The 57,671-nt window shown below is 43.2% G+C and carries 52 protein-coding genes, 4 tRNA genes and 1 riboswitch (1 of these 57 running past the window's edge); of the genes, 20 read left to right on the plus strand and 36 right to left on the minus strand.

Annotated features, from left to right (window positions below; all coding sequences use genetic code 11):
* The first annotated feature begins 159 nt into the window (after nucleotides 1-159).
* The 3 genes from QLG00_RS12730 to QLG00_RS12740 are packed head-to-tail and all read left to right on the plus strand — an operon-like array spanning nucleotide 160 to nucleotide 2,453.
* The gene (locus QLG00_RS12730; RefSeq protein ID WP_151796355.1) at nucleotides 160-735 is read left to right on the plus strand and encodes a YfiR family protein; all 576 of its coding nucleotides are present in this window, start codon (nucleotides 160-162) and stop codon (nucleotides 733-735) included.
* Between the two features lie 3 nt (nucleotides 736-738).
* The gene (locus QLG00_RS12735; RefSeq protein ID WP_004933164.1) at nucleotides 739-1,956 is read left to right on the plus strand and encodes a diguanylate cyclase; all 1,218 of its coding nucleotides are present in this window, start codon (nucleotides 739-741) and stop codon (nucleotides 1,954-1,956) included.
* Nucleotides 1,957-1,973: 17 nt separating this feature from the next.
* Entirely contained in the window at nucleotides 1,974-2,453 is a 480-nt protein-coding gene (locus tag QLG00_RS12740; protein ID WP_004933160.1) for an OmpA family protein, read from the plus strand.
* A gap of 130 nt (nucleotides 2,454-2,583) precedes the next feature.
* Here the strand turns inward: QLG00_RS12740 and QLG00_RS12745 are convergent.
* The 8 genes from QLG00_RS12745 to secA all read right to left on the minus strand — a co-directional run bounded on the left by QLG00_RS12745 (nucleotide 2,584) and on the right by secA (nucleotide 8,894).
* A tRNA-Pro gene (locus tag QLG00_RS12745) sits at nucleotides 2,584-2,660 on the minus strand.
* Between the two features lie 4 nt (nucleotides 2,661-2,664).
* Nucleotides 2,665-2,740: transfer RNA gene (locus tag QLG00_RS12750), tRNA-His, on the minus strand.
* 40 nt (nucleotides 2,741-2,780) lie between these two features.
* Nucleotides 2,781-2,857: transfer RNA gene (locus tag QLG00_RS12755), tRNA-Arg, on the minus strand.
* 45 nt (nucleotides 2,858-2,902) lie between these two features.
* Nucleotides 2,903-2,979, minus strand: a tRNA-Pro gene (locus tag QLG00_RS12760).
* Nucleotides 2,980-3,109: 130 nt separating this feature from the next.
* Nucleotides 3,110-4,174, minus strand: a complete 1,065-nt coding sequence (nadA, locus tag QLG00_RS12765) for a quinolinate synthase NadA (RefSeq protein WP_004933159.1) — start codon at nucleotides 4,172-4,174, stop codon at nucleotides 3,110-3,112.
* 135 nt (nucleotides 4,175-4,309) lie between these two features.
* The gene (gene argJ, locus QLG00_RS12770; protein ID WP_151815939.1) at nucleotides 4,310-5,530 is read right to left on the minus strand and encodes a bifunctional glutamate N-acetyltransferase/amino-acid acetyltransferase ArgJ; all 1,221 of its coding nucleotides are present in this window, start codon (nucleotides 5,528-5,530) and stop codon (nucleotides 4,310-4,312) included.
* 144 nt (nucleotides 5,531-5,674) lie between these two features.
* A complete protein-coding gene (locus QLG00_RS12775; protein WP_048763575.1) occupies nucleotides 5,675-6,034 on the minus strand; it encodes a hypothetical protein in 360 nt (119 codons plus the stop codon).
* Nucleotides 6,035-6,179: 145 nt separating this feature from the next.
* On the minus strand, nucleotides 6,180-8,894 hold the full coding sequence (gene secA, locus QLG00_RS12780) for a preprotein translocase subunit SecA (RefSeq protein WP_004933148.1): 2,715 nt from the start codon (nucleotides 8,892-8,894) through the stop codon (nucleotides 6,180-6,182).
* Between the two features lie 342 nt (nucleotides 8,895-9,236).
* Between secA and QLG00_RS12785 the strand changes: the two genes are divergently transcribed.
* Nucleotides 9,237-9,878 carry a peroxiredoxin gene (locus QLG00_RS12785; RefSeq protein WP_004933144.1) on the plus strand — a complete coding sequence of 214 codons (642 nt, stop codon included), beginning with the start codon at nucleotides 9,237-9,239 and terminating at the stop codon, nucleotides 9,876-9,878.
* Nucleotides 9,879-10,001: 123 nt separating this feature from the next.
* Nucleotides 10,002-10,826 (plus strand): MBL fold metallo-hydrolase, encoded by an 825-nt coding sequence (locus QLG00_RS12790; protein ID WP_004933140.1) that lies wholly within the window; start codon nucleotides 10,002-10,004, stop codon nucleotides 10,824-10,826.
* Nucleotides 10,827-10,870: 44 nt separating this feature from the next.
* Here the strand turns inward: QLG00_RS12790 and QLG00_RS12795 are convergent, their stop codons facing one another.
* The 5 genes from QLG00_RS12795 to QLG00_RS12815 all read right to left on the minus strand — a co-directional run bounded on the left by QLG00_RS12795 (nucleotide 10,871) and on the right by QLG00_RS12815 (nucleotide 16,299).
* Nucleotides 10,871-11,884 (minus strand): SPOR domain-containing protein, encoded by a 1,014-nt coding sequence (locus QLG00_RS12795; protein ID WP_227264947.1) that lies wholly within the window; start codon nucleotides 11,882-11,884, stop codon nucleotides 10,871-10,873.
* Complete coding sequence (gene folC, locus QLG00_RS12800) at nucleotides 11,875-13,125, minus strand: bifunctional tetrahydrofolate synthase/dihydrofolate synthase (RefSeq protein ID WP_282471149.1); 1,251 nt, start codon at nucleotides 13,123-13,125, stop codon at nucleotides 11,875-11,877. Before folC ends, QLG00_RS12795 begins: the two co-directional genes overlap by 10 nt.
* Before the next feature lie 32 nt (nucleotides 13,126-13,157).
* Nucleotides 13,158-14,054 (minus strand): acetyl-CoA carboxylase, carboxyltransferase subunit beta, encoded by an 897-nt coding sequence (gene accD / locus QLG00_RS12805; protein WP_004933131.1) that lies wholly within the window; start codon nucleotides 14,052-14,054, stop codon nucleotides 13,158-13,160.
* Entirely contained in the window at nucleotides 14,051-14,854 is an 804-nt protein-coding gene (gene trpA, locus QLG00_RS12810; RefSeq protein WP_004933129.1) for a tryptophan synthase subunit alpha, read from the minus strand. Before trpA ends, accD begins: the two co-directional genes overlap by 4 nt.
* Nucleotides 14,855-15,240: 386 nt before the next feature.
* Nucleotides 15,241-16,299, minus strand: coding sequence for a helix-turn-helix domain-containing protein (locus tag QLG00_RS12815; protein WP_151868664.1), 1,059 nt, complete (start codon nucleotides 16,297-16,299; stop codon nucleotides 15,241-15,243).
* 114 nt (nucleotides 16,300-16,413) lie between these two features.
* Here QLG00_RS12815 and QLG00_RS12820 point away from each other — a divergent pair, with 114 nt between their 5' ends.
* Nucleotides 16,414-17,289: a metal-dependent hydrolase gene (locus QLG00_RS12820; RefSeq protein WP_004943510.1), complete on the plus strand. Its 876-nt coding sequence runs from the start codon at nucleotides 16,414-16,416 to the stop codon at nucleotides 17,287-17,289.
* Between the two features lie 19 nt (nucleotides 17,290-17,308).
* On the opposite strand, the gene QLG00_RS12825 is transcribed toward QLG00_RS12820, so the two are convergent.
* The 4 genes from QLG00_RS12825 to QLG00_RS12840 all read right to left on the minus strand — a co-directional run bounded on the left by QLG00_RS12825 (nucleotide 17,309) and on the right by QLG00_RS12840 (nucleotide 20,838).
* A complete protein-coding gene (locus QLG00_RS12825; protein WP_282471150.1) occupies nucleotides 17,309-18,304 on the minus strand; it encodes a DUF2804 domain-containing protein in 996 nt (331 codons plus the stop codon).
* Nucleotides 18,305-18,404: 100 nt separating this feature from the next.
* Nucleotides 18,405-18,917, minus strand: a complete 513-nt coding sequence (locus tag QLG00_RS12830) for a DUF1543 domain-containing protein (protein WP_076033618.1) — start codon at nucleotides 18,915-18,917, stop codon at nucleotides 18,405-18,407.
* Between the two features lie 66 nt (nucleotides 18,918-18,983).
* Nucleotides 18,984-20,213 (minus strand): tryptophan synthase subunit beta, encoded by a 1,230-nt coding sequence (gene trpB, locus QLG00_RS12835; RefSeq protein ID WP_004933113.1) that lies wholly within the window; start codon nucleotides 20,211-20,213, stop codon nucleotides 18,984-18,986.
* The gene (locus QLG00_RS12840) at nucleotides 20,197-20,838 is read right to left on the minus strand and encodes a phosphoribosylanthranilate isomerase (RefSeq protein WP_252718046.1); all 642 of its coding nucleotides are present in this window, start codon (nucleotides 20,836-20,838) and stop codon (nucleotides 20,197-20,199) included. The genes trpB and QLG00_RS12840 overlap by 17 nt, the downstream gene beginning before the upstream one ends.
* Nucleotides 20,839-20,981: 143 nt before the next feature.
* Nucleotides 20,982-21,190: riboswitch (cobalamin riboswitch) on the plus strand.
* 37 nt (nucleotides 21,191-21,227) lie between these two features.
* Here QLG00_RS12840 and QLG00_RS12845 point away from each other — a divergent pair.
* The 3 genes from QLG00_RS12845 (at nucleotide 21,228) to QLG00_RS12855 (ending at nucleotide 24,545) form a co-directional block, all read left to right on the plus strand.
* Nucleotides 21,228-23,126 (plus strand): TonB-dependent receptor, encoded by a 1,899-nt coding sequence (locus QLG00_RS12845; RefSeq protein WP_282471151.1) that lies wholly within the window; start codon nucleotides 21,228-21,230, stop codon nucleotides 23,124-23,126.
* Between the two features lie 84 nt (nucleotides 23,127-23,210).
* A complete protein-coding gene (locus QLG00_RS12850) occupies nucleotides 23,211-23,789 on the plus strand; it encodes a cob(I)yrinic acid a,c-diamide adenosyltransferase (protein WP_282471152.1) in 579 nt (192 codons plus the stop codon).
* A gap of 39 nt (nucleotides 23,790-23,828) precedes the next feature.
* Entirely contained in the window at nucleotides 23,829-24,545 is a 717-nt protein-coding gene (locus QLG00_RS12855; RefSeq protein WP_282471153.1) for a glycerophosphodiester phosphodiesterase, read from the plus strand.
* Between the two features lie 28 nt (nucleotides 24,546-24,573).
* Here the strand turns inward: QLG00_RS12855 and QLG00_RS12860 are convergent, their stop codons facing one another.
* Nucleotides 24,574-25,068, minus strand: coding sequence for an META domain-containing protein (locus QLG00_RS12860; protein ID WP_282471154.1), 495 nt, complete (start codon nucleotides 25,066-25,068; stop codon nucleotides 24,574-24,576).
* A gap of 248 nt (nucleotides 25,069-25,316) precedes the next feature.
* Between QLG00_RS12860 and QLG00_RS12865 the strand changes: the two genes are divergently transcribed.
* The 3 genes from QLG00_RS12865 (at nucleotide 25,317) to QLG00_RS12875 (ending at nucleotide 28,560) form a co-directional block, all read left to right on the plus strand.
* Nucleotides 25,317-26,486 (plus strand): acyl-CoA desaturase, encoded by a 1,170-nt coding sequence (locus tag QLG00_RS12865; RefSeq protein WP_282471155.1) that lies wholly within the window; start codon nucleotides 25,317-25,319, stop codon nucleotides 26,484-26,486.
* A gap of 111 nt (nucleotides 26,487-26,597) precedes the next feature.
* Complete coding sequence (locus tag QLG00_RS12870) at nucleotides 26,598-28,040, plus strand: protein adenylyltransferase SelO family protein (protein ID WP_282471156.1); 1,443 nt, start codon at nucleotides 26,598-26,600, stop codon at nucleotides 28,038-28,040.
* Nucleotides 28,041-28,185: 145 nt separating this feature from the next.
* The gene (locus QLG00_RS12875) at nucleotides 28,186-28,560 is read left to right on the plus strand and encodes an MmcQ/YjbR family DNA-binding protein (protein WP_119690199.1); all 375 of its coding nucleotides are present in this window, start codon (nucleotides 28,186-28,188) and stop codon (nucleotides 28,558-28,560) included.
* Nucleotides 28,561-28,575: 15 nt separating this feature from the next.
* Here QLG00_RS12875 and QLG00_RS12880 read toward each other — a convergent pair whose 3' ends face one another.
* From QLG00_RS12880 to baeS, 8 genes are all read right to left on the minus strand, one after another.
* The gene (locus QLG00_RS12880; RefSeq protein WP_025095443.1) at nucleotides 28,576-29,496 is read right to left on the minus strand and encodes a LysR family transcriptional regulator; all 921 of its coding nucleotides are present in this window, start codon (nucleotides 29,494-29,496) and stop codon (nucleotides 28,576-28,578) included.
* Nucleotides 29,497-29,537: 41 nt separating this feature from the next.
* Nucleotides 29,538-30,611 carry a histone deacetylase family protein gene (locus QLG00_RS12885; RefSeq protein WP_025095442.1) on the minus strand — a complete coding sequence of 358 codons (1,074 nt, stop codon included), beginning with the start codon at nucleotides 30,609-30,611 and terminating at the stop codon, nucleotides 29,538-29,540.
* A gap of 20 nt (nucleotides 30,612-30,631) precedes the next feature.
* Nucleotides 30,632-31,873 carry a Zn-dependent hydrolase gene (locus tag QLG00_RS12890; protein ID WP_282471157.1) on the minus strand — a complete coding sequence of 414 codons (1,242 nt, stop codon included), beginning with the start codon at nucleotides 31,871-31,873 and terminating at the stop codon, nucleotides 30,632-30,634.
* A gap of 2 nt (nucleotides 31,874-31,875) precedes the next feature.
* Nucleotides 31,876-32,799 (minus strand): glyoxylate/hydroxypyruvate reductase A, encoded by a 924-nt coding sequence (locus tag QLG00_RS12895; protein WP_282471158.1) that lies wholly within the window; start codon nucleotides 32,797-32,799, stop codon nucleotides 31,876-31,878.
* Complete coding sequence (locus QLG00_RS12900; protein ID WP_151794837.1) at nucleotides 32,796-33,557, minus strand: class II aldolase/adducin family protein; 762 nt, start codon at nucleotides 33,555-33,557, stop codon at nucleotides 32,796-32,798. The genes QLG00_RS12895 and QLG00_RS12900 overlap by 4 nt, the downstream gene beginning before the upstream one ends.
* Before the next feature lie 12 nt (nucleotides 33,558-33,569).
* Complete coding sequence (locus QLG00_RS12905) at nucleotides 33,570-34,883, minus strand: MFS transporter (protein ID WP_282471159.1); 1,314 nt, start codon at nucleotides 34,881-34,883, stop codon at nucleotides 33,570-33,572.
* A 476-nt stretch (nucleotides 34,884-35,359) separates the two neighbouring features.
* Nucleotides 35,360-36,046, minus strand: coding sequence for a response regulator (locus tag QLG00_RS12910; RefSeq protein WP_004933082.1), 687 nt, complete (start codon nucleotides 36,044-36,046; stop codon nucleotides 35,360-35,362).
* Nucleotides 36,047-36,049: 3 nt separating this feature from the next.
* Complete coding sequence (gene baeS / locus QLG00_RS12915) at nucleotides 36,050-37,747, minus strand: sensor histidine kinase efflux regulator BaeS (protein WP_119690197.1); 1,698 nt, start codon at nucleotides 37,745-37,747, stop codon at nucleotides 36,050-36,052.
* Between the two features lie 164 nt (nucleotides 37,748-37,911).
* Between baeS and QLG00_RS12920 the strand changes: the two genes are divergently transcribed.
* The 3 genes from QLG00_RS12920 (at nucleotide 37,912) to QLG00_RS12930 (ending at nucleotide 42,334) form a co-directional block, all read left to right on the plus strand.
* The gene (locus QLG00_RS12920; protein WP_004943537.1) at nucleotides 37,912-38,277 is read left to right on the plus strand and encodes a hypothetical protein; all 366 of its coding nucleotides are present in this window, start codon (nucleotides 37,912-37,914) and stop codon (nucleotides 38,275-38,277) included.
* A gap of 294 nt (nucleotides 38,278-38,571) precedes the next feature.
* Nucleotides 38,572-40,374, plus strand: a complete 1,803-nt coding sequence (locus QLG00_RS12925; protein WP_076033512.1) for an acyl-CoA dehydrogenase C-terminal domain-containing protein — start codon at nucleotides 38,572-38,574, stop codon at nucleotides 40,372-40,374.
* Nucleotides 40,375-40,552: 178 nt separating this feature from the next.
* Nucleotides 40,553-42,334 carry an acyl-CoA dehydrogenase C-terminal domain-containing protein gene (locus QLG00_RS12930; protein ID WP_282471160.1) on the plus strand — a complete coding sequence of 594 codons (1,782 nt, stop codon included), beginning with the start codon at nucleotides 40,553-40,555 and terminating at the stop codon, nucleotides 42,332-42,334.
* A 47-nt stretch (nucleotides 42,335-42,381) separates the two neighbouring features.
* Here the strand turns inward: QLG00_RS12930 and QLG00_RS12935 are convergent, their stop codons facing one another.
* Nucleotides 42,382-43,011, minus strand: coding sequence for an FMN-binding negative transcriptional regulator (locus tag QLG00_RS12935; RefSeq protein ID WP_282471161.1), 630 nt, complete (start codon nucleotides 43,009-43,011; stop codon nucleotides 42,382-42,384).
* Nucleotides 43,012-43,151: 140 nt separating this feature from the next.
* Here QLG00_RS12935 and QLG00_RS12940 point away from each other — a divergent pair, with 140 nt between their 5' ends.
* Complete coding sequence (locus QLG00_RS12940) at nucleotides 43,152-43,646, plus strand: phosphate-starvation-inducible PsiE family protein (RefSeq protein ID WP_004943542.1); 495 nt, start codon at nucleotides 43,152-43,154, stop codon at nucleotides 43,644-43,646.
* 48 nt (nucleotides 43,647-43,694) lie between these two features.
* Here the strand turns inward: QLG00_RS12940 and QLG00_RS12945 are convergent, their stop codons facing one another.
* From QLG00_RS12945 to QLG00_RS12955, 3 genes are all read right to left on the minus strand, one after another.
* Nucleotides 43,695-44,135 carry an RcnB family protein gene (locus tag QLG00_RS12945; RefSeq protein ID WP_282471162.1) on the minus strand — a complete coding sequence of 147 codons (441 nt, stop codon included), beginning with the start codon at nucleotides 44,133-44,135 and terminating at the stop codon, nucleotides 43,695-43,697.
* Between the two features lie 205 nt (nucleotides 44,136-44,340).
* Complete coding sequence (locus tag QLG00_RS12950) at nucleotides 44,341-44,694, minus strand: RcnB family protein (RefSeq protein ID WP_282471163.1); 354 nt, start codon at nucleotides 44,692-44,694, stop codon at nucleotides 44,341-44,343.
* 213 nt (nucleotides 44,695-44,907) lie between these two features.
* Nucleotides 44,908-45,369, minus strand: coding sequence for an RcnB family protein (locus QLG00_RS12955; protein ID WP_104124620.1), 462 nt, complete (start codon nucleotides 45,367-45,369; stop codon nucleotides 44,908-44,910).
* 164 nt (nucleotides 45,370-45,533) lie between these two features.
* On the opposite strand from QLG00_RS12955, the gene QLG00_RS12960 reads away from it, so the two are divergent.
* Nucleotides 45,534-45,980: a hypothetical protein gene (locus QLG00_RS12960; protein ID WP_167561095.1), complete on the plus strand. Its 447-nt coding sequence runs from the start codon at nucleotides 45,534-45,536 to the stop codon at nucleotides 45,978-45,980.
* Between the two features lie 33 nt (nucleotides 45,981-46,013).
* On the opposite strand, the gene QLG00_RS12965 is transcribed toward QLG00_RS12960, so the two are convergent.
* The 3 genes from QLG00_RS12965 to znuD (QLG00_RS12975) form a co-directional block, all read right to left on the minus strand.
* On the minus strand, nucleotides 46,014-47,477 hold the full coding sequence (locus tag QLG00_RS12965) for a phospholipase D family protein (protein ID WP_282471164.1): 1,464 nt from the start codon (nucleotides 47,475-47,477) through the stop codon (nucleotides 46,014-46,016).
* A gap of 142 nt (nucleotides 47,478-47,619) precedes the next feature.
* Nucleotides 47,620-49,680: a zinc piracy TonB-dependent receptor ZnuD gene (znuD, locus tag QLG00_RS12970; RefSeq protein ID WP_282471165.1), complete on the minus strand. Its 2,061-nt coding sequence runs from the start codon at nucleotides 49,678-49,680 to the stop codon at nucleotides 47,620-47,622.
* 233 nt (nucleotides 49,681-49,913) lie between these two features.
* Entirely contained in the window at nucleotides 49,914-51,995 is a 2,082-nt protein-coding gene (gene znuD, locus QLG00_RS12975) for a zinc piracy TonB-dependent receptor ZnuD (protein WP_282471166.1), read from the minus strand.
* A gap of 151 nt (nucleotides 51,996-52,146) precedes the next feature.
* On the opposite strand from znuD (QLG00_RS12975), the gene QLG00_RS12980 reads away from it, so the two are divergent.
* Together QLG00_RS12980 and aspS are read left to right on the plus strand one after the other, a co-directional pair.
* Nucleotides 52,147-52,923 (plus strand): DUF4184 family protein, encoded by a 777-nt coding sequence (locus QLG00_RS12980; RefSeq protein WP_004943569.1) that lies wholly within the window; start codon nucleotides 52,147-52,149, stop codon nucleotides 52,921-52,923.
* Between the two features lie 149 nt (nucleotides 52,924-53,072).
* A complete protein-coding gene (aspS, locus tag QLG00_RS12985) occupies nucleotides 53,073-54,851 on the plus strand; it encodes an aspartate--tRNA ligase (RefSeq protein WP_076033505.1) in 1,779 nt (592 codons plus the stop codon).
* A 90-nt stretch (nucleotides 54,852-54,941) separates the two neighbouring features.
* Here the strand turns inward: aspS and QLG00_RS12990 are convergent, their stop codons facing one another.
* Nucleotides 54,942-55,937, minus strand: a complete 996-nt coding sequence (locus tag QLG00_RS12990) for a stealth conserved region 3 domain-containing protein (RefSeq protein WP_282471216.1) — start codon at nucleotides 55,935-55,937, stop codon at nucleotides 54,942-54,944.
* Between the two features lie 257 nt (nucleotides 55,938-56,194).
* Between QLG00_RS12990 and QLG00_RS12995 the strand changes: the two genes are divergently transcribed.
* Nucleotides 56,195-56,413, plus strand: a complete 219-nt coding sequence (locus QLG00_RS12995) for a hypothetical protein (RefSeq protein WP_004933038.1) — start codon at nucleotides 56,195-56,197, stop codon at nucleotides 56,411-56,413.
* Between the two features lie 44 nt (nucleotides 56,414-56,457).
* Here the strand turns inward: QLG00_RS12995 and QLG00_RS13000 are convergent, their stop codons facing one another.
* Both QLG00_RS13000 and QLG00_RS13005 read right to left on the minus strand, forming a co-directional pair.
* Nucleotides 56,458-57,273 carry a hypothetical protein gene (locus QLG00_RS13000; RefSeq protein WP_282471167.1) on the minus strand — a complete coding sequence of 272 codons (816 nt, stop codon included), beginning with the start codon at nucleotides 57,271-57,273 and terminating at the stop codon, nucleotides 56,458-56,460.
* A gap of 23 nt (nucleotides 57,274-57,296) precedes the next feature.
* Nucleotides 57,297-57,671: the end of a glycosyltransferase family 25 protein gene (locus QLG00_RS13005; RefSeq protein WP_282471168.1), read on the minus strand. Its footprint extends 399 nt past the window's final position; the window shows 375 of its 774 coding nt (coding positions 400-774); its start codon lies beyond the right edge, outside the window — the gene reads right to left on this strand; the stop codon is at nucleotides 57,297-57,299.

Below are 57,671 nucleotides of genomic sequence, written 5' to 3' on the forward strand. Positions count from 1 at the left end.
CCCAACCACTCAAGCCAAGTTACTGTTTTTCAACAAGTTTCTATCTGCATCACCGCCGATGGATGTGCATTCTACACTATTTCTCACCCCTTGCAAGCTTGTTTTTATAAAAAAATAAACAAATGTTTACTTATTAACCCATTTGCTTCAATATTTTAAATGAGCAGCTATTTTTTATTCGAATTTTTCGATAAAATAGACAAAATTCACATTTTTAAAGATAATCATGAAATGTATCACAAAGTGATATTAAGATTCTTTTTACTTACACTTCTATGCTTATCAATGGAAGTGTCTTTTGCTTCGCCTGTTCAAAATTTCTATACATTAACTTTATCAATTATGAGTTATAGCAAACTCTCCACAGGAAGCAATACCACACTGTGCGTAATTGATAACCCAGCAGCAGCGGGAATTTTCCAGACACAGATTAAACAATCTACTTATGGATACAAAGTTCAATCTATTCCTGCAGCTAGTTTTGTTAAGACCCAATGTCAGGCCGTTTATTTTTCAAGTCAAACACCTGCGCAGCAAGAGGCATTAATCAATAGTTATCCATCCCACTCATTACTGTCTTTTAGTGCCAATAATATTGATTGTGAAATTGGAAGTATTTTTTGTTTATATCAGCAAAAAGGGAAATCTACTTTTAAAGTTAATTTAGATACGCTCAGTCGCTCTCAAATTCGCATAGATCCCCGCGTTTTACTTTTAGCCAAAAATGCGGAGTAAGTTATGATTTCTCGGCTGTATAAGTCCAATTCATTGCATAGCGTATTCCGCAGATCTCAAGCAACGATTTTTGCGATTACCTTAATTATCTGTTGTTTTACCTTTGTATCAATTTCTACCTTTACAATGGAAACATATACTAAACAGAATTTAAATATTTTGAGTCTAGCTGTCAGTGAGCGTATACAACCTGCGGTGGTTTTTCGGGATCAACAAACAATTTCGCAAATTTTAAATGAATATACCTCACAGCACTCTATCCGAAGCATTGAGGTTTTCGACAATCAAAATATTCAATTAGCCAATAGCACCAAGAGCAAAGCCTACTATTCCAGATTACAAGTTTTACTTGATCATGTTTTTCTAAAAGACCCAGTAAAACTTAAAATTTTTCATAATAACCAGCAAGTCGGACAACTGATCATCTACGGAAGTTCAGAGCGTATTTTACAATTTATTGTTACTATTTTAATTGGATTGGCAGTGGTCATGTTATTTATGATTATTGCGTTGTGGTGGTCAACCAACTCCACCTATCGCTATATCATGCAATCAATGCAACCACTGACTCAAACCGCACAAATTGTTAGCGATCAAAAGGCATACAACCTTCGCTTTCCAAAAAATAATATTAAAGAATTTCAAGATCTAAATGATGTGTTTAATCAACTTTTACATGAGATTCAAACCTGGCACACACATCTTCAAGATGAAAATCATCAATTGTCTTTTGAAGCCAAGCATGATCATCTTACCGCATTGCCGAATCGCAGTTATTTTTATAGTCAACTGTTACATTTGTTTGAGCAACCGAGCTTACGCTCAAATTCGGCTTTAATTTTTATCGATAATAATCAGTTCAAGCGAATTAACGATCAATACGGTCATCCGGCAGGCGATGCAGTTTTAATCGAAATGGCCCAGCGTTTAAAATCACGTATTCGTCAGCATGATTTTATTGCGCGTTTGGGTGGTGATGAATTCGCCATACTTTTAGAATCTGTGCATCAACGTGATCATCTGATTACGATTGCCGAACACTTATTAGAAAGCTGCAAAAAACCTCTCAGTTTTAATGAGCATCAGATTTATTTCAGTTTCAGTATTGGTATTGCTTTTTCCCAGTTTGCCTCGACTCCTGAGGAACTGATCACACAAGCCGATCAGGCCATGTATAAAGCAAAACATCTCCATCATCATTGGTGTATCCACACCCCCTAACCGACAGGCCCCTTATTATGTTTAGTCATCCGTTTAAGATATCGATTTTAGCTGCCATTTGTCTTGTACTTTCCGGTTGTCTAAGCTTCGGGCCGCTAAAGTACAAGCAAGTTCAACTTTTGAAAAAGGAAGGTTTTGTACAAACTGAGGAAGGCTGGACACTTGGCCTACCTGAACGTTTACTCTTTGATTTTGACAAGTCTGAAGTCAATCCGAACCATCGAAATGAATTGGTGCGATTGAGCAATCAACTCAATAAGTATGGGTTACACAAACTTAAAGTGGTGGGATACACAGATAATATTGGCAATCCAGACTATAACATCAAGCTCTCGCAAGCACGTGCTCAGAGCGTAGCCACTATTTTTGTTGAGCAAGGTTTTGTGCGTAGCAATATTCAAACTATTGGTCGTGGTGCTTCTCAACCGTTATTACCTAACACCACCGAAGCAAATCGTGCAGCCAATCGACGCGTAGCGATTATTATTGTGCCGTAATCGAATTGTTCATAAGTTAATACAAAGTTAAATACCGCTTTGTATTAACTTTATAAAATGATAAAAACAACAGACGTAAAAAAACCGCAATAAAGCGGATTTTTTATTTACATCTTTAATTTTTTAAAGATGGTCGGAGCAGTAGGATTCGAACCTACGACCCCCTGGTCCCAAACCAGGTGCACTACCAGGCTGTGCTATGCTCCGAAATTGGGGTGAATGACGGGATTCGAACCCGCGACAACTGGAATCACAATCCAGGGCTCTACCAACTGAGCTACATCCACCACTACTGTGGGTTCTACATTACCAAGCTAATCTACCAAATGGCGCGCCTGACAGGATTCGAACCTGTGACCATCCGCTTAGAAGGCGGATGCTCTATCCAACTGAGCTACAGGCGCATGACCGATGATAAAAAATATCATGCGATACTTCCGCCGATTAATTGGTCGGAGCAGTAGGATTCGAACCTACGACCCCCTGGTCCCAAACCAGGTGCACTACCAGGCTGTGCTATGCTCCGTCTTCTCAGCTTTTACTGTATCGCACATCGTGCGGTACGGTGTGCATTCTAGGCGGGACGCTCAACCACGTCAACACCTAGAATTAAAAAAAGTTAAAAAACGTTATCAAATGTATATTTAACAAGCATTTTAGCGTTTTAGTGATGCACTAAAGCTCAACATTCGATCTAAAGGAAGTTTGGCACGTTCGGCAAGTTGTGAATCGACGTGAATTTCTTGATCAGCATGCTGTAACACATGCAAAATCCCATCTAGCTCGTTCATTGCCATCCATGGGCAATGTGCACATGAACGACAGGTTGCTCCCTCACCCGCAGTCGGTGCTTCCACCAGAATTTTATCTGGCACAGCTTGCTGCATCTTGTAAAAAATTCCGCGATCCGTCGCCACAATCAAACGTTGATTAGGTAAAGTCTGGGCCGCCTTAATCAATTGTGAGGTACTGCCTACTGCATCGGCAATATCAACCACTGACTCAGGTGATTCAGGATGGACAAGCACCGCAGCATCTGGATAGAGCGCTTTCATATTGGCGATGCCACGGGCACGAAACTCTTCATGCACAATACAAGCGCCATCCCAAAGCAACATATCGGCACCCGTTTTTTTCTGGATATAACGACCAAGATGCTGATCGGGCGCCCAAATAATTTTTTCACCTAGGCTGTCGAGATGTTCAATGATTTCAACAGCACAACTCGATGTTACCACCCAGTCTGCACGAGCTTTCACCGCGGCTGACGTATTGGCATAGACCACTACGGTATGATCTGGATGCTGGTCACAAAACGCAGTAAATTCATCGACAGGACAGCCTAGATCCAACGAACAGGTGGCTTCAAGCGTTGGCATCAGAATAGTTTTTTCAGGCGACAGTATCTTGGCGGTTTCTCCCATAAATTTGACACCTGCCACGACCAAAGTTGTGGCTTCGTGGTCACGGCCAAAACGCGCCATTTCAAGTGAATCTGACACGCACCCGCCTGTAGCCTCTGCCAATTCCTGAACATCTGGATCGCAATAATAGTGTGCCACCAGAACAGCATTGCGTTTTTTGAGTTCTTCCTTGATTTGAGCGAACTTAGCCTGTTTAACTTCTGGACTTAAGTGGTGATCCTTTGGCTCACCTAAACGATCTAAATGCGCTTGCACGATTACTTTTGCATCATTTGCAATTAAAGTCGCATCATTCATAAAACGTCTTCTCTATTCTCTGGCTAGCATTTTGCGAGCGCTAAACGTTAAGGTAACTCAGTATTGAGGCAGATGAGCTACTCAAAAAATTGATGTAAAAAAACCTCACGAATGAGGTTCTTTTATCGATCTGAATTAAGATCGATAATCCGCATTAATCTTGACGTAATCATACGATAGATCGCAGGTATATACAGTATCTTTTGCAGTGCCACGGCCCAAATCTACGCGAATGGTCATTTCAGCTTGCGCCATGACGCGCGCGCCCTGCTCCTCGGTATAATCTGCCGCAGCACCTCCGTCACGACAAATCTGAACATCATCCAGCCAGACTTGTACTTTGCTAGAATCGAGTACCGGAACACCCGCCTTACCAATGGCCATTACTATTCGTCCCCAGTTTGGATCGGATGCAAACATGGCCGTTTTGATTAATGGTGAATGCGCAATACTGTAGGCGACATCGCAGCATTCCTGAGTATTTTGTCCACCCTCAACGGCAACAGTAATGAATTTGGTTGCCCCTTCGCCATCACGCACAATTAATTGTGCCAAACGATTCATAACGCGCTGCAATACCTCAAGAAGCGTAGCATAACGAGGATCATGTTCGTTGCTAATTGTTTCACCCCCGGCTTGTGCAGTTGCTACAAAGATACATGAATCGTTAGTTGATGTGTCACCATCGATGGTAATTCGGTTAAATGACTGCTCGACCGTGGTTTTGAGCAACTGTTCCGTCATGGCTTGACTGATTGGTGCATCTGTTGCAACAAAGCCCAACATAGTCGCCATATTCGGACGAATCATTCCCGCCCCTTTGCTGATACCAGTCATGGTGTATAACACGCCATCTAGTTCGAATTGTTCGGAAGCACCTTTTGGCGTGGTGTCTGTGGTCATGATCCCGTAAGCAGCATCAGTCCATGCATGATCGTTTAAGTCAGTCAGTGCCGGTTGAATACCTGCGAGCAAACGCTCGATTGGGAGTTGCTCACCAATCACACCAGTTGAAAAGGGTAAAATCTGATTCGGTTGTACGTGTGCAAGCTCTGCCAGTTTTTCACAGGTTTTTTGTGCGTTTAACAAACCTATGTCACCTGTAGCGGCATTGGCATTGCCCGTATTGATAATTAAGTAACGTGTCGCATTTTCTGTTAAATGTTGTTTTGATACCTGTACGGGCGCTGCGGCAAATGCACTTTGGGTAAATACACCCGCAACACTTGAACCCTCTACAAATTCAAAAATGACCAAGTCTCGTCGATTTGGATAACGCACATATGCCTCAGTTGAACCAATTTTCACCCCTTTCACCACATGCATGTGCGGCATTGTTACGTCACCAACAGCCATTTTAAAATCCCACTGTGTTTGTTATCGGAAAAAGAAAAGCTTAGAGCAATTAATCAGAAAAATCGAGCATTGTGCGATTTGATTTTTTAGATGACTAGATATTAAAAAAGCCAGCATGTAGGCTGGCTTTTTTTCATAAAATGCTTAGTTGGTTGCTGGCTGTGTATTGGTTGCCAACAACGCTTGTTTGGCTTTTTCTTGACTGGTAACTGACAATGCAGGGTTTGATGCCACAATACGGTTTGCATTGGCAGAATTGACTGCTGCAATGGCCGCAGTTTTAAGCACAATTGGACGATTCCCGGTGTTGCCTAAAGTATAACGAATACCCGTACGCGGACTGATCACTGTGGTGCTGTCATTTTGCACCATCACTTGTGCAGTCGTTGGGCCTTGTGCAGCCTGTACTTTATCGACTGTCGTTGTTTGTGTATTCGATTGAGCAATCGCAAAGCCTGGAACTGCCAATGCGACAAGTGCAATTTTTTGTAATAGCTTTTTCATTGTCTAACCAAGTTTTAAGTCAAGATGTGCAAGTAAATACCATTTAATCTCTGAAACTGCAAATGATATTCACACCTTGCAACAACTCGTAAAAAAAGCAGAACATTTCTGTTCTGCTTTTACTTTAATGAGCATTCATCACAATTTAAAGACGACCGTGGCACTGCTTATACTTCAAGCCAGAACCGCATGGACACGGTGCATTTCGACTGGCTGGCGGCACAACATTTTGCTCAGCAGGAGCTTGCTCTTCAATTTCATGCGGTGTAACAGTTCCTGTCAGACCATCGACTTCGTCGTGTTCAAACGACAAACGCATTGCATCAGCCTGTTGCTGTTGCTGCGCTTCAAGCTCTGCCAACTCTTCAGGTGTCGGAATATGAACACGAGACAGATCAGTCACTACATCTGACTTGATTATACCCAGCATGTTTACAAACAGATTAAACGCTTCTTTTTTGTATTCCTGCTCAGGATTTTTCTGGGCATAGCCACGCAAGTGAATACCTTGACGTAGATAATCCATTGCTGCCAGATGATCTTTCCAGTGACGATCAAGTGAATTCAACATAAAGTGACGCTCAAGCATTGCTGCGGATTCATCACCCATCTGCTCGCGACGTGCTCTGTAACGCGCCAGTACTTCGTCGGTAATACGCTGCACCAGTGCCTCTTCATCGAGTCGGCGATCTTCGTCTAACCACTGTTGAACAGGAAGCTCGATCCCCAGATCGACGCGCAAGGCATTTTCCAGACCTTCAATATCCCATTGATCATGGATCGACTCTGGTGGAATGAAGTTTCCAATCAGACCCGCCATCACATCATGATGCATGAGTTCAATCGCATCCTGAAGTGTATGCTCTGCCAAAACGTCATCACGTTGCGAGTAAATGATTTTACGTTGCTCGTTATTGACATCATCGTATTTCAGCAAGTTTTTACGAATATCGAAGTTACGTGCTTCTACTTTACGCTGTGCATTTTCGATAGAACGGCTCACCATTTTATGTTCAATGGCTTCGTCTTCTTTCAGACCCATCGCACGCATCATGCCAACCACGCGATCGCCTGCGAAAATCCGCATCAAGTCATCTTCAAGTGAAAGATAGAAGCGCGATACACCTGGGTCACCCTGACGACCAGCACGGCCACGCAACTGGTTATCAATACGACGTGATTCATGTCGCTCTGAACCCACAATGTGTAAGCCGCCGGCATTAAGTACGATTTCGTGGTCACGTTCCCATTCTGCTTTCAGACGAGCTTCGTCTTCTGCAGTCGGATTTTCGATTTTAGCCAGTTTTGCTTTCCAGTTACCGCCCAAGATAATATCGGTACCACGGCCTGCCATGTTGGTGGCAATCGTAACAGAGTCAGGACTTCCGGCCTGTGCAATAATATCGGCTTCACGTTCGTGCTGTTTCGCGTTTAAAACCTCGTGACGAATACCTGCCTGAGTAAGCTTGTGCGACAGCACTTCACTGGCCTCAATGGTTGCAGTACCCACCAAAATAGGTGCACGCGTCTCTTGAATGGCTCTGATTTCATTCACAATCGCATCGTATTTACCGTTACGATTCAAATAAATCAGGTCGTTCATGTCTTTACGAACCATCGGACGATGTGTTGGAATAATCACGACATCTAATCCGTAAATTTCTTTCATTTCGGCGGCTTCGGTATCCGCTGTACCGGTCATACCTGAAAGCTTTTTGTATAAACGGAAGTAGTTCTGGAAAGTTGTGGTGGCAAGCGTTTGGTTTTCTGGTTGAATTTCCAAACCTTCTTTGGCTTCAACCGCCTGATGTAAACCTTCAGACCAGCGACGACCCGGCATGGTACGTCCGGTATGCTCATCGACAATAATCACTTCACCATTATGAATGATGTAATGTACATCGCGGTGATAAAGAAAATGCGCACGAATTGCAGCGGTTACATGATGAACCAGATTAAGATTGGTCGCAGAATACAAACTTTCGCCTTCGGCGAGTAGCCCCATCTGAATCAATTCTTGCTCAACAGTTTCAAAACCCACTTCGGTCATTTCAACCGAACGTTGCTTTTCATCAATCCAGAAGTGTCCACCATCGGCCACTTTCTCTTCTTTTTGTGGCTGTAGTTTAGGTGGAATATGATTGATTGCCGCATACAACTGTGAAGAATCTTCACTTTGACCTGAAATAATCAACGGTGTTCGTGCTTCGTCAATCAAGATCGAGTCGACTTCATCGATAATGGCATAGTTCAAACCGCGCTGCTTTTTCTCTTGCAGCGAGAACACCATATTGTCTCGTAAGTAGTCGAAGCCGAACTCGTTGTTGGTCCCGTAAGTGATATCGGCGTGATACGCTTCTGCTTTCTCGGTTGGAGACTGCATTGAGTAAATGGTGCCAATACTGAGGCCTAAAAACTCAAACAATGGACGGTTCAACTCAGCGTCACGCTGCGCCAAATAATCATTGACGGTAATGACATGTACGCCCTGACCACTTAACGCGTTTAAATAACACGCTAAGGTGCCCATGAGCGTTTTACCTTCACCGGTACGCATCTCGGCGATTTTACCTTCATGTAAGGTAATCCCCCCGATGAGCTGAACATCGTAGTGGCGCATTCCCATCACGCGTTTTGCAGCTTCGCGACATACGGCAAAGGCTTCGGGTAAAAGTTTATCTAAACTCTCACCGTTTTGATAACGTTGTTTGAATTCTGGAGTTTTTGCAGATAAGTCTGCATCGCTTAAAGCGGATATCGTCGGCTCGAGCGCATTGATTTGATCGACAATTTTACGCATGCGTTTGAGTTCGCGCTCATTTTTTGTACCGAAGATACCTCCGATCAGACTTACCAACATGAATGAAACTCTCTAAAAACTTGCTTATCAGATGAATAAATTTTTTCTCACTCGTTATTATGGAGCCAGAAATTTGAAGTACAAGGGGTTTAAACAAATCCTCTTAAAAAAAACTCCAGCACAACAGAAAGTTGAAAAATCAGACAGTTGCATTAGCCCCAACAATTTGAGTTTTTAGCTGGCCAAGAATTTTTAGATATTTTATTTATTTCAAATACTTAATTTTTAATATATACAAAATATTTATAAGAACATACAAAAACCTTCTTTTTATTTGCAAAAGATTTAGCGCATATTAAAAACCTGCAACGCAATAACAACATATAAACGAGGTTGACTAAAATGACGTTACGTCTAGGCGATACAGCCCCTAATTTTGAACAGGAATCGAGCGAAGGTCAGATTAACTTTTATGACTACTTGGGTGATCACTGGGGTATTTTATTTTCGCATCCGGCCGATTACACCCCTGTTTGTACCACCGAACTGGGATACACCGCCAAACTCAAAGATGAATTTGAAAAACGCAACGTAAAAGCGATTGCTTTGTCGGTTGATGATGTTGAGTCACATCATGGTTGGATTAAAGACATCAATGAAACCCAAAATACCACGGTTAACTTTCCGATTATTGCAGATAAAGACCGTCAGGTATCGGAGTTGTATGGTTTTATTCACCCAAATGCCAGCGAAACTGCAACTGTACGTTCATTGGTGATTATTGATCCAAATAAAAAAGTTCGACTGATCATTACCTATCCGGCATCGACCGGACGCAACTTTCATGAAGTGTTGCGTGTCATCGATTCCTTGCAACTGACCGACAACTATAAAGTGGCCACGCCTGCAAATTGGCAACAAGGCGAAGATGTGGTGATTGTGCCGTCAATCAAAGATGAAGCTGAACTCAAAGAGCGCTTTCCGAAAGGTTATAAAGCCGTTAAACCGTATCTGCGCCTCACTCCACAGCCCGACAAAGACTAATCTTTCGCGTTAAAATGCCCGTTGAAATCACGGACATTTTTTATTTTGATTCAAGATATTCTCTCTTGGATCGCCTCATATTTTGCGGTATAAAAGTTCAAGGTTCTCTTGATTTATTTCGCCATGATCTATCAGATTCATCATTTGCACTGCGGCACGATGTGTCCGGTTTGCGCACCTCTTGTCGGTCAATCGGGATGGCGAGCACATATCATTTGTCATTGCTTGTTGCTCGAAACAGATCAGGGATTGGTACTTATCGATACCGGTTTAGGCATTCAGGATTATCTTCATCCCAAGCAGCGGATTGGGTCTTTCTTGTTAGATATTGGTCAAATCGAACTCAATTTTGAATACAGTGCCATTCAGCAAATCCAAAAATTGGGATTTAGTGCAAAAGACGTCCGACATATTTTTGTTACGCATTTAGATTTTGATCATGCGGGAGGAATATCAGATTTTCCTGAAGCAACTGTGCATGTACTGGCGTCTGAATTTAACGCCACACAGTCATTTAATTTAAAAAACCGTCTACGATACAAAACCGCTCAGTTTAAAAAGCATCGTTACTGGAACTTTGTAGAACATACGCAGGGTGAACCTTGGTTTAATTTTGAGAAGGTTCAGGCTGCCCCACAGTTTAACGACGAGATTTTAATGATTCCTCTTCTGGGACACTCCGCTGGTCATTGTGGGATTGCCATTAAACACTATCAGCGCGGCTGGACACTTTTTTGTGGTGATGCCTATTTTTCTCATCAACAGCTTAAACCAGACTATAAACAAAAAGGACTGGCGCTTTTTGAGCGTGTACTGGCATATGACAACAAGAATCGACTACATAATTTGGCACGTTTACAGCATATGGCACAGCATGAGCCTGAGATCGAGCTCATTTGTGCACATGATGTGGTGGAGTTTGAACGCTACAGAGCCTTAGATAAATAAATATCTAATCATACACACCCAGCTTCAATATTATTTTTAGAGCATTAACGTTGATCTAAAGGAACCCAGTCGATCACCCAAGCAGATTTCATGTTCAAACTTGGATCTGTCACAATTTTCTTACGCGCTGCATCGGCCGCATCACGATCTTTCGACGGTCCAACCATAATCCGAATCCCTTTAGATGTTGGGCTCGTTGTGACTTTATAACCTTTTGCACGCAGCTTTGACACCACTGCATCTGCATTGGCCTGATTGGCTGCAAGTGCTACCTGCACCATCCAGTTTTTATCTCCATGCTCCAGCAATTCACGTGCTTTCTCTGCTTCGGCTTTTTTCTTGGCATCTTCTTTCTTGGCGTCGTCTTCTTTACGCTTTTTATCTTCCTGTGCTTTTTTCTCAGCTTCGGCTTTGCGTTTAGCCTCTGATGCTTTTTTCTCAGCATCAAGCTGACGCTGTTTTTCGTCCGCGGCTTTTTTATCGGCATCGGCTTTACGTTTGGCTTCTTGCTCTTTTTTGAGCTGATCGGCTTTTTTTTGCGCGTCAGCTGCTAAACGTTGCTGCTCAAGTGTTTTTTTTTCTGCCTCACGCTTTTGCGTGTCTACACTGGCTGTAGATTTAGTGCTTTGAGCGGTATTTTTCTTTTCTTCGACTACTTCAGGCGGAATATTGTCAGAACTTTGCTGAGCAGCTTGGCGACGTGCATTGATGGCAGCATATTCCTCTGCAGCCTTACGCGCAGCATCGGCCTCGGCCTGTTGCTGCATGGCTAAAAATTCAGCTGCACGTGCTTCTTGCTCGGCAACTGATTTCTCCCGCGCACGACGTTGCTGTTCAAGTAATTTCTTCTCTGTTTCAACATCAACTGTCATGGACTGCAATTGTACGGGTGCAGTTGAATTGGCATCTTTAGTGGTTTGTTCCACTTTTTGCTGTTGTTCTTCAACGTGTGTCTGATGTATTTCTTCTTTGCCTTTGAGTAGCAACGCAGCCAACAATACCCCACCACCCAATAAAACAACGCCACCCATCCAACGCTGTTTGCTGTTCATTGACATTCTTCCAAATACTCCCAAACCGCTTCTAATGTATGAAACGATCCACAAACCAAAATCAACTGATGCGGTTTAACCTTCGCAATTGCAGTGCTAAATGCGTCTTGAATGCTGTCAAATGTTTGAGTTGTTTGATCTTTCAATGCATGCATGAGGTGTTCGAGCGATGCAGCACGCGGGTTATTCAGCGGCGCTACATGCCAACTCGTAATGGCAGGTTTAAGCAAATCAACCACGGTTGAGATGTCTTTGTCTGCCAGCATCGAAAAGACAGCAATCACTTCTGTGTATTGTTTATTGTATTCTAAGAAATTTCGCAATTGCTTTAACAAAAAATCAACACCATGCCCATTATGGCCAGCATCAAAAATAACGGTCTTTTGCTCAATATTTCGTAGTTCAAAGCGGCCTGAGAGTTTAGCATTTTGAATACCTTGGCAAATTGCATCCTGCGAGACTGTAACGTCACTCATCAAGATTGCTGCAACTGCGGTGGCTATATTTTCAACTGCCAACGAACCTGTAGGAAGTTGTAGCGTCACTCCCGCACTGGCAAATTGCCAAGTGTTGGGTGTCTCTGCAAGCTGATAGAAATAATCACGCTGTGCAACTTGCAAGTTGGCACGGCATTCTGCGGCTTTGCTTGCAATTGCATCGGGAAGCGTTTGTAATCCGCCAAACACAACCGGAATGTCAGGACGGATAATTCCTGCTTTTTCAAAGGCAATTTTTTCGATGGTATCGCCGAGCCAATCGGTATGATCGAGTCCGATATTGGTAATGACCGCGACATCAGGGTCAATCACATTGACCACATCAAGACGTCCACCCAAGCCAACTTCAAGCACCCAAATATCGCAGGCTTGTTTCTGAAAGATCAAAAATGCCGCCAATGTGGTGGCTTCAAAAAATGACAGGCTTAAACCACATTCACGGCGCGCCTGATCCACTTGAACAAATGCTTCAATAAGTTCCTGATCGGTTGCTTCTTGACCTGCCAGCTTAACGCGCTCGTTAAAGCGGTAAATATGCGGAGATTGATATAACCCCACCTTGTAGTCTTGTGCCTGTAATATAGACGCCAAAACAGTGGTGGTTGAGCCTTTGCCATTGGTACCGGCAACGGTAAATATCTTGGCTGAGGGCTGTGTTACCCCCAGTTTTTGGGCCACAGGGAGGACGCGCTCTAGGCCCAAATCAATCCCTGTAACATGAACATGGCCCCAGTACGTGAGCCATGTCATTAAATCATCATTTATACGTGGAGCGTCAAGTTTCAAGGCAAGTTCATCAGCTTAGATACAATGCGAGATACAGTATCACGTAATGCATGACGATGAACAATTTGATCGACCACACCATGATCAAGCAAGTATTCAGCGCGCTGGAACGGCTCTTCTAATGTTTCACGTACGGTTTGCTCAATCACTCGCTTACCAGCAAAGCCGATCATGGCTTTAGGCTCGGCAATGTGCACATCGCCCAGCATCGCCAAAGATGCAGTTACACCGCCGTAAACTGGATGAGTCAATACCACGATATACGGCAATCCTGCATCTTTCATACGCTGAATTGCAGCAGATGTACGCGCCATTTGCATGAGCGACAACATACCTTCTTGCATACGTGCGCCGCCTGATGCAGCAAAACAGATCAAGGCTTGTTTTTGCTCAATTGCACGTTCGGCTGCTTGAACAAAACGATCCCCTACAACCGTACCCATTGAGCCACCCATAAAGTCAAACTCAAATGCACAGGCAATCATTGGAACATTATTAAGTGTACCCTGCATCACCACCAAAGCTTCAGTTTCACCTGTTTTGGTTTGCGCTTCACGCATACGCTCTGGATAAGGTTTGCTGTCGATGAATTTAAGTGGATCTTTGGCTGCAAATTCCTGACCCAACTCGGTGGTCACCTGATCAAAGAACCATGTCAAACGATCACGAGCTTTCATGCGCAAGTGTTCATCGCATGACGGACACACATAGGCATTAAATGCAATGGCAGTACGAGTAACCAGTGCATGACATTCAGGACATTCAATTGTCGGTTCAGTCGAAGTGGCTTTAAGGGCTTGCTGCTCATTGGCAACCTTGATTCCCGGCACTTGACGTTGTGTCCATGGCGTCGATGGGTTTAGGATTTTACCTGGTTTCACTTCTTGATTCATACTAACTCATCGAGCGCAGCTCGAAGCTCCTTGACTTTATTGACCGTTTGTTCAACCGCTTGGTCGATTGCTAACGTAGCAAAAGGTTTAACAAAAGCACTTCCCACAATCACGGCGTCTGCAACTTCACCCATTGCTTTGGCTGAGGCTGCATCACTAATTCCAAATCCGACACCCACCGGAATCGAGGTTTTGGTTTTAATTTTTGCAATGCGCGCTGCAGCTTCTGCAACATCGAGCGTCGCCGCACCCGTCACACCTTTGAGTGATACGTAGTAGATAAAACCACTGGCCTGATTGACCACATGCTGAATACGCTCATCGGTCGAGGTTGGCGCCAGCAAGAAAATCTGATCCATATCATGCTGTTTCAGCACAACATCAAACTCTTTGGCTTCTTCTGGGGGTAAATCCACAAGCAATACACCATCGACACCGCATTCTTTAGCGTATGCGGCAAACTTTTCGTAACCGATGACTTCAACTGGATTGAGATAGCCCATCAAGACCACAGGCGTTTCCTGATCTTTCTCACGAAACGCTTTGATCATATTCAAGGCATCCATCGTACTGGTTCCACCTGCCAATGCACGTTCGGCAGCCAATGCAATCACTGGACCATCCGCCATTGGATCGGAAAAAGGTAAACCAAGCTCAATGACATCAACACCAGCTTCGACCATCTGATGCAACAATGGCACAGTAACCTGTGGCTGTGGATCACCTGCCATCACATATGAAACCAGTGCTTTACGTTGTTTGGATTTAAGCTGTTCAAAACGGGTGGCGAGACGTGACATAGGGTTGTGCTTTCCTTGATTATTTAAAACTGAGGAGTTGTTTGTAGAAATACAAGACACCGCATTTTAACGCTATTTTTTGTTCATTGAACAGTATCGACATTGTGCGATGCATTTATCTTTAGTATTTCATACAACCCATGGCGTACATTTATCAATATTTTGACTTATTTCTCAATGATCAAAGCTTCCTATTTTTTAAAATACTATTGTGTACATTCGATGCAGCTTTGTTCACAAATAATAAAAAAAAACAAACTAAAATATAGAGTTATATGATTAGGTGAAATTTTAAAGTCGCCATTTTGATTGTTCAAAATAGCTTTTTTGATTTTCTTGCTGATTGTGGACAGTTGAATGACAAGAAAAACTGTCTGAGAACTGGTCTATTTTGAGGTATGAGTTGCTGAATCGATACGATGACGTTCGCGAAATTGTTTCGGTGTTTCCCCCGTCCAGCGTTTAAAGGCACGGCCAAAGGCGCTCTGGTCGGCATAGCCTAATAATTCAGCAATTTCTGAAAGCTGGCGCGATTGTTTCAGATATAATTGGCTTTGCTGTAATCGAAATTCATCGACGATTTCCTGAAAATTGAGTGCATGCTGCTTGAGATGGCGCTGTAAGGTTCGTTCGGAGATATGCATTTGCTGTGCAACGTAAGCTTGCAAAATCTCATTTTTCTCTCGAAAAGCCTGTGCGATGAGGCCCCAGATGCGCTGCTTGAGCTGTTGCTGACGATATTCTAGAGAATCTGATGCACGCAAACTTTGCTGTGCCTGATTGGACAAGATTTGATTGAGTTGCTGATCTGCACCAAAACTGCGTGCTTTTAAGACGCGTTCTGAAAAATAAATACGATAGTCACCAGAGACGACTGCTGCGGCGCAGTGATAGAAACGTGAATAATGCATGAGCGGCAAAGTAGGTAAAAAGCCGAGCTGAACCTGTGTTGGAGGAACCAGAGGCTCCTGTACAATGATTTGTGCAATTTTAAAAATAAGTGCCTGATTCAGTTCGTACACCTCCCGATAGTCAATCCAGAGTGCTCCCCAACTGACCTGTATTTCTTGATCATGTTCGATAATTTTAAGCTGCTCAACATTGGTTTGCTTAAAAATAAGGGAATAATATTGTTCAAGCAGTAACAGCGCCTGCTGAAGATTTAAGCTGGTTGATGCCAGATAACCCATCAGCCCCACATCTTGAAGTGTGGCATGTTCGGCTAAAATTAAACTGACGGGTCTTGCAAGCACGGTTTGCATTTGCCTGAGCAGACGCACATAGGTGTCTATGTCAAATCCTTGCTCATCATTTCCATCGAGTGCTTTAGAGAAGCTCTGCCAGTCCACTGCGCGTTCTGTACACTCAGCCAGATGCTCAAGCTGATAATGTCGTCGAACCCGTTCGAGTAAACGAAGATAACCAATAATGATTTTTAATGACATGATGCGCGCTCTGATGTCCCTGTCGCTATTTGTATAAAAATTGGCAATAACTGTCAAAACAAACCAGACGATTGTCGCCATACTGAACTGAATCAGTCGATGAGAATTAAAACAATGAACGCACATGTCCAGTATCAGGTCGATCCGGTGGTTCGTATGCATTTGGATTTTAAACTCGAAGATGTTCCGCGCTTCTGGTTTGCTGGCGATCCTTTTCGAACCCGGATCTTCGATGCCTTGAGTCTGACTTTTCCAGAAGGCGAACGCTATTTCATTGAATGTGTTCGTATGTTTCGAGACAAGCTTCAAGATGAAGACTTACAAGCTCGCGTTGCCGATTTTATTAAACAAGAAGCTCAGCATGGCATTGCGCACGATAAAATGAATCAACTGATGAAGTTACAGGGAATGCCTGTCGATCAGTTTACAGCAACCCTTAAAAAGATCTTCCGTTTCGAGCTTACGCGACGCTCCAAGCAATACAATATCGCCATGACGGCTGCCGCCGAACATTTAACAGCCTTAATGGCCGACACTTTTTATCGTAAAAAAGCGACTCTGGAGAATGTTCATCCATATGTACGCGCGTTGTTGGCTTGGCATGCCATTGAAGAGATGGAACATCGTGATGTGGCGTTTGATGTGATGAAACAGGTGGGTGAAGTCCCTGAAACAACACGTAAACTGGCGTTGGTGATCACAACGCTGCTGATGTCTGGTTTTACCATGTACCGCGCCAATGTGATGCTGCGCTGTGATGGTTTTACTGCACGTGAACGCTTGCAGTTATTTCGACGTGGCTTGCCTTGGTTTATTGGCCCAAATGGCATTTTAACTGCCATGAAACAACCTTATAAAGATTGGTTTAAAGCCGATTTTCATCCGAGTCAGCATGCGGTGATTCATCAATATGAGGTCTGGGTAAAAACCTTTGAAGCAACCCGCGATCCAATTGTAGCCGGTCAGGCATTTTGGGAAGCAGGCCACTAGGCCTGCCTCGTTTTCGCTTTTACCATTTGGCATAATGCTGTTCGAGCAAACCAAGCTCCTGCTCGAACTCAAGACGGTCTTGACCTTCTATGTCGATAATGCCACTGATTCTGGCTTGCCACTGACTAAAACGGCTGCCTACCATTCGTAGATTCAGATTTTCATAGCGTCGCCAGCCTGTGGTGACCTTCAAGTTGAGTTTGCGATCAAGAGAATGTATCTGCCAGTGATGTGCATCCAGTTGTTCAAATAAAACATCTGCTACAGGATAAAGTACACCGTTGATCCAGATACAGTTTTCGTTACCAAAACTTTCATTTACGCCCGATGCCAGATTAATTCCAATTTTTTGATCTTGTGAATGCCAGAAATTACAAGATAACCAGAACCATGCTGTCTCTGGACGCAAGAATCCGCAGGTATCATCAAGTGATGCCATGCTCTTCTGATCAAATTCAATTAATTGTCCCTGTTTATTGGTAAAACATCCTTCAACTGTCAGTGCAGTTTTTTTATGCGTATAGGTCCAGCCGTTGATCCCATTGGGAGAACACAAACTCAAAGCTTGTGTGCCAGCACAAAAAATACGTGCACTAAGAAGAATTTCACCATAGCGGGTAACACGGATATAACGAACACCATTTGCATGCTGCATATCTAGCTCAAATGCTGATGCATAAAAAAAGCTATGGTTAAACAGCGGTTGCTCATCGACTTGTGTTTTACGGGCAAAGGGTTGTAGCGCGTTCCATTCAAGCACTTCTTGGGTGGCATGATTATATAAATAAAAAAAACCGTGTCCGGCCCAACCAATGTCTGCAATCGCGACACCTAAGGTATAGTGCTGATGCTGAATACTACAAAACTTAAACTTTTTATATTTTATTTTTTTACGCCATCCCCGCTCTACCTTGCCATAAGGTGATTTATAGATGTAGCGTTCGGTACTAATAGCAGACGGTTGCTGGGAAAAACGTCCAAATCGCGGCTGACCGTTGTCCTGAATTAAATCCATGTATTCGGCTCCATGACGAAGCACACTCCTTTCAAATCGCTGATTTATTCTTGGGCTTATCAATATATGATTTATTATTACAACTTTAGTCTAAGAGAACTCACTCTAAAATTAAATAAGTATTTTCCCAAACGGTCGAAATAAACGTGCCCTCACTCAAATGCAGATATCGCCCAGCCACGTGGTCGACTGGAATACAATCATCGATATCCAAAATACGATCGGTGTGGCCTTTTTGCCAAAATGTCGGCAGTAAAGTCTTGGCTTGCTGTTTGGCTTCTGAAGCGCTCTGTGCCACCACAAATTTATAGCGATGAAGCTCACCAAATTCATCTGGACAATAACCGCCTAAATTGATTAAAAAAAGTTTGAGATCGTCGTGACGCGGCTGATGCTGTGCAAATTCAATTTTGTAACTATGCGCATGTTGTTTCACGCCATTTAATTTTGCCCACGCGTCGATATGCAGACCTTTTTGTTCACCAAACCATGCGGTCTTTAACTGCGGATAAATATCTTTAAGATCATCGCCGATTGCAAATACGACATCATGCACTTCGGTATTTGCACGCGCATGGCGTCCGCCGAGCATCACCATATATAAACTGGGCATCATTTTTCCTCTCAAAAAAAATGGGCCACCTCAGTCGCCCATTTTGATTTCATAGCAGGGTGATCATTACATTTCGACCATCTCGACCCCATCAATACGCGCAACCGTCATCAGGTCTTTGTCACCACGACCTGAAAGATTGGCGATAATAATCTGGTCTTTATCCATAGTTGGTGCCAGCTTGGTGACGTATGCCATTGCATGTGCACTTTCAATTGCCGGAATAATCCCTTCAATACGGGTCAGATCACGGAAGCCTTGTAAGGCTTCATCATCATCGATTGGAACATATTGCACACGCTGCATGTCTTTGAGGAAGCTATGCTCAGGACCAACGCCCGGATAATCCAAGCCTGCCGAGATACTGTGTGTCTCGATGATCTGACCCTGTGAGTCACTCATCAAATAGGTACGGTTACCATGCAATACACCAACATGCCCTGCATTGAGTGGTGCAGAATGTTTACCGGTCTCAATGCCATGCCCTGCTGCTTCAACGCCATACATTTTCACATCTGGATCGTTCAGGAACGGATGGAACAAACCAATCGCGTTAGAACCACCACCTACACAGGCCACCAGTGCATCCGGTAAGCGTCCGGCTTGCTCTTGAATCTGGCGACGTGCTTCACGTCCAATCACAGACTGGAAATCACGTACCAATTGTGGGTAAGGATGAGGCCCTGCAACCGTACCAATCACGTAATAGGTATCATCTACATTGGTTACCCAGTCACGCATGGCTTCATTCATGGCATCTTTTAGTGTTTTTGAACCGCTTTGCACCGGAACAACAGTTGCTCCCAGCAAACGCATACGGTACACGTTCATGGCTTGACGCTTCACGTCTTCTGCACCCATGAATACCACACATTCAAGACCAAGACGCGCCGCAATCGTTGCCGTTGCAACCCCATGCTGACCCGCACCTGTTTCTGCAATAATTCGCTTCTTACCCGACAATTTGGCCAGTAATGCCTGACCAATCGTGTTGTTCACTTTATGTGAACCGGTATGGTTAAGATCTTCACGTTTTAAATAGATTTGCGCACCACCAAGCTTCTTCGACCATCGCTCAGCATAATAAAGTGGACTCGGGCGGCCTACATAATAGGCAAGATCGCGGTCAAATTCTGCCAGAAACTGTTCATCATTTTTCATACGGCTATAAAGATTTTCTAAATCTTGCAGTGCCGCCATGAGTGTTTCTGATACAAAACGTCCGCCATGAATACCAAAATGCCCACGGGCATCTGGATATTGCGTGTAGTCAATCACGTTATTTTGCTGATCCACATTGGACTCCTTGCATAAATCGTTCGATGAGTTGTTGGTCTTTAATACCTTTTGCGGATTCTACGCCCCCGCTGACATCAACAGCATAAGGCTGTGTGGTGTGGATTGCGTCCGCAATATTGTCGGGCGTTAAACCGCCTGCCAATATCAGTGGAATGTCCAATTTTGGAAATTTTGACCAATCAAATTGATGGCCGGTTCCGCCTTTCAGTTCGGGATGCCATGCATCGAGAAGCATTGCACTTGCACCAGCGGCTTGATAGCGCTGAATTTCCTGAACAATATCAAGTTCAGGTTTGACTTGAATGGCCTTATACCATCGACGCTTGCACTGCTCACCAATGAACTGGCACTGAGCAGGTGTTTCATCACCATGTAGTTGTAATACATCCAAGGCAACAGAATCAAGTACTGATTTAATTTCATTGACGGTTGCATTAACAAATAGCCCAACTACTTGCACGTAAGCCGGAATCTTTTTGACCAATTCTGCCGCTTGTTCGGCTGTGACATTACGTGGACTAGGCGGATAAAACACCAACCCGATTGCATCTGCACCTGAATCGACAACTACTTGGATGTCTTGAGAACGGGTGATACCGCAAATTTTTGCGCGCGTTCGCATATACAAAGGCTCATTAAATTGCCTGACCATAGCCGATCTATCGGTCAGTAAACCACTATTGTAATGCAAATTTTAGACTTTGCATCAAAGTTGAACACGATTGAAGGTATTCAGATTGTTTAATCTTCGCACAAACCTTATACTTCGCTCAATTCGCAATAAGTTAAAGCATTCGCTTTAGGGAAACTGGTGTAAATCCAGTACTGCCCCCGCAACGGTAAAAATGTAAACCATATTTGATAAGCCTTTTGGGCTTACACCACTGCACTTGAGGTGTGGGAAGGTGAATATGCTTGTATCCAAAAGATACGCCATTTGAGTCCGGAGACCTGCTTATTGCTTCTATCCACTCAATCATTCACGTGGGGTGAATGTATGGAGCATAAAACATGTCTATTTCATTTCAGCCTACCCGTTTGGTGGGGGCAATCGCAATTGCGATGGGGTTTTCTTCAACAACTGTTTTTGCTGATGATTCAACAGATGCAACTCAACTTGATCCGATTGTGGTGACTGCATCAAAATCTGAAGAAAAAGCCAGTGAAGTGCCTGCGCGAATTTCAGTAATCGATGAAGAGACGATTCGGCAGAATCCTCTTTTGAATGTATCCGATATTATTCAACGTGATCCGTCTATCTACATCAAACAAAATGGCGGCATTGGTCAAGGTACCAATCTTTCAATTCGCGGAACAAATCCAAATCATGTGTTACTGCTTAAAGACGGCGCTCGTTTAAATACTCCCAATACCATATCCCCAATTTATCCAGAGACTCTTGATACAACCGACACACAGCGTATCGAAATTCTTAAAGGTCCTTCTTCTGTTCAATACGGAAGTGATGCAATTGGAGGTGTTATTCAGTTGATCTCATTAACACCCATCAAAAACTCTGCATTTGTAACGGGTGTTTATGGTGAAAATAATACGTATAAGGCACTATTAGGTGCTGATCTAATCAATGACCAAGGTTTTTATATACAAGTTCGGGGACAACGATCAGAAACAGATGGGACACGGATTTTTGACATTCAACCCAGTGGTCTAAAAGCAGCGTACGAACAAAAAGGCTATAGCACCAAGATTGGCTATGACAATAAAGAAACGATTCGAAGTAGCATAGAAATCAGTCGAAATGAAGGAACAAATAATTACTCTCAAGATTATGGGGCATCTAATACCGCAAAACGTGAGTTTGAAAATCAACTTATCAACACTAAGCTTGAATATAAATTAGCTCCAGAACTAATACTAAATGCTCGATACTCGAATTTTAGGGACGAACAAAATTATGTTGAAAACGCCCCATATATAGCCAAAACAAAAAGAAATGAAGGCGATTTAAACCTTAAATGGCAATTTTCTCCTGATCAAAATATTCTTGCTGGAACCAGTATTGATCTAAACCAGTACAAAGATAACTCTATTTTGAATGGTAAACAAAATATTGATTCAGCAGGCTATTATGTTCAACATCAATACAAAAAAGACCAACTGAGCACGCAGGTAGGACTACGTGTTGAAGATAATGAAAAATTTGGAACGCATACGGTAGGACAAGGTGCTGTACGCTACTTCATCACACCGTCATCTAGTGTCTATGCAAATATTGGATCAGCGTTCAGAGCACCCTCATTATCCGAACTTTATTATAATTATGAGAGTACGGCTTATAATTATTACTCTTATGGCAATCAAAACCTCAAGCCTGAAGAAAGTGTTTCTTACGAAATTGGGTTAGATCATGCATTTAGCAAAACCTTATCTGGTTCATTATCAGCCTATCGTACCAATATCGATAATCTTATCAGTACAATTTCGACTTATAATCCCGCTAATGGTGCCACAATAGCAACCTATGAAAATGTAAATAAATCGACATTTACAGGTGGTGAAGCTGTATTAAAGTGGTCGTTCGATGATCTCTTTATTTCTGGCGAATATGCATATGTTAAAACAGAGAACAAGAATACTGGATTAGAAATTGCATATCGCCCACGTGAGACGTTAACGCTAACAAGTGGCTTAGAAAATACTCTTTATGGAATAAGCGCCTCATTAATTGCTAGATCTGATTCCAAATCGGCCAACTCCGTTAACTCAATTAAAGTTCCAGGCTATGTCACGATTGATTTGAATGGATACTGGAATATCAATCCATACATAAAGCTATTTACCAACATTCAAAATGTAGGCGATGTTCAATATAAGACAGCATATAATTTTGGGAGCTGGTATGTTAATGGTGGCCGTCTTGCCTCTGTCGGTGTAACACTAAAATACTAATGTAAACTACTATTTAATCAGGATAATGTCTCACGATATTATCCTGATTTTATTTAACCCTCTTACACATTTTTAGGAAATCTTATGGGACATCGTTTAAGTAAAATTTATACCCGCACAGGTGACTCAGGTACAACTGGTCTGGGGGATGGTTCACGTGTCGCAAAAGATGATTTAAGAATTGCTGCACTCGGCGATGTCGATGAACTCAATGCGATTTTGGGCGTTCTGCGTGCACAGATTGAAAGTTCTATGCTTGAAAACAAATCGACATGGGATAAACATTTAAGCTTGATTCAACACTGGCTCTTTGACTTAGGCGGTGAGGTTTGTATTCCAAACTATAACTTACTGCAACCGCTAAGTATCGAGTTTCTAGAACGTGATATCGATCAAATGAACGAACACTTACCAAACCTTAAAGAGTTTATTTTGCCATCAGGCACTTTAGTTTGCAGTTATGCGCATCAAGCACGTGCGGTGTGTCGTCGGGCTGAGCGAAGCCTGATTGCGGTACAGCAACGTGATCAGAATATCCAGAACACTTCCATTCAGTTACTCAACCGTCTTTCAGACTGGCTGTTTGTGGCTTCACGAGCATTGCAACGCGAGGCTGGTGGCAATGAAGTGCTGTGGCAAAAAAATATTAATGACACCATTTAAGCGCTAAAATAGTTTTTCTGTTCTGAGCGTAGGACATTTATGCGTATTATTGGCCATCGCGGTGCGCGCGGCGAAGCACCGGAAAACACACTGGGTGGATTTGAATATCTCAAACAGCTCGGTGTTCGTGCTGTCGAGTTTGATGTTCGGCAGCTCAAAGATGCTACAACGGTCATCATGCACGATGATTCGTTTTTAAGAACCACTGGTCACGCTATTTCGCTCTACGAGTGTATACAAAATGATCTGTGTCAATATGATCATCGCCTGAACTGGCCAGTATGGACTCAAGCCGAATATACCCCAACTTTTAGTCAAGCAATGGCCATTTTAAAAGACTTTGAACACATCGAGGTCGAGATCAAACATGTCGAGGATCTGGCTCAGGCTGAACGACTAACTGCTCGGCTGGATATGGAGCTTCAAGACTTTCATGATCAAATTATCATGACCAGTTTTGACGAGAAGGTATTAAAAACGCTCCAAACTCACAAAAGTCGTTTTAAGCGCGGTTTTCTCATCGAAACCGATATAAAAGCTGAAGCCATAGAAAAGGCACTAGCTTTAGGGTGCTGTCATATCGGATGGATGGATCGACTGGCCACACCCGAGATGATTCAACTGTCGCATGATGCTGGGCTTACCATCAGTGTATGGACAGTCAATGATGTTGAACGCGCGAAAGCATTACGGGATTTAGGTATTGAAGGGCTGATTACTGACGTACCTAAATTGATGCTGGCACATCTCGATTAATCTGGGCAGGTTGGCCCTGCCCGTTGGCTTATTTTCGCTGTGCCACAATCAGCACATTTTGTTCTTTATCGAGTAAAAGCAATTCATTGCCCTGACGCTTGAAGCTCACAATGCGCTGTAAAGCATCCATCAAGTTGGCTTCTTGCACCAAAGCTCGGTCACACACCTGATGATCTGCTTTCACATCAAAACTCAGGCGAGATTGACTGAAATTATAAAGATAACGTCCAAAGACCGGATTACAGCCTGTATTTCCATTCACCGTATTCAAGGTTGAATTCAGGCGAATAGCTGGCAATTGGTTAAAGAAGTTGGCACTTTTTTGCTGAATATGCGTAATTTGCCATGTAATATCCTGTACACCATCGGTAGAGCGTGGTGTCTCAGTCGATTTCACCGCATGATTGGCAGCGTGTTTTTTATTGTGTTGTTGTTTTTGTGGAGGGGCTTGTGTGCTCTGACAAGCGCTCAACAGTGAAGCCAAACTTAAAACCGCAGCGATGTGAACGATTTTTATCAACAATTTTTCCTCCTTATTTTTTGATCGAAATGACCTATGTTTCTTGCGATAAACATACGATAAAATCAATCGATCCTTTGTTGAATTCTGTTACTGTTTCTTTGAATACACTTGTACAATAATGCTAGTGAACATATGTTCGCTCATGCTAATATGCGTAGTACATCGCCAGTAATCAAAAAAATTTCTGGGCCAAGCTGTTTTGTTTTTTAACCTTTGTTACACAAAGGCTTCTAGGAGCGCTGTCGGAGATGAATCCTCCCCTACCTCAAGCCCCAATTAACTGGATTGCCGTTTTTGCCTTAATTTTTTTACCGCTCGTTGCAGTCATTGCAATTCCCCTGTATGCCTATCACCATGACTTTAGTGCTGCTGCATGGGTGAGCATGTTTGTATTACTGGGAATCAGCAGTCTGGGCATTACAGCCGGTTACCATCGTCTTTGGGCGCATCGTGCCTATGAAGCCACGTTGCCTTTAAAAATCATTTTGATGATTATGGGCACTTTTGCGGTTCAAAACAGCGTGCTTTATTGGGCGTCGGGCCATCGTACTCATCATCGCCATGTCGATGATGTCGAAAAAGATCCGTACTCGATTAAAAACGGATTCTGGTATGCACACTTGGGCTGGATGTTAAAAAATTATCCTGCAGCTGAACCAAACTTTAAAAATGCACCAGACCTACTCAGTGACAAACTGGTGATGTTCCAGCATAAATATTATGTTCCGCTGGTGATTGTGGTTCATGTGGCAATTTTGACACTGGTGGGCTGGGCAGTTGGCGATATGTGGGGCGTGGTTTTACTGGGCGGTTTGGTTCGACTGATCTTGAGCCATCATGTGACCTTCTTCATCAACTCACTGTGTCATATGTGGGGCAAGCGTCCGTATACTGACGAAAACACCGCACGTGATAACTTCTGGTTGGCAATTGCGACTTGGGGTGAAGGCTACCATAACTATCATCACATCTTTCAGTACGACTACCGAAATGGTGTGAAATGGTGGCAGTATGATCCAACAAAATGGCTCATTTGGACTTGCTCAAAACTTGGTTTGGCTAAAAATTTACGTCGTATTCCAAGCTTTAATATTAAAAAAGCTGAACTCGCGATGAAGTTTAAGTACGCCGAGCAGGACTTGGCAATTTATGGCCATGATGTCAACTCTGACTTGGTGCAAATGAAGCAACGTATTGCTCAAGAATACGATGCCTTTACACATACGCTCAATGACTGGGCCAAGTTAAAAGAGCAAGAATTGCATGCCAAAAAGGCAGCGGTGGCAGAAAAAATTCATCAGATGGATCACAAGCTCAAAGTTGATTTTCAATTGCTTGAACACCGTTTGAGTCATCATCGTGAATGTCTGGAAACGCTGATGCGTAATGTCAAAAAGCGCAATGCGGTTTCAGAATAAACCAGAATTTTAAAAGCCCCACTGGGGCTTTTTTTAGGTCTGTTGCTCGCGAATTTGGTTCAATCTAAATTTTTGCTATAGTGACCGTTCAACCGATGAGTTCTCACCATTATGCTTTTCAATTCACGCTACCCGACTTTAAACGCTAAATTGTTTCACCAACAATCACCTGTTCCGCTTAAAGGAGTAAAAGCAGGCCATTTCAATGCTGCTCTGGCAGATGAGTTACAGTGGAACGAACAAGATAAAGCAGCATGGGTTGAGATTTGTAGTGGTCAAACTGTCTTTGAGCAATGCCCTCCACTTGCGATGGTGTATGCGGGCCATCAATTTGGTCAATGGGCCGGACAATTAGGCGATGGCCGCGGTGTGTTGATTGCTCAAGTGTTAGATCGATCTGGACGTACTATAGACCTACACCTTAAAGGTGCGGGGCTAACGCCATACTCTCGTATGGGCGACGGACGTGCAGTGCTGCGCTCGGTAATTCGTGAATATTTGGCTGGCCATGCACTCAATGCACTTGGCATTGCATCTAGTAATGCGATTGGTTTTACAACGTCAACGCAAGGTGTACAACGAGAAACACTTGAATTGGGCGCCATGTTACTACGCACCTCGGATTGTCATATTCGACTTGGGCATTTTGAATGGATTAATCAATATACTCCTGAGCTTTTGACAGAATTCACCCAAAAGTGTATTGAATGGCATTATCCTGAAGCACTTGAAGCAGAACATCCTGTTTTGGCATTTGCCCAAGGCGTGATTCAAAAAACCGCTAAAATGATTGCGGATTGGCAGTTGGTCGGCTTTGCCCATGGTGTCATGAACACTGATAATTTGAATATTACGGGATCGACTCTGGATTTTGGGCCATTTGGATTTATGGAACGTTTTCGCCCTAATTGGATCAACAACCACTCCGATCATCAAGGCCGTTATGTTTATCAAAATCAGCCGAGTATCGGACACTGGAATTTATGGGTATGGCTCAACAATCTGATTCCATTGGCCAAAGAACAAGATAAAGAAGAATTTAAGCAACAACTGGTCAGCTGCCTTGAGGCTTTTGAACCAGCATTCTTGGCCTACTATACCGAAGGGCTATGTAAGAAAATGGGCTTACCGCAGTTTCATCATGACAGTTTCGATTGTGGCATGGCATTTTTACGCATTTTACAAAGCGAACAACTGGATTACACCCAAAGTTTCCTCCGCCTACAACAGCATGATTACGCTGCACTTCGAGATGACTGCCTAGACATCCGGCAGTTTGATGCTTTTTTGCAGCAGTACCATCAGATTCGAGAACATCAAGATATTGCAGCGCTTGATCAGACGATGTCTGAAGTGAACCCCGTTTATATTTTACGTAATCACATGGCGCAGCACGCAATTGAACAAGCTGAACGCGGTGACTTTTCAGAAGTAGAGCGTTTATTTACCCTACTTGCCTCACCTTTTACACGCCAACCTGCACTTGAACGAGAGCAGGATCTAGCACCTTTGGCAAGTGATGTTCCTGAAGTGATGGTGAGTTGTTCATCTTAAGATATTTTGAACAGACCCACTTATCCCCATTTTCTGTGGATAACATTGTGATTATCCACAGGATAAGTAACTTTACATGCAAGATAACAGAGCTCAATTTTTGATTGATTCTGTTCTTATCCAACTATTTTCAGGAAGAAAAAAAATGAACACTGAAGAAATGAAAAGCTATGCGCTCAGTGTGGCGCTTAGCCTTCCACAGACGAATTTAAGTCAGCCTTTTTCAGCCGATTCAGATGTAGTCAAAGTTTTCGATAAAATTTTTATGGTTGCAGGGCATGCGCACGGCCAAGGTTGTATCACTTTAAAAGTAGATCCCGTTCAAGGCGAAATGCTCAAAGATACCTATAGCTGTATTCAAGGTGGCTATTACATGAATAAACGCCACTGGATTTCAATTTATGCAGGCTCTAAAATAAGTGCAGATCTCATTCATGATTTAATTCAAGATTCTTACTTATTGGTAGCGAAAACGCTAAATCGAGTTCAAAAAAATCAGCTGAATGATTCAGATAAATAAAGTTCACTTTCAGTACTAACGCGGAAATACATTGCGCAATTCATTGATAAAGTACTGTTCAACCAAAGAGAGTTTTCGGTCCTTATGCCAAGTCAGTAAAATAGGCAATACTGCGGCGTGCGGAAGAGGCGGAAGCTGCTTAAACTCATGATGATCGTGCCGTGCCTGAACCATATGTTTAGGTAAAAATCCAATCCCGATACCATGTTTGATAAAACGGATCACTTCATCGATATTATTGGTGGTCACCAGCAAGCGATTTTGCTTGATAATGGTTTCACGCACCTCATTTAACGGCGACATCGGATCATTAAGCTGTTCACTTTGAAATGAAATAAACCCATGTCCTTTGATCTGATCGACCGATTCAAGCGTTTCATGGAAAAGTGGATGTCGAACACTACAAAATAGGGCGTACTTTTGATTGATCAAAGCATGATAATGCAGTTTGGGATACATCTCCCGGCTAATACAAATGCCCAGTGCAGGCACTTTCTGTAAAAGCAATTGATGTATTTCTTTACTTCTGAGTACATCGACCTGAAAGTCGACCATTGGATATTTTTCGTGAAAGTCGTGCAAAACCCGATCGTAACGTGCCGATTCAATCCGGCTGAGTACCAGTAACTTAATCGTTCCGGTGAGGCTATTTTTTTCGGTATTCAGGCGCTCTTCATAATCGATTAAATGATTATAAATCGTTAAACTGGCTTCAAAAATGATTTCACCGGTGGGCGTTAAATGAAATTTCCCACCAGTACGAATAATCAGAACATCGCCAATTTGTTCTTCCAAACGCTTTAAGCTTTGACTAATTGCCGACTGAGTCAGAAAGAGTTTATTGGCTGCTTTGTTTAAACTCCCTTCTTGCACAATCACGCGAAAAATGCGCAGCAATGACCAGTTACATTTCTCGAGTAAAATATCCGTTTTCACTGCTACGCCTTATTGCATGTGTCTAGTTGAGATCTATCCTATCAAAACTCTTCTAACGCCGTCATTTTCAATGTTGAAATACGGTCAGATTTTTCGGCTACACCAAAACCACGCATGAAACTTTTAAAATTTTCTCCCAGTTTTTCGATACAGTAGCCACCCTCAATTAAGCTTATTGTGGGTACCCCTATCGATTTAATTTTCTCTGCCACTGTTTGAAAGCCTTCAGTGCTCACCGAACACTTGGCCTGTGGATCATCTACATACACATCAAAACCCATCACATGTACCACGACATCAGGCTGATACAGTTTCACAAAGTCAACGGCCTGATCTAAATAGTCGAAAAAAGCGGCTTCTGAACTGCCGTGTGGCATTGGGAAATTTTTGTTGTAACCATAGCCTGCACCAGCACCATATTCATCTTCAAATCCAGCCACGACTGGGTAGAAATTAGTGGGATCGCCATGCACCGATACATAAAGCACATCATCTCGATCGTAGAAAATCTCCTGCACGCCTTGTCCGTGATGCATGTCGGTGTCGATAATTGCAACACGTTTAAAATGCTGGCGCAGATACTGTGCAATGACGGCGGCATTGTTGATATAACAAAACCCCCCAGCACCATCTTTACGAGCGTGGTGTCCTGCTGGACGTGTCAGGCCAATCATCAGGTCAGCATCTTGCTTGATCAGTGCATCGGCACAAGATAATGCTGTTTGTGCAGACCAATATACCGATGTCCAAGTATCCTGACCAATTGGTGCACTTCCATCGGCCAGATATTTCGCAGCTTTGGCTAAAATCCCGATTTCACGATTGTTGTCTCGGATAAAAATATTAGAAAGCACTTCATCGCCCCAATCTTCAGGTAATGCTTTCCATTCCGTATACGCATTTTTTAAAAAGCTGATATAGCCTGGCGTATGCACGCCCAGTAACGGCGCAGTACCAAATTCTTTAGCTATAGATACCGGTAAGCCCATCTCTTGTGACGCACGTAAGAGTTCGTGCATCCGTTCGGGTTTCTCTTGCGGTTGGCGCATTTTTCCACGTGAGTAATAACTTTGCGGACGATGTTTTAATTGTTCTGGATGAAAGAAAATTTGCATATGGGCATCCTTTTTGGCGATCAGCTAACACAAGCCAGTTGCTGACGTTGGTCAAATTTTAAAACACTGCGTAATAAGACTTCGGCCCCCTGTTGAGCTTGCAGTGGCGTAATATTTTCTGCTTCGTTATGACTTAACCCATTTTCACAAGGGATAAAGATCATGGTGGTTGGGCAGTGTTTGGCCAGATGGATGGCATCATGCCCTGCGCCGCTAACTATCTGCTGATGGCGATATCCCAACTCGTTCACGGCAATCTGAACAGTTTCAATACAATCTGGATCAAACATGGTGGCTGGGCTAAACCAGTGGCGTTGAATGCCAAGCGCGACATCACGCTGCTGCGCAATCTTATGCATATAATCAGTGACCCGCTGTTCCATCTTTAAAATTTCGGCATCGTTGGGATGTCTTAAATCGATCGTCCACTGCACAGCTTGTGGAATGGTATTACGTGATGAATGTGCAACGGAGAGCTCACCAAAGGTAATTAAGCCTTGAGGAAATTGCTTCAAAATCATCTCTTCTAGCGCAGTAATTATCTGTGCAGACGCAATCATGGCATCACGGCGCATCGCCATCGGCGTGGTACCGGCATGCGCTGCTTGCCCAGATACTTCGATGTCCAGCCAGATTATGGCCTGCCCGCCCGTCACTACGCCAATTGCATTTTGGTTCTTTTCCAGCACAGGTCCTTGTTCGATATGCAGTTCATAATATGCAGCAAAATTACGTTTTAACGGCAATTCACCGCTTTGCCCTGTTCTTACCAACTCAGCGGCCACACTGATTCCATCTTTATCACAGGTTTGCCTGACTTGCTCTTGATCAAGTACGCCCACAAACACCCCTGAACCCATCATGGCGGGGGTAAAGCGTGCACCCTCTTCGTTCATCCATACTGCAATTTCAATTGGATGTCGCGTTTTGATTTGCTGCTCATAAAGACATTGGAGGACTTCAAGCCCTGCCAAGACGCCATAAATTCCGTCAAAACGTCCACCTTTCGGCTGGGTATCTAAATGGCTGCCCATTACGATCGGCGGTAGAGATGCATCCAGCCCCTCACGGCGTAAAAACATGTTTCCAATCACATCAAAGTCTACATGCATCCCGATTGCCGAAGCCCAATCGATCAGTCGTTGGCGCCCTTCTCTATCCAGATCGGTGAGCGCTAGTCGTGTGTTGCCACCTTGTTCGGTTGCTCCGATTTGAGCCATCTCCATCAACGTCGACCACAATCTGTTTGTATTTGTTTTCATATTTAATATCCTTTCAAATAGTCGACTGTATTGATCAGCGGCTGCTGCCTTAGAACACGCCGATCATTTTCCAGTATTTGCTGTACCACCACGTCAAGCGGTGCATGTGAAGCCACATGCGGTGTCATCACCACCTTTGGTGTGGTCCATAACGAATGTTCTTTCGGTAAAGGTTCTTGTTCAAACACATCTAAAATGGCACCGCGTAAATGATCCGATTCAAGGCTCTTCATCAAATCATCGACATTTAAATGTGCGCCGCGGCCACTATTAATGATGGCGGCACCTTGCGGTAACTGCCGGAAAGTTTGGGCAGATAGAATCTGTTTGGTTTCTGGCGTAAGCGGCAATAAATTAATCAAAATCTGGGTTTCGGCTAAAAATGCAGGCAGCTCGCTCCAGCCAGCAAAGGTGTCAACACGTTCGATATTTTTTAAAGATTTGGACCAACCCCGAACCTGATAACCTGCCGCAGCCAGATGCTGTGCGACATAGGCACCCAGCTCACCTAGCCCCAAAATACCCACACAGACATCATATTCATTTTTTTGTGGCCACTGTCGCCAGATGTGCTGCTGTTGCTGCTGAAGATACACATCAAAACTGCGCTGGTAATACAGCACACCCCACTGCAAATAATTCAACATGCCTTGCTTATGGTGCTGATCGACGATTCGGCAAATTTGGTAGTCTGTGCCAATCTCCTCTAAATTGAGGTGCTCAATTCCCGCCCCCATTGAATGAATCACTTTAAGCTCAGGCAACTGACGTAACTGCTGCATATCGGGAAACCAACAGGCGGCTGTGGTCGCCTGCTGCGCGCGCGGGTCATCTGGCAAGCAAAAATGTGCTGGAGAAGCATAGGCCTCAAAGGCATCGAGCAGCATGGCTCGCGCATAGGATTTGGTCGAAGCAATCACAATCATGCGCAGTACTCATCTTGCTGATGCTCAATTAACGATAAAGCCGCCTGCCAAGCATCTTGAATAATCGGCTCGACCTCTTTACGGTTAAACTGTGCTGCGGTGTGGCGACACACCTCGATATCCGGCAGATTCAGCTCAGGGCTACTCATGGCTTTAATCTGAATCTGACAGGCACGCTCCAAAAAATAAATTTCATGAAACGCGCGCGCAAGCGTGTCACCAGTCGCAAGTAAACCGTGATTTCTTAAAATCATACAGCGATGTGTACCTAAATCGCTCACTAGGCGTTGCTGCTCATCGAGTGACAAGGCAATACCTTCATAGCTGTGATAGCCGATCTGTTCGTAAAACTTAAGTGCGTGCTGCGACAAAGGCAGCAGACCGTGCTTTTGTGCAGAAACGGCAACACCATCTGCGGTATGCGTATGAATAATACAATTCACATCAGATCGGGCATGATGAATCGCAGAATGAATCACAAATCCGGCAGCATTGACTTTTTTGCCTCGATCGTAGCTTTCTACAATTCTTCCGTCATGATCAATCTTGACCAAATTAGAAGCGGTCATTTTTTCAAATGGAATACCATATCGATTGATCAGAAAGTGACAAGGTTCATCTGGCACACGCAAACTAATATGCGTATCGATTAAATCTGTCATACGGTAATATGCAATCAGTCGATATAAAGCAGCAAGCTGGCAGCGTGCACTCCATTCCACCGGATTCATATGACTGATGCTGTACGAGGTATTCATGTGGTTCATCCTTTAAGCCGATTCTTCTCGAATCATGTGTGATGCAGAGGTCTGTTGCGGTTTTTGTTTGTCCATGAGCATCTTTACGCCAATCACGCCAATAAAAGACAACAACGATAAGAAGCTAAAGAACAAGGCCAGTGGCATCCACTGCCCCGCATAATGGCTAGCCAACATGGTGCCGATTAGCGGCGTGGTACCCGCACCAATTGCTGCAATAAATTGATACGACACAGAAATACCCGAATAGCGCACATGGGTTGGGAAAATATTGGCCATAAAACCTGCCGAAACTGCATATAAGGCCGATAAGCTCACCACCGCGATGGTGATACCAAGTGTCATGAGTATTAAATTTTTAGTTTCTACCAACATAAACATTGGATAAGGCACAATCAAACAAAGCGCAGATACAATAATTAAAAAGCGTTGTGTTCCCATTTTTTCGCCAAACCAAGCAGCAAATGGCATAGTGATAAACTGAATTACCGTGACAAAAAATAGCGTATCTAAAATGGTTTGCTTGCTAATATCGAGATATTGCGTCACGTAGGTAATCATAAAGGTATTGGTGAAAAAGAAACCCGCGGTTCCAATGGTGATGGTGAGCCCAGCAAAGATCACATGCGGTAGATAGTTTTTTAGCAATTCCTTAACCGGATAGTCCACGGTTTTTTCTTTCTTTTGTGCATCTGCAAATTCTGGCGATTCTTCAATACCAAAACGAATCACAAAGCCCACTGCCATTAAAAAGAAACTGAATAGAAAGGGAATACGCCATCCCCAAGAAGCAAAGGCTGCATCATCTAGGGTACTCACTCCACGAAATACCAATAAGCACAAAATCAGACCCGCCGGACTGCCAAGCTGTGCAAACGAGGCAAAAAAGGTTTTTTTCTCCTTTGGCGCATGTTCACTGGCCATCAGCACTGCGCCACCCCACTCGCCCCCTACCGAAATCCCTTGTAAAAAACGAAAGAAAATCAACAAAATCGGTGCCCAGATTCCAATGCTTGCATAACTTGGGATGAGGCCAATACAAGTCGTGGCCAGCCCCATGAGCACCATAGTAAATAGCAGCATTTTTTTTCGGCCCAAACGATCACCCAAGTGACCAAAAATCAAACCGGCCATAGGTCTGGCAATAAAGCCAACAGCCAAGGTTGCAAACGATGCCAAGGTTCCTGTCACTGGATCTGTTTTTGGAAAAAAAACGGTTCCCAAAATCAGTGCAGCAGCCGTGGCGTAGACATAAAAATCGTAAAACTCAATGGTTGTTCCCATAAATGCGGCTGCGGCAGCTCGCTTTGATTGGTCTTTTTTCATCCCTTTTCACCTTCTAAGCTAGATAATAAATCAGTCATTTTTGTATGGGCTTAATGATGCTGGGCTTGAACGTCCATGTTCGAGCTGGCTCAATTCGCTATAAATACACGATCTGACCCAACTACCTTAATGGAATTGAAAAATATGATGCAAACGAATAATTTTAAAGCAAGGTATTAGTAAATCTTATATGTTTTAAAATGATGCAAATAATGAATTAAACATTGATAAATAATGATTTAATTTAATTATTATGCACAAGATTAAGGATATTTTTCGATTTTATGCACAAAAATAGCGCGCAAATAGATTTCACTGTTTTTTTAGCTTAAGTACAACTTATTTCATGTTTTTCGATGATTAGAGCATATCTTTTTGCTTTAAGTTGACTCCGTATCGACATGCGAGATGATCTTAAAAATAAAAAACGCACCGTCTAAACAGTGCGTTAGTCTCAAATTAGATGTATTTATCCATTAGTCTTCAGGATATTCAAAACGATACCCAACACCATATACCGCCTGCACCCATTCATGGCGATTACCTGTGTCTGCGGCTTCACTGATCTTACGGCGTAAATTTTTAATATGGCTATCGATCACACGGTCTGCCACATCAAAACTGTCTGGATTGATATGATCTAGCAGTTGCGCCCGTGAATACACCTGCCCCAAATGCTCCAAAAATAGCTCCAGTAAACGAAACTCGGTTGGAGTCAGGTTTAAGGCTTTTTGCTTGTACCAGATTCGTTGCTGTGCCTTATCAATACGAAACATATCGTTTTGTTCAGGTTCGGCTTTACGATCCAGACGACGTAAGACTGCTTGAACACGTGCTACCAGTTCTTTGGGGCTAAATGGTTTGCAGACATAGTCATCCGCGCCCATATTAAGGCCCAATACTCGATCAATTTCCTCTGTACGCGCGGTCACCATAATAATCGGTAAATCTGACTGTTCACGCACTTTACGGCAAATGGTCAAACCGTCCATACGCGGCACCATCAAATCCAGAATCATCAGATTGGGTTTACGCTGCACAAAGCTCTCATACGCCTCTTGGCCATCATGAAACATACTGACTTCAAACCCAGACGCCTCTAAATAATCACGAACCAGATGAGCTAATTCCACTTCATCTTCAACTAACATCACATGTTTCATGGATCAAATTTCCTTAATCTTTGATTGTGTTTTTGGAAAAGTCAGAATGCAACGCAGACCACCCAAAGGCGAATGATCAAAGCGCAATTGGCCACCCAGCGCTTGTGCCAGCTTCGACGACAATGCCAAGCCGAGTCCAGTACCACCTGTGCTTCGTGTACGCGAATCATCAACACGATAAAAACGTTCACCCAAGCGCGCCAGCTGTTCGTCGCTCAGCCCAAGCGGACTGTCATCGACAATTAAAGTCCACTCCGATTCATTTTGTTCAGTATGAATCTTGATCTGCCCGCCAGCTTGCGTATAACGCACACTGTTACTCAATAAGTTCACCACAATTTGTTTGAAGCGATCTATATCTAATTGTAACGTAGTGCCTTCTCCTGCAATCGAAATTTGAAGTTCGGCCTGCTCAAACTTTGGTTTGAAGTGCTCAACTTCCTGTACCAAGACCTCCCACGGATTGACCTCGGCCATATAACATTTCAATTGCTGGGCATCGGCTTGGGCCAAATCGGCCAGATCTTGGGTTAGTTTTTTCAAGCTACTGACCTGACTCATCATGGCGGTCAAATGCTGCGGTGTGGCTTTACGGATGCCGTCCTGCATCGCTTCAATTTGTGCCTGTAAAACGCTTAGCGGAGTTTTTAGCTCATGCGACGTATCGGCCACCCATTGACGTCGAGACTCTTCATGCTGATACAGAATTTTAGCCAATTGATTTAATTGAGTCGCCAGATCACCCAACTCATCATTACGTTTAATTTCAACCTGATGCTTATAATTTCCACGGGTTAATTCACGTGTGGCATTGAGCAGACGTTGAATCGGCTTTTTAAAATAAGTCGCCAATAAAAGTGCCGCAATTAAACTGGTCAAGACCGACAAAGCATAAATCAGCAATAAAAAGCGCTTTTGATTGCTAAAGAAATTAATACTTAAAGCGTCGTCTTCATCGAGTACCGGTTTTAAGCCCAAATATCCCACAATCTGGTCTTTGACAATAATCGGACGATAGGAAATCTGCTCATTGGCACTTTCTCCCACCACAAACTGATGCTTGGCATCGTATAACGATAAACGCGAACTCAACCCCAAGCGGTCTGGCATGGCAATAAAACGCTTTTTACCGTCGTGATGCATCATATTGGCCATTTCGGAAGCACGCGGCGGTGCTTTTTTCTTTTTGCCATCATCTGGACGGAAAAAATTCTGATTCGAGCTGAGTGGAAATTTCAGACCTTCAAAAGGCTGATACTCAGAAGGTAAATTATCTTTTAAAAACTGCCGTTCTTGCTCGTCCAGTACGGGTCTATTTTTAAGACGGTTTTCGTTGGTCAGATCGGGCGAGAGCATAATCATGTTTTGCTCATTGAAAAAACGCTGCTGCAACGCAATATCGTACTGACGGCGTAACCACCAGCGTGACAGACGATCATAGTCATCTGGCGCGGCCTGTCCTTCAATTTGTAAAATCTGCGCCTGAATGGCATTGCCCCAATCGCCATAAGTGGTATACACATTGGCCAAATTGGTGATCAAATGATCCAGCTTTTGCATTTCGACATCGGCCACATATTTGGCAAAATTTTTCTGCATGGTCCAGTGCAAAACACTCAGACTCACTGTGGTAATCAGCAAGGTGGTGAGCAGTACGGTTAGAAACAACCGAAGCGCAATGGGAACGCGGCGTATTTTCAAAAGCGAGCTCTCATGATTCGTTTATCTTTTCTATTGTAATCAACACTCAGGCAAAAAAGTCTCCATTGTTCCTTCATGTTTATTATTTAATCTTTATTAGGTTTTTAGTCAGCATACATCCTAGTGGTGTTCACACACTAAATCATTCACTTCGGGGATTCAATATGAACAAAATGGCAAAAATTACACTTTGTATGGCTACAGTGATCAGTATGGGGAGTTTGGCAGCCTGTCAATCCACCATGCCACCTCAAGATCCCAATGCACCTAAAATGATGGATGGCCCGGCAGGCAAACACTGGATGAAACATCACAAACTTACCCCAGAACAACGAGCAGACATGCAACAGCGACGCGCTGAGCGCAAGGCTGAATTTGAACAGATTCAAAAAGCATGTACAGGCCAAGCTGTAGGTCAGACCATTCAGGTAAAAATGGGAGACAAAACAATTGATGGAACCTGTGAGTTACGCTTTAAGCCTAGCAAAATGAATGATCGTATGGCCCCTCCTCCAGCGCCAGCCGCATAAATTTAGCACATCATAAAAAAGGCACTTCGGTGCCTTTTTTTCTGGTCACATCTTTTTACGATTTTGACTATTCCTTTCATTTGAAATTCATAAAAAATTTATACGATTTAATTACTTGTATATTTCAAGATAATTTTCTTTGACTTTACAGTCATGGATTAGACTCCCCGAAATGCTTGTACAGGGGTATAAGTTATTGCACGATGTAATTCATAAGAAAGGTACCTTCGGGTATCCAACCGTAATCGACAGGACATTAGAAACGCTGGTTTAACCAGTATTGAGGAAACCGATATGCCACAATACAAAGCGCCTTTACGTGATATGCAATTTGTTTTGCATGAGTTACTAAATGCTGAAGAGCACTATGCAAAACTTCCTGCATTCCAAGAGAACGTAAGCCGTGAACTGGTTGATCAATATTTAGAAGCGGCTGCAGATTTCTGTGAAAACGAGCTTTCTCCACTCAACCAAATTGGCGACCGTGAAGGCTGTACATGGAATGATGGCGTGGTCACAACGCCAACAGGTTTTAAAGAAGCTTACCAAAAATATATCGAGCTGGGCTTTCCGTCTTTAGCCGCAGAAGAAGCTTACGGCGGTCAAGCATTGCCAAATTCACTCGGTATTGTGATTTCAGAAATGGTCGGTTCGGCTAACTGGGCATGGGGTATGTATCCGGGTTTATCGCACGGTGCAGTGCGTACCCTTGAGCACCATGGCTCAGCGCAACAAAAAGACACCTACCTACCAAAACTCGTTTCAGGCGAGTGGACAGGTACGATGTGTTTGACCGAATCTCATGCAGGCTCTGACTTAGGTATTATTCGCACCAAAGCAGAACCAAATGCAGACGGTAGCTATGCCATTTCGGGTGAAAAGATTTTCATCTCGGCGGGTGAACACGACATGGCCGACAATATTATACATATTGTCTTGGCACGCTTACCCGATGCGCCGAAAGGTACCAAAGGCATCTCACTATTCATTGTGCCAAAATACTTGGTCAATGAAGACGGCTCAATTGGTGAACGCAACGGCGTCCGCTGTGGTTCAATCGAGCACAAAATGGGAATCCATGGTAATGCGACCTGCGTATTGAACTTTGATCGTGCAACAGGTTATTTAATCGGACCTGAAAACCGTGGTCTCAACTGCATGTTTACCTTTATGAACACCGCACGTATTGGTACGGCTGTTCAAGGTTTGGCAGCATCGGAATCATCATTCCAAGGTGCTTTGAGCTATGCCAAAGACCGTTTGGCGATGCGCTCACTCTCTTCACCAAAAGCACCACAGAAAGAAGCCGATCCGATTATTGTGCATCCAGCAGTTCGTAACATGCTGCTTACCCAAAAGGCATTTGCAGAAGGTGGCCGTGCTTTGGTGTACTTGCTGGCACTTTATGCCGATATCGTCGAAAAAGGCGCTGATGAAGAAGAGCGTAAGTTTGCCGACAATATCTTGTCGTTGCTGACACCAATTGGTAAAGCATTCCTGACCGAAACCGGTTATGAAGCAGCTAACAAAGGCGTTCAGGTCTTTGGTGGTCACGGCTTTATTGCTGAACACGGTATGGAGCAGATTGTACGTGATACGCGAATTGCTTGCTTATACGAAGGTACCACTGAAATTCAGGCACTCGACTTGCTTGGCCGTAAAGTACTGCAAACCCAAGGTGCCATGTTGCGTGACTTCACCAAAATGATTCACAAATTTGTTGAAGCCCACAAAGACAACAGCGCCATGAAAGAGTTTATCGAACCGCTTGCGGCTGTAAACAAAGAATGGGGCGACATCACCATGCAAATTGGAATGCGCGCGATGCAAAATCCAGATGAAGTGGGTGCTGCCGCAGTCGATTACCTTTATTACGCAGGTTATGTGACCTTGGCCTACTTATGGGCGCGTATGGCACAGGTCGCGCTTAGCAAACTCGAAGAAGGCTCAAGCGATGTAGATTTTTACAACGCAAAAGTGACCACGGCGCGTTTCTACTTCCAGAAAATCTTGCCGCGCGTTCGCTCACATGTCGACGTATTGTCTACGGGTGTTGAGTCATTGATGTCCTTAGAAGCAGAACACTTCGCGTTCTAATCACAGTTCGGGATCGATTACAACGGCCCCCAACCAGAAAAGGACTGATCAGTTTTGACAGTCCTTTTTTTTCAAATTAGATGTTACATTAAAACCACTGACAACGCTGTGACTCAATGCATTTTCTGTGCAATATTAAAGACATAGAACTATGCAAAAATATTCAAGGTGAAGAATTATGCCAATTTATAATGCGCCACTCGCAGACATGCGATTCATCTTAAATGATGTATTTCAAGCTGAACAATTCTGGCAAGCCAACGAACATCTTGCCCATGTCGATGCAGCAACTGCAGAAGCTATTTTGGAAGAAATGGCAAAATTTGCTCAAAATGTCACACTCCCTTTAAACCGTTCAGGTGATGAAGAAGGTGCACGTTATGAAAATGGCCAAGTCTTCACACCAGCAGGCTTTAAAGAGGCCTTTGCACAGTACGCACAAGGCGGCTGGATCGGATTGGGTGCCGACGAAGAATGGGGCGGTCAGGCCATGCCTAAAATGTTGACCGTGCTGGCCGATGAAATGCTGTTTGCGACCAACCCTTCTTTTTTGCTCTACCCGCTCCTATCGGTTGGTGCAGGTATGGCCTTGAGCAGCTATGCATCACAAGCGCAAAAAGAAACGTATTTACCTAAAATCTATTCAGGTGAATGGTCAGGCACCATGTGTTTGACTGAGCCACATGCCGGTACCGATTTAGGGATTATTAAAACCAAAGCCGAACCGAACGCAGATGGATCGTACAACATCACTGGAACCAAAATCTTTATTACCGGTGGTGATCACGACCTAAGTGAAAATATCATTCATTTGGTATTGGCCAAAACGCCTGATGCACCCGCAGGTTCGCGTGGTATTTCTTTATTTATTGTGCCAAAGTTTTTGGTCAATGACGATGGAAGTCTTGGCGAGCGTAACGCAGTCAGCCCAGGTTCGATCGAACATAAAATGGGAATTAAGGCATCGGCCACTTGTGTAATGAATTTTGACGGTGCCAAAGGCTTTTTAGTGGGTAAAGAAAATGAAGGCTTAGCCGCAATGTTTGTCATGATGAACTATGAACGTTTATCGATGGGTATTCAAGGCTTAGGGGCTTCAGAGTTTGCCTACCAGAATGCGGCACAATATGCCACAGACCGCTTACAAGGTCGTAGCGCATCAGGCGTACAATCGCCGAACAAACCAGCCGACAGCATTTTGGTTCATGGTGATGTACGCCGTATGCTCCTGAATGTACGTGCCAACAATGAAGCATCACGTGCCTTTGCCGTGTATGTTGGGCAGCAACTGGATATCACCAAGTTTTCAACTGATCCAGAAGCCGTAAAGAAAGCCAACGACCGCGTGGCTTTGCTGACGCCAATTGCCAAGGCATACCTCACCGACACCGCCTTTCAGGCAACCCTAGATGCCCAGATGTGTTTTGGTGGGCATGGCTTTATCCGCGAGTGGGGTCTGGAGCAATGTGTTCGTGACTTACGTATTTCACAGATTTACGAAGGCACCAATGGTGTTCAGTCTCAAGATTTGATTGGCCGTAAAACCATTAAATGTGGCGGTGCGTATATCGGTGAATACATCAATGAAATTCGTGATTTCGCCAATACGCTTGCCGCAGATTTAAACTTCATTAAGGATGCAACACTTGATGCTGCCACTGAAGTTGAGGCTGTAACGCAGTTTATTATTGAACAAGCCGCTGAAAATCCAGACTTTCCAAATGCAGCAGCAGTCGATTATTTACATGCGGTCGGTTTACTCAGCTTTGCCTACATGTTTGCCAAAATCGCGGCAGCGGCCAAAGACAAATCTGGTGAGTTTTACCAAAATAAATTGTCGTTGGCACGGTACTTTGTTACCCGCATCTTGCCAGAGCTTGAATCACGTATTCGTAAAATCGAAGCGGGTTCTGATTTGGTCATGAGTTTTGATGAAGCCTACTTTACCGCACAGTCTTAATCCGCTCGATTAAAAAAAGCCTGCACATGCAGGCTTTTTTTATTGCCTTATTTAGGGAAGAAGCGTTCTACAGCAGCTGCCATATCAGGTTGAATCTCTTGCAATGCAGCGACCACGCTTTCTTTATTTTCCACTGTACGATTTTGACTGACTTTAAACTTGCCAACAATTGATTCAATCTGCAACTCAATTGCTACAATTTTCTCAAGCTGTTCTTGTATAAACGCTTTTGGTGCATCTCCGATTCGCCACGGGTTTAACTGCTCAACCTCATGCTCCCGCGTTAAACGAGCTAAAATACCGCGCAAATGGCTTTCATCTTGAATACAACGCAACGTTCCTTTGGCGTGGAGTACTCGATAATTCCATGTCGGCACGACATGATGATCTACATGTTTGGAAGCATACCAATTCGGTGATATGTAGTGTTGTTCTGCCTGAAAAACGACATAAGCTGGACGTGTAGAGGCTAACAGTGCATAGAGTGGATTAGCTTTTGCAATATGTGCACGCAATGTATGAGCAGTTGCTACAGACATATCTAGCTCAAACGGTAAATGATTAATCTCTAACTCACCATGATCATCTGTCACAATCAAGGTTCCCAAAGGATTCTGCTTGATGAGAGTCTGTAACTCCCGTATATCATTCACTTCAAAATGTGGCGGTAGATACATTCATTCCCCCTTGTTTATATTTTTGATCTAAATTTCGGCCAAAAGGCTTAAAAACATCCACTTGAGCCTAATGTCTTGTGTCATGCGCATGAAATTTGCTTGGTGTACATCATACCTTTAATTGATTGCCGAGTTCATTTATGTCTTCTTCTAAACGTCCAAACAGGCTTGAAGCGTTACTCGATCGCTTTGGCAACTATGCTGTTGAAGCATTTCACTATATTGCCCTGTTTATTATTGGTTGTATGGTAGTGTGGTCAGCTATTCACACCACCATTGATATTTTCACAGTAAAATCTTACGCCACCATTGATGATATTTTGCTGTTGTTTATTTATTTGGAATTGGGCGCAATGGTCGGGATTTATTTTAAAACCAACCATATGCCAGTACGTTTTTTAATTTATGTAGCCATAACCGCCCTAACACGATTGCTCATTTCAGATATTCAGCATAACCATAAAGCAGATGTTAGCCAGTTGATCATTACCGGCTCAATTCTGATCTTGGCCTTAGCCATTTTGATTGTACGTTATGCCTCATGGAACTTCCCCTCTGTGATCCGTGAAAAGCATCAGACACGTCCTTTAGAACAAGGCAAAACACCACGTCCTGAAGACGATGAACTGGCATAGAAAAGCCCATCCTGCCTCAAGCAGTATGGGCTTGTTAAGCTGTCAAAATTAACGATGCGCCAGCAAAATCTGCGCGATAATGCCGGTTGCGACAGCCACCAGTACATAGCGACCATCAATGTACGTCCAACGATGCTGTGGCGGTGGTGGAGGCAATTGATAGTCATACCAGTTGTTTACATAGTAACGGTCGGAGTAATACTGCGGCGGTAAGCGATAACCGGGACGAAAACCCTCATGCACGCGATAATAATGCGGAGCTGGCGAAGCATAGTAATACCGGTTTTCTACAATACGCATGTGTGGGGGTGGCCCATAAGATCGCCAGTCACCACGATGCCAATCATCTCGGCGCCAATCTGGATGATGATATGGCCCATCATGCTCATGGTTCCATTGATGACCGGCCCAATCAGGTGGATCTGCTAAGGATAAAGTGGAAGTTCCAAGCAGGACGACAGCGAGTGAAGCAGCGATAATTTTTTTCATTTCGAAATGTCCACAGCATGTGACGCTTGAATCAGCATAAAACTATGGCAAGGATAAATAATGTATAAATCAGCGTGTAGTGCAAGCAATTGTTATTGTTTTTGCCACGATGTAACTTAGCTTAAAATCATGGAGAAGTAGCGTCAGTCATCCTCTAGATATAAAAAAAACCACCGCATGGCGGTGGCTCTTAAATTGAATCAAATTAGTAAACTTGATAGATCCGATGGTTGTAGTTTGAAACCAGTAAATAACGACCATCTGCTCTCACCCAGTGATAACCACGCGGTGGAGTTTTCAAGCGATAGGCACGCCAGTTGTTCACTTGATAGCGGTCATGACGCCATGCCGCTGGTAAGCGATCACCGCGCTGAAAACGATGCTCACGGTAGTCACGATGACCGTTATCATGACGGCGGTCATGATCCCATTTGGCAGCAGGTGCATGGTGACGATCACGTGGGCCATGACCACGATCCCAGTCAGGGCCTGCAAACGCAGTAACCGACACCCCTAACATCATTGTAGATACCACAAGCGCTTTGAATACAGTATTCATCTGGATGTCCTTTCTTCATCTCTCTATAGACTCATGGTAATGGCCGCCCAAGAAGAAAGGATGGACAAAAACACAGGCTTTACTATCTGATTGTAATCATCATAAAGAAATCATGAAGAGATGTAACACCTAAGATTCATTCTCATTTTTATCTCAAGACCATTTTCAAGAAATAAAGCCAGCACAATCAAAGGCTCGTACATTCAAAAACGATTAGCGAATACCTTCAATTGTAAAATCTGGTGAGGAAATAAGAAGATAATGCTGATCTACCAGAATCCAGCGACGACCTTGCGGTGGCTGATACAAGCGATTGTCGGACCAGTTTTCGACCCAATAGCGGTCATCACGATATTCAATCGGTAAAATTTGGCCCACTACAAATACGTAGCGAGGTTGTCCAGTATGCCAATGATGGGGTCGATAAGGACGAGGAGATGGCACTTGTTGGTTGCTAAAGCCGACGGAGGGTACAGGAGGCTGATTCGCCGAGCGTGACGGATAAACCGGAGGCACCTTTTGATTAGAAAATCCAACAACAGGCGCAGATGGTGAGTAAGATGTATTTGGGCGTATTGACTGCTGTTGCATTCGATCATCGTGTGCCCAAAGACTCGTTGAGCATACTGTAATCATCATCACGCGTCGCAGGTTTCGAACGATATGAATCAACATGCGCCTCTCCCAAACCATACAGTTATCTTCTCTAGTGTAGAGGAAAACCAGTCAGACCCTACATGACAAACTGTATATAAATCGTCTATGCACAAGAATCGGGCTTTATCGATATAAAATAGCGACTATACTAAGCTGCAATGTGGAGCATGGAACAAGATACAGTGGCAGAATTAAATTTTGAACGTCTTTATCAGTTTTTTAGTAAAGTCCCAAGTATTCAGCAAGAGCGCATTTCAGCGCACGGCACAAACGGTGAGCATGCATGGTGGATTAAATTTAGCATCGACACCGAACATGCTTTAGCATGGCAAACCGTACAAGAGCTTGGGCATGTACTGAACTATCTCTCGACCAATGAACGTCTGCCCACACAGTTTTTTCCGGTATCACCTCCCCCGTATATGAACGGTGAAGCCAAAGACTTTTTGGCATGGGTCATTGAATGTGATCACCCTGAGTTTAGTCCCGATGTGGTGTGTGACTGGTTAGAGGCGCGCTTGCCAAATCCAGTTGAAGACGAAAGTCAGTGGAAAATCAAAACCAGCCTAGATGAGCTTGATCAAATGAGCCCGCAAGAACTCGATCAACTGATTCCTCCTACGCATTAAAAAGCAAAGAGAGGCGATGCCTCTCTTTAAAACTTAAAACGTCGAAAGACCCGACCACTCCATAAATCGATAGGTCCAATACTTCAGTTGGGATTCATCGGCATATTGAGAATAGTCCACACTCATCTGACGGCCATTCAGATTTGACCACGCTGTATTAAAATATCGAGTAGCATCCTGAAAAACGGCTGCCTGCGTTTGACCTTTGACCATGATATCTGTTTCCAGATTATAATTTTTCAGATTTCTTGCGGTAAAATTCGCTGAACCCAAAATCATTTCAGCTTGAGTCGCACTGGATTTGATGATCATTTTGCTGTGGCACTGCTCGCCATGCGTATCACACCACCGTACCGGAATACCTGCGGCATGCAACTCGGAGGCCACAGGCCGATTTGGAATTCCATTTTTTTGTCGACCAAAGGCATCTTTATTCGGGTCTAGTAACACCCGAACCTTTACCCCACGCTCGTGTGCTGCCTTTAAAGCCGAAATAATCTGGCGCTCAGACAAATAAAACATTGCCAGATCTAGTTGATCTTTGGCTTTGGCACGCTGAATTAAATCTAAAACAGCGTGATAAATTGCCGCTTCGGTCAAAAGCTGCACCTGAGGCTCAGTCGTGGGTGAATTGATTTCACCCATAATCACAACAGGTGATGTACCACCCGACATTTGAGCCACACTTTGTTCAGATTGCAACACATCCATTGCCGTCGGGCCAGAGACCACCACAGCAACATTAGAATGACGCGAACTGCCATCGTGCGGATTGGCAGACGTAATCAGACTTTTCCAGCCTTGATCGGTATCGACCACCATGGTTTTTCGATGATTGGCTTTTAAATTGGCCAGTGCCAGATAACTACGAAGGGTGATTTTCTGTTGGCCAAAGGGATTGGGCAACCAGCCTTTTTCGACGTTGTTCCCAATGCCTTGACAGCATAAATACCACAGGCCAGACCAAGTCGGATTTGAAGCACGCAGCGGAGTCAGATTGGTTTCAATCACATCGACGCCTGCCTGACGAAGCCGACGATATTGCTCAGGAAAAATACCCCCGTAAACAGAATTGATCGGATCGGTAATAAACACAATTTGTATATTCGGATGCTCACGGCGCTTTTGAATTAATGCCTGTGTCAGCTCTTGCATCAGAGGACGCTGTGAAATTTTGCTGTCACCTACCTCTGAATTAAACAGAAACATATCCAGCACAATGGTACTCTTGGCTTGCTGAATCAGCGCCAACATTTGATCAAAGATCTGATGATCGTATTGTTGACGCCCCTGTGCATCGAGAAACGTTTGATCTGCTAAAAACTTGAGTTCGGCATGTCGTAGCTTACCGCTATAATTGAGGCCTTGCGGCAAGGGCTTATAGATATGATAAATTGCCGATGCAACATAGCCTAAAACCAACATCCCGACAATTAAAGAAAAATAACGGCGCCCAGACCAATTCAGTTTGGTATGAATTCGTTGAAAAATACGCATAACAAGTTATCCCAATCACTGGGTTCAGACTAGAGAGTCTCGTGAGATGTTTCAAGACTGATTTGGTTAATTCTGCGCGTCAATCTGCTTAAAAACAAAAGGAAAGCCGAGGCTTTCCTTTATGTGTGTAGCGATAAACACATTAAAAATTAAAGTTGATGCCCATGGTAAAATTACGCCCGATTTGTGGAACATCCGATAAAAATGACTCGTGTAGATATACTTTGCTGTCAAGCAGATTATTGGCTTTGGCATAAAGCTGATAACCCGTTTTGGTATTGATTTGCCCATCATACGCCAATCCGAGATTCAGCATGTTGTAACTCTTGCCTTCAGTTTCGTAATTGGCCAGATCATCCTGACCAAAGACATGGTAATACTCGGCTGTTCCTGAGTAACCCTGTCCAAAATCTGCCTTGATCCGCGTGCCTAAGCGTCCACCCGGAATACGTGGGGCATTTCCAGCATCATCTAGCTTGCCGCGTACATAATCCCCAAATACCCCCACATTGTAGCGTGGACTGAGTTGATAGCTCACATCTCCATCTACTCCGTAAAAGCGGGCATCGGTTTGATCGTATTGAATCAGACGAAAGTCCTGAAAACGATCTAAGGTATTGGCATAGATAAAGTTGTTGTACCAGCTTTGAAAAGCACTCAAGTTATATTTAAGGCCTTGGTCATTGTCAAAATGTAAACCGAGTTCAAGATTATTCGATTTTTCTTTTTGCAAATCGTCATTGCCTAACTCATAGGTATTGGTGGCCATATGTGCGCCATTCGAATATAACTCTTGCGCCAGCGGCAGGCGCTCTTGATGTGAGCCTGTCAAAGACAGCTTGTAATTTGGCTTAAATGCCCAGTCGATTGAACCCGCCAAGGAGTACGCCGTACCAGTATAATTTTTGGCGCCCACATCTACATCATTGCCATCGATATCAATGGTTTGATGATCGATACGCGATGACACCTGAAAATGTAGTTGATCAACTTGTTTTTCCTGCATACCAAACACGCTATAGCGTTTGGTGACAGTTGGGTCCATGAGTGCTTCATCACCGTTAATGGTGAGTTTTTGCTGAGTGTATTGTGTGCCAAACTGCCCAGTCCAGCCTGCCCAAGCCATGTTGTCTAAGGTAATGCGGGCATCGGTGCCTTTGCTGATAAAGGTAGTATCTGGTTCGTCTCCGTCCATTTCCTGATGCTGGTAATCGGTATAAGTGGCCTGTGCAGCCAGCTTGGAAAACCCTGCAAATGGATCATTCAGCTCAGTTTTGAAATCGTATCGCTTTTCTTTAAGATTAATCCATGCTGCCGCGCCATCTTGCTCCTGCAAAGCGGCCTGTTGATCAGCTAAAGTGCCGCAATCGAGCTTGCCTGCACTGGGTTTACATAAACCATATAACGGATTATCTCCCGGAATCCCGTAGCGATCGTGTCGTTCGCTATAGGCAACTCCGGTATAGCCCCGATCATAAATCCATGACAGTCCGGCATGATAATCATTAGATTTGGCATAGGTATTGTCTTCACGGCGCGATGTTTCCTGCAAATCATGCGGCAAAATATAATCGTTGGCATCACGCTTTAAACCGCCCACATTCAATGCAAACTGACTGCCCAGTGCGACAGTCGAATCACCTGAATAAACCAAACCATCATCACCCGTGTTGTAGCGAACACCCAACTGCCCTTCATACCCGTTGTCTGGCATTTTAGATGGAATTTTATGATCGATGACATTGACCAATCCACCCACAGAGCCTGCACCATAGAGCAGCGCTTCAGGGCCTTTTAAAATCTGGATCTGATCGGCTGCATTAGGATTGACCGTCACGGCATGGTCGGGAGAAACCGAGGAAACATCGAGCGTATCACCGCCATTTTGGGTAATTTTGACGCGTGCACCATCTAAGCCACGAATCACAGGCCGGCTCACCCCACCTGTATATTGCGCCGAGTAAACTCCCGATTGACCATTCAAGGCGTTACCGATGGTGGTTCCGCCTTGAATCAGTTGATCGCGTCCCACACTTACATCTCCAGCCGTCTCATTGAACGGCTGTTTGGGCGTAGCTTGAGCTTGAAGTTCAATGGTTGGCAAATCGTTGACAGCAGCATCACTGGGTGTGGTTTGTGCAAAAGCATGCTGAATCGATAGTGAGAGAATAGAAAGTGCAAAGACATGAGAACGAGTAAGCATCGTGATGCTCCAAAAGCCAATCACTCGTTACGTTATAATATATCTATTTTTTTACAAGCAAATTTAACTGGGTATTTATATTTCCATTCAAAGCTTGAGTTTTATGGCTTTGATTGAAAATTAAGGTGATTTTAATGCAAATATGAAGGCCAAAACGGTATAGCGGTTAACTTAAATCATGCAGAGCGCCCTTAGGGCACTCCACGTGAAACATTGTTAATTTCATCAATTACTTAGAAGCTAAAATCGACGCCTACAGTAAAGTTACGCCCCACCTGCGGAAGATTCGACAAGAATGACGCATGGTTATACACCGTTTCATCAAGTAAATTATTGGCTTTCACATAGACACGGTAATCAGTGCGATTGCTGGCACGTGCCGTATACGCCAAGCCTAAATTCACCATGTTGTAGCCCGCGGTTTCATTCTCAAAAGCCGCAAATTTGTCTTGTTTAAACACATGGAAATATTCGGCTAAGCCAGAAAAACCATCTCCAAAGTCTGCATTGACCCGCGTACCTAAACGGCCACCTGGAATACGTGGGGCATTGCCTTCGGTTTCAATTTTGGCACGTACATAGTCACCAAATACTGTGGCTGTATAGCGTGGAGAAAGTTGATAAGACAACTCTCCCTCCACACCATAAAAACGTGCTTGATCTTGCGTGTATTCAACCAGACGGAAGTTTTCAAAACGATCCAACGTGCGGGCATAAATGTAGTCGTCAAACCAGTTATGAAACACATGCACATGATAATTTAGCTTATCTGCATCGTAGTGAAAGCCAAGCTCGAGGTTGTTGGATTTTTCAGTACTTAAGTTTTGATTGCCCAGTTCATAGGTATTGGTGGCCAAATGTTTACCATTGGCATATAGCTCTTGCGCCAGTGGCATCCGTTCTTGATGTGATGCGACAAAGGATAATTTATAATTTGGTGCAAACGCCCAGTTGGCAGCGCCTGAATACGAAAAGGCATGATCATCATAGTTTTTTTGCGGAGAATCGATATCGATTTTTTGCTGATCAAAACGCGCAGCCACTTCAAAATGCACATCGTTCCACTGGGTATGTTCAAGTGCAAATAGACTCCATTTGTCGGTAGTACTCGGGCCAGCAAAGAGCGACTCTTCGCCAGTAATATCGAGTTTCTGACGACCAAACTGTGCACCTACCACGCCTTCCCACTTGGCTAAAGGCTGATGTACCAATTCTAGACGTGCATCATAACCTTGGCTTTTGAAAGTGGTTGCGGCCTCTCCTTCTTCGATTTCATCATGTTTGTAATCGGTATAACTGGCTTGTGCACGTAGTTTGCTAAAGCCAGAAAAGGGATCATTCAGTTCGGTTCTAAAATCGTAGCGTTCTGATTTTAAATTGACCCATGGCCCTGCATGATCGTGTGCATGTTCGTGATCGTGGTCATGACCCTCTTCTGCGGCATGATTTTCATGGTCATGATCATCGTGACTGCCGCAATGCAATTTTAAACCATGCGGATGACAGCTCTCATATTCATGGCTATGACCGGGTAAGCCATATTTATCCTGACGGTTGGTATAAGAAATGCCGGTAAAACCGCGATCATGAATCCAAGACAAACCTACTGTCGCCTCTTCAGATTTGGCAAAGGTATTGTCAACGCGACGCTCTTTTTCACCTTCATGCAGATAATTCGGTGCAATGTAATTATTGGCATCTCGCTTCAGGCCTTCAAGTCTTAATGCAACTTGCTCGCCTAAACCTACCGTTAAGCCTGCACTCCCTAACTTCTCGTCGCTGCCCGTGTTGTAACGCAGTCCCACCTGCCCTTCATATCCTTGTTCAGGCATTTGGGTGGGAATCTTGTTGTCTGTCACGTTGACGAGTCCACCGACTGTACCTGCACCATACAGCAACGTTGAAGGCCCACGTACAATTTCAACTTGCTTGGCTAAAATCGGATTGACCATCACGGCATGATCTGGAGACAAGGTTGAAACATCAATCGTTTCCGAGGCGTTTTGTAATACCTTCACACGTGCGCTGTCTTGACCACGAATGACAGGACGGCTTGCGCCAGGACCAAACTGGTTCGAATACACACCCACCTGATCACTTAACGCCTCACCAATGGTAGCGCCGCCCTGTACCAATTGCTGATTTTGAATAATATTGTCTGCCGCAGCATAATCGACCGCAGTTTGAACCAATGGATGCGCGGTTGCTTCGATAGTTTTGAGTTTTGATACGGTGTTTGTGTCATTGGCCGCATGTACCACACTCGACAATGCAGCAAAAATTGAAAGTGTGAGCACACTTCTGGTGAACAACATTGGATTCCCCTCGAATTCTTAAAATCTTAAAATTTGCTTAATTTTTGTAATATTATAACATTGCACTATTTTTGCAATAAAAAACATTCTCAAACTGCATTGTCGACTACACTAGGCGCGACCTAAAAGACAAAATAATTTTGCTTTCAATATGCCGTTTACGCTTTCACATGCCATTTTGGCACCTCCCATTGCCAAACTGAGCGGCCAGCGCTTACCTGTTGCTGCTCTGGCAATCGGCTGTATGACTCCCGATCTGTTTCGATTATTTACCAATGCCAGCTTGACCATCAGTCATGAGTGGTCTGGGATGATTGTGCCTAATCTGTTGGTTGGGCTGTTGTTTTGTGCGGTGTGGTATGTGCTGTATCGTCCATTTATCTATCGCTGGCTGTCTCTACACGATCCACTTAATCTGAATACTCTAGACCGTACCTGTGGCTTTCTGATTGGCTGTGTGGTTTCAGTTTTAATTGGCGCAGCCACACATATTATTTGGGATGGTTTTACCCATGCCGATTTTCGAACCTTTGTCTTTCAAGATGCACTGAGCAGAGAAATTTCGATTTTGGGCTATCATACCCATGTACATATGCTCATGCAGATTGGTACTTCGGTGGTAACTCTGCCAATTTTAATCTGGATGTGTTTACACTATTTTAAGCAGCATCAGCAGACTAAACTGGTATCACGACTGATTCAGCGTTTTTGCTGGACTGCGTTTATTTTTTCTATGTTAAGCGGCCTATATTGGGTGATGGGCTATGCCGAACCACTTAGCCTCGATTCGTGGAAAGCAGAAACCTACGATCATGTGGGTAAATCGATCAATTACTTTTTCCGCGGGTTTCTTGGCAGTATGGCGCTATGGTCAATTGTATTTTTGGCATGGTTTGGTTTTTCCACACAACCAGATTCACAAAGTTGATTAAATCCGTTCAAAAATAGCGCATTTTTTGCAGTTTTTGGCGCTAGTTCTTGTGACCCGCCACTCAAAAAGGCATAATCGCTGATTCACTGGCGGTACGCTGTTTACGTATACGCCCCAACAGCCAATATAGTTTGGATTTTTACGACATGATGCGAACTCATTACTGTGGCTCTTTAACAGAAGCCCAAATTGACCAAACCGTAACCCTATGTGGATGGGTACACCGTCGCCGAGATCATGGTGGTGTGATTTTCCTTGATATGCGTGACCGCGATGGTTTGGTTCAAGTGGTTATTGACCCAGATACGCCAGAGGCATTTGCGACCGCAGATAAAGTACGCTCTGAGTTTGTACTGAAAATTACGGGTCGTGTACGTCGCCGCTATGAGGGCACTGAAAATTCAAATATGGTCAGTGGTCAAATTGAAGTGTTGGGCAAAGAGATCGAAGTTCTCGCACAATCTGAAACTCCGCCATTTCCATTAAATGATGACAATATTAATATTTCTGAAGAGCATCGTTTAAAATACCGTTTCTTGGACATTCGTCGTCCAGAAATGCTAGATCGTTTGCGTTTTCGCTCTAAAGTGACCAACCTGATTCGTAACTACCTAGACGATCATGGTTTCTTAGATGTTGAAACCCCAATCTTAACGCGTGCAACACCTGAAGGCGCACGTGACTATTTGGTTCCAAGCCGCGTACAAAATGGAAGTTTCTATGCTCTTCCACAATCACCACAGTTGTTCAAACAATTGTTGATGGTGGGCGGTATTGATCGTTACTACCAAATTGCAAAGTGTTTCCGTGACGAAGACTTGCGTGCAGACCGTCAGCCTGAATTTACCCAGATCGACATCGAAACATCATTCTTAAATGATGATGACATTATGGATCTAATGGAAGGCATGACCGTTAAGCTGTTTGACGAATTGCTCGGTATCAAGTTCGACAAGTTCCAGCGTATGCCTTACAGCGAAGCGATGCGTGACTATGCATCGGACAAGCCAGACTTGCGTATTCCGCTTAAACTTGTTGATGTTGCAGATCTGATGCAAGACGTCGAGTTTAAAGTATTTGCGGGTCCAGCCAAAGATCCTAAAGGCCGTATTGCAGCACTTCGCGTGCCGGGCGCAGGCGCTTTGCCACGTAGTGCGATTGATGAATACACCAAATTTGTAGGCATTTATGGCGCTAAAGGCCTCGCTTACATCAAGGTCAATGAAATTGAAAAAGGCGTAGAAGGCTTACAGTCTCCAATCGTGAAATTCATTGAACCGATCGTGATGCAATTGCTTGAGCGTGTAGGTGCAGAAAACGGCGATATCGTCTTCTTTGGTGCTGATAAAGCCAAAGTGGTAAATGATGCCATGGGTGCACTTCGTGTGAAAATCGGTCACGACCTTAAACTTGCAACCTGTGAATGGGCGCCGCTTTGGGTGGTCGACTTCCCAATGTTTGAAGAAACAGATGATGGTAAATGGACTTCAGTTCACCACCCATTTACGCTGCCAAAATCAAGCGTTGAAGATGTGAAAGCAAATCCGGGTGAAGCACTTTCTGTTGCTTATGACATGGTCTTGAATGGTACTGAAGTCGGTGGTGGTTCATTGCGTATTTATACGCTTGAAATGCAAAAAGCCATCTTTGAAGCATTGGGTATTTCAGACGAAGAAGCCGAAGAGAAGTTTAGCTTCTTACTGAATGCCTTGCGCTATGGCGCGCCTCCACATGGTGGTTTGGCATTTGGTCTAGATCGTTTAATCATGCTCATGACTGGTGCGTCTTCAATTCGTGATGTGATTGCATTTCCGAAAACCAAGACTGCTGAATGTCCATTGACTCAGGCACCAGCACCAGTTGAAGCGAATCAACTACGTGATTTGGGTATTCGTTTACGCGAGCAGCCAAAGAAAGAGGCTTGATTTTAGTTTAATGAATTAAGCTATCTGCTTTAAGTCTTACACCCTGACAGTTGAAAACTTTAATTCAACTCTCGGGGTGTTCTTATATCTTTAGCGCTCGAAACTAGATGGTAAATTAAATTGATCAGAAAAAATTTCAATAATTTCAGCTTTTAACTGTTCAAAATTTTGTACATGCTCATGATCATTTAAACAAACTTGAGCCAGTTTTTGCATTTTGACAGCCTCTTTTATTTCGGTTAAAGATTCAAACTTAAGATCATAATTTTGACCTCGATCAAGTATATCAACCGGATAAAATTTTCCAGAGCATAATTGCCACATCCGAAATAGATACTGATTTACATCTAATGGCTCTCTAAAACGATGCGTACATACGTGTTGTAAATAATCCTGCTCTTTTTCCCACACTTCATTAAATATCGATTTTAAAAAAGGTTGTGGTAAGTGCGTATTATAAAAATTTGAAAATTTTCGATTATAAAGCTCTAAAAAATTAGTCCAGTTATTTTTAAACCGATAATGAAGATTAAAGAATGCACGAGGCATCTGTTTGAAAAGCTGGCGTTTATTGAAATATTTATTAATAATCGCAACATCTGTGAGGGTGACTGCACCCAAAAAGTTTTCTTCACCCACCACCATCAAAGGTTGTAAAACAAGCCCATCACAAGGCAGTCCTTTTCGAAAGAAAAACTCAGGAAGAAGTGGCTGAGTGATAAACATATCATCATTGAAATAGACGAAATGTTCAGCCAAACCTTCAATTTTATGAAGATTAATTTCGATGACATGAGAGCTAAATGTAGGTAAACAGGCTGCATCGATAATCTGATCATGTGTAACGAAATTGAGTTTTGGATGCTCTTTCATTAGAAATTCTGGAAAGTGTCCGCATGTTACGATATGAATTTTTCTGACCCATGGGCAGTATTTTTCTACAGATCTAAACCAATATTGTAAATTTTCCCAGTCACGATATCGGCACTGTTCATCTAACAAGTCGTCTGTAAAAACAGCGTCTTTGTATTTGAAGCGAACAAATTCTTTTTTCCAATTCATATCATTTGAATCGACCCAAATCATTACAAAATCAATTGGATGTTTCAAATCTTTATCCCCAAGCTCAATGGCACAATCTCAAAAACGAACAGCATTTAAAGCCAAAGTTTAAGAAATAAAATGAATTTATGGTGAGATCACGTTAAATAATCTTCATAATTAGCACATAGTGATAATTTGTTACTTTTATTACCGATAAGATTCTCAAATTAGACGATTCTGTTGAGCTGACTACCGTCGAATGGCATAATATAGCTTTCTCTCCCTTTGGATAACTCATTATGGCTATGCGTTCTGATGTGCGTCGTCACGCGCTCGTGGTTATTGGTTTTTCATTAGCACAATGGTTATTTATGCGTTATATCTTGGCCAACGAACTGTTCAATTTAGATACGAATCAACGCATTCTATTTTTCTGTGTGAGTAGCTTGGCTGGTGCACTACTGATTTTTGTTGCACTCATTTATATGGTGTTAAAAGGAAATGCGGATAATAAGTAGGCTATCGCTGTTAATTGATAAAATTAACAGCGACTAAAATCCATTTAGCTGAAAGTTTTATAAACTAACTTTTCCTCATGAAAAGTACTCTTTTTATCCTTCAAAAACTTCTCCATTTGGTAAAGATTGTTATTTGAAGAATAGGTTTTGCCTTGTTCTCTAAAACTATGATCTACAGGCGATGCATCTATAATCCCAATTTTGAAATTATTCTCTCGTGATATAATAGGCCAAATATAATCCAATCCATATCCCATTGGACTTTCCTCAGGAAAGGGTAAAATTTTATTAAAAATATCTTGAGAAACTGAAAAAATAGGACCAATTTCGACAAAGTTTGTAGTTCGGGCTATAACTTTTTCCTTCGCTTGCAAACATATTTTATGATCATAGTAACTATACTTCGTTCTAGCAGGTTGTGCTAATTTGAATTGATATTTATCTAATAGATAAGTATATGTGTCAATAAAATTTTCACGAACAAAAATATCATCGTCTGAAAAAATTATAAGGTCATAATTTTTGTAATCTAAGTTTTTAAGTATTAAATTTAATAAAGTAAATTTTGGAATTTTTTTTCTAGAATGTCCGATGGTTACATCTTTCATATCATTTGGTAAATCTTTAATACCAATAGCGTACCATACCTGTTTAATATTATGGATTTTAGATTGACGGAACTGTTTCACCAATGTACGTGCTTGATTGTCATAGTCAGTCAAATAAATACCGATGATCAAAATATTTTTTGAAGAAATTTTTTTATTTTCCTCATATATTACTTTATATTTTCTTATAGAAGAAAACCACTCTCTATAAAAAAATCGAAATAAGCTATAATATTTTTTTCTAAAACTCATAAATACAACCAATTATATCTTTATCAATTACGATATGTTTCATAAAACAATTTTAGCCACCTTTTCTTTAATGATCTATTCAATTTTTCAAGAAAACCTCTTTCCCTTCTATTTTTTTCTAATAATTTTTTTCGCTCAAATTCTATACTACTCGTTAAAGGTGTATGATTTTCTATCTCAGGATGGTCGAATAGAAAAGTAGCATAAAAATTGATCTCAGAGTTGAATTGATATAATTCATCCCATTGGTCACAAACATGTGGTTTTCGATGATAGTCAATTAGTACTTGAGCCATTTCTCTATCCACAATATATGCATAAGTGTAAGATAAGCTACATATACTAAAATTATGAAGTTTTAAAATATTTTTATTATAAATTTTATTATTTTGTATTTT

The organism is Acinetobacter sp. V89_7 (assembly GCF_029967895.1).
Taxonomy (GTDB): Bacteria; Pseudomonadota; Gammaproteobacteria; order Pseudomonadales; family Moraxellaceae; genus Acinetobacter; species Acinetobacter soli.

Bases quoted from the DNA above. Each gene is read 5' to 3' on its own strand.
- QLG00_RS12990 (WP_282471216.1), bottom strand. From the start codon at position 55,937: ATGATTTGGGTCGATTCAAATGATATGAATTGGAAAAAAGAATTTGTT.
- QLG00_RS12950 (WP_282471163.1), bottom strand. From the start codon at position 44,694: ATGAATACTGTATTCAAAGCGCTTGTGGTATCTACAATGATGTTAGGG.
- trpA (WP_004933129.1), bottom strand. From the start codon at position 14,854: ATGTCACGTCTCGCCACCCGTTTTGAACAGCTTAAATCCAAACAACGT.
- QLG00_RS12785 (WP_004933144.1), top strand. From the start codon at position 9,237: ATGACGTTACGTCTAGGCGATACAGCCCCTAATTTTGAACAGGAATCG.
- QLG00_RS12980 (WP_004943569.1), top strand. From the start codon at position 52,147: ATGCCGTTTACGCTTTCACATGCCATTTTGGCACCTCCCATTGCCAAA.
- nadA (WP_004933159.1), bottom strand. From the start codon at position 4,174: ATGAATGATGCGACTTTAATTGCAAATGATGCAAAAGTAATCGTGCAA.
- QLG00_RS12940 (WP_004943542.1), top strand. From the start codon at position 43,152: ATGTCTTCTTCTAAACGTCCAAACAGGCTTGAAGCGTTACTCGATCGC.
- QLG00_RS12795 (WP_227264947.1), bottom strand. From the start codon at position 11,884: ATGTCAATGAACAGCAAACAGCGTTGGATGGGTGGCGTTGTTTTATTG.
- QLG00_RS12945 (WP_282471162.1), bottom strand. From the start codon at position 44,135: ATGAAAAAAATTATCGCTGCTTCACTCGCTGTCGTCCTGCTTGGAACT.
- QLG00_RS12855 (WP_282471153.1), top strand. From the start codon at position 23,829: ATGCGTATTATTGGCCATCGCGGTGCGCGCGGCGAAGCACCGGAAAAC.
- QLG00_RS12775 (WP_048763575.1), bottom strand. From the start codon at position 6,034: ATGAAAAAGCTATTACAAAAAATTGCACTTGTCGCATTGGCAGTTCCA.
- znuD (WP_282471165.1), bottom strand. From the start codon at position 49,680: ATGCTTACTCGTTCTCATGTCTTTGCACTTTCTATTCTCTCACTATCG.
- aspS (WP_076033505.1), top strand. From the start codon at position 53,073: ATGATGCGAACTCATTACTGTGGCTCTTTAACAGAAGCCCAAATTGAC.
- znuD (WP_282471166.1), bottom strand. From the start codon at position 51,995: ATGTTGTTCACCAGAAGTGTGCTCACACTTTCAATTTTTGCTGCATTG.
- QLG00_RS12885 (WP_025095442.1), bottom strand. From the start codon at position 30,611: ATGCAAATTTTCTTTCATCCAGAACAATTAAAACATCGTCCGCAAAGT.
- QLG00_RS12965 (WP_282471164.1), bottom strand. From the start codon at position 47,477: ATGCGTATTTTTCAACGAATTCATACCAAACTGAATTGGTCTGGGCGC.
- QLG00_RS13000 (WP_282471167.1), bottom strand. From the start codon at position 57,273: ATGAGTTTTAGAAAAAAATATTATAGCTTATTTCGATTTTTTTATAGA.
- QLG00_RS12930 (WP_282471160.1), top strand. From the start codon at position 40,553: ATGCCAATTTATAATGCGCCACTCGCAGACATGCGATTCATCTTAAAT.
- QLG00_RS12910 (WP_004933082.1), bottom strand. From the start codon at position 36,046: ATGAAACATGTGATGTTAGTTGAAGATGAAGTGGAATTAGCTCATCTG.
- QLG00_RS12955 (WP_104124620.1), bottom strand. From the start codon at position 45,369: ATGTTGATTCATATCGTTCGAAACCTGCGACGCGTGATGATGATTACA.
- accD (WP_004933131.1), bottom strand. From the start codon at position 14,054: ATGAATCAAGAAGTGAAACCAGGTAAAATCCTAAACCCATCGACGCCA.
- QLG00_RS12865 (WP_282471155.1), top strand. From the start codon at position 25,317: ATGAATCCTCCCCTACCTCAAGCCCCAATTAACTGGATTGCCGTTTTT.
- QLG00_RS12845 (WP_282471151.1), top strand. From the start codon at position 21,228: ATGTCTATTTCATTTCAGCCTACCCGTTTGGTGGGGGCAATCGCAATT.
- QLG00_RS12995 (WP_004933038.1), top strand. From the start codon at position 56,195: ATGGCTATGCGTTCTGATGTGCGTCGTCACGCGCTCGTGGTTATTGGT.
- QLG00_RS12850 (WP_282471152.1), top strand. From the start codon at position 23,211: ATGGGACATCGTTTAAGTAAAATTTATACCCGCACAGGTGACTCAGGT.
- argJ (WP_151815939.1), bottom strand. From the start codon at position 5,530: ATGGCTGTTGGTGACGTAACAATGCCGCACATGCATGTGGTGAAAGGG.
- QLG00_RS12830 (WP_076033618.1), bottom strand. From the start codon at position 18,917: ATGCCCAGTTTATATATGGTGATGCTCGGCGGACGCCATGCGCGTGCA.
- QLG00_RS12735 (WP_004933164.1), top strand. From the start codon at position 739: ATGATTTCTCGGCTGTATAAGTCCAATTCATTGCATAGCGTATTCCGC.
- QLG00_RS12840 (WP_252718046.1), bottom strand. From the start codon at position 20,838: ATGCGAACGCGCGCAAAAATTTGCGGTATCACCCGTTCTCAAGACATC.
- QLG00_RS12925 (WP_076033512.1), top strand. From the start codon at position 38,572: ATGCCACAATACAAAGCGCCTTTACGTGATATGCAATTTGTTTTGCAT.
- QLG00_RS12905 (WP_282471159.1), bottom strand. From the start codon at position 34,883: ATGAAAAAAGACCAATCAAAGCGAGCTGCCGCAGCCGCATTTATGGGA.
- QLG00_RS12820 (WP_004943510.1), top strand. From the start codon at position 16,414: ATGAACGCACATGTCCAGTATCAGGTCGATCCGGTGGTTCGTATGCAT.
- QLG00_RS12900 (WP_151794837.1), bottom strand. From the start codon at position 33,557: ATGAATACCTCGTACAGCATCAGTCATATGAATCCGGTGGAATGGAGT.
- QLG00_RS12875 (WP_119690199.1), top strand. From the start codon at position 28,186: ATGAACACTGAAGAAATGAAAAGCTATGCGCTCAGTGTGGCGCTTAGC.
- secA (WP_004933148.1), bottom strand. From the start codon at position 8,894: ATGTTGGTAAGTCTGATCGGAGGTATCTTCGGTACAAAAAATGAGCGC.
- QLG00_RS12935 (WP_282471161.1), bottom strand. From the start codon at position 43,011: ATGTATCTACCGCCACATTTTGAAGTGAATGATATACGGGAGTTACAG.
- QLG00_RS12895 (WP_282471158.1), bottom strand. From the start codon at position 32,799: ATGATTGTGATTGCTTCGACCAAATCCTATGCGCGAGCCATGCTGCTC.
- QLG00_RS12920 (WP_004943537.1), top strand. From the start codon at position 37,912: ATGAACAAAATGGCAAAAATTACACTTTGTATGGCTACAGTGATCAGT.
- QLG00_RS12730 (WP_151796355.1), top strand. From the start codon at position 160: ATGAGCAGCTATTTTTTATTCGAATTTTTCGATAAAATAGACAAAATT.
- QLG00_RS12790 (WP_004933140.1), top strand. From the start codon at position 10,002: ATGATCTATCAGATTCATCATTTGCACTGCGGCACGATGTGTCCGGTT.
- QLG00_RS12815 (WP_151868664.1), bottom strand. From the start codon at position 16,299: ATGTCATTAAAAATCATTATTGGTTATCTTCGTTTACTCGAACGGGTT.
- QLG00_RS12740 (WP_004933160.1), top strand. From the start codon at position 1,974: ATGTTTAGTCATCCGTTTAAGATATCGATTTTAGCTGCCATTTGTCTT.
- QLG00_RS12890 (WP_282471157.1), bottom strand. From the start codon at position 31,873: ATGAAAACAAATACAAACAGATTGTGGTCGACGTTGATGGAGATGGCT.
- QLG00_RS12825 (WP_282471150.1), bottom strand. From the start codon at position 18,304: ATGGATTTAATTCAGGACAACGGTCAGCCGCGATTTGGACGTTTTTCC.
- folC (WP_282471149.1), bottom strand. From the start codon at position 13,125: ATGACATGGCTCACGTACTGGGGCCATGTTCATGTTACAGGGATTGAT.
- QLG00_RS12870 (WP_282471156.1), top strand. From the start codon at position 26,598: ATGCTTTTCAATTCACGCTACCCGACTTTAAACGCTAAATTGTTTCAC.